Origin of the sequence: Gluconobacter sp. DsW_058 (assembly GCF_002153615.1) — a bacterium.
GTDB classification, from domain to species: domain Bacteria; phylum Pseudomonadota; class Alphaproteobacteria; order Acetobacterales; family Acetobacteraceae; genus Gluconobacter; species Gluconobacter cerinus.
Map to the genome: position 1 here is coordinate 1 of NZ_JOPH01000058.1, position 57,671 is coordinate 57,671.

The 57,671-nt window shown below is 56.9% G+C and carries 51 protein-coding genes (1 of these 51 running past the window's edge); 21 read left to right on the forward strand and 30 right to left on the reverse strand.

Annotated features, from left to right (window positions below):
* Positions 1–93 precede the first annotated feature (93 nt).
* The 3 genes from HK24_RS10940 to HK24_RS10950 all read right to left on the reverse strand — a co-directional run bounded on the left by HK24_RS10940 (position 94) and on the right by HK24_RS10950 (position 1,729).
* The gene (locus HK24_RS10940; RefSeq protein WP_233126240.1) at positions 94–519 is read right to left on the reverse strand and encodes a response regulator; all 426 of its coding nucleotides are present in this window, start codon (positions 517–519) and stop codon (positions 94–96) included.
* A gap of 128 nt (positions 520–647) precedes the next feature.
* Complete coding sequence (locus HK24_RS10945) at positions 648–1,340, reverse strand: serine protease (protein ID WP_086634502.1); 693 nt, start codon at positions 1,338–1,340, stop codon at positions 648–650.
* Positions 1,337–1,729, reverse strand: coding sequence for a cytidine deaminase (locus HK24_RS10950; protein ID WP_046899618.1), 393 nt, complete (start codon positions 1,727–1,729; stop codon positions 1,337–1,339). Before HK24_RS10950 ends, HK24_RS10945 begins: the two co-directional genes overlap by 4 nt.
* A 68-nt stretch (positions 1,730–1,797) precedes the next feature.
* Between HK24_RS10950 and lysA the strand changes: the two genes are divergently transcribed.
* The gene (lysA, locus tag HK24_RS10955) at positions 1,798–3,129 is read left to right on the forward strand and encodes a diaminopimelate decarboxylase (protein ID WP_086634503.1); all 1,332 of its coding nucleotides are present in this window, start codon (positions 1,798–1,800) and stop codon (positions 3,127–3,129) included.
* The gene (locus tag HK24_RS10960; protein WP_086634504.1) at positions 3,122–5,803 is read left to right on the forward strand and encodes a DUF4175 domain-containing protein; all 2,682 of its coding nucleotides are present in this window, start codon (positions 3,122–3,124) and stop codon (positions 5,801–5,803) included. The genes lysA and HK24_RS10960 overlap by 8 nt, the downstream gene beginning before the upstream one ends.
* Positions 5,804–5,870: 67 nt before the next feature.
* Here HK24_RS10960 and HK24_RS10965 read toward each other — a convergent pair whose 3' ends face one another.
* The 6 genes from HK24_RS10965 to HK24_RS10990 all read right to left on the reverse strand — a co-directional run bounded on the left by HK24_RS10965 (position 5,871) and on the right by HK24_RS10990 (position 13,134).
* Positions 5,871–6,557, reverse strand: a complete 687-nt coding sequence (locus HK24_RS10965; RefSeq protein WP_086634505.1) for an HAD family acid phosphatase — start codon at positions 6,555–6,557, stop codon at positions 5,871–5,873.
* Positions 6,554–7,696, reverse strand: coding sequence for an MFS transporter (locus HK24_RS10970; protein ID WP_046899622.1), 1,143 nt, complete (start codon positions 7,694–7,696; stop codon positions 6,554–6,556). The genes HK24_RS10965 and HK24_RS10970 overlap by 4 nt, the downstream gene beginning before the upstream one ends.
* Positions 7,697–7,774: 78 nt before the next feature.
* Entirely contained in the window at positions 7,775–8,539 is a 765-nt protein-coding gene (locus HK24_RS10975; RefSeq protein ID WP_086634506.1) for a CDP-diacylglycerol diphosphatase, read from the reverse strand.
* An 8-nt stretch (positions 8,540–8,547) separates the two neighbouring features.
* Positions 8,548–10,026, reverse strand: a complete 1,479-nt coding sequence (locus HK24_RS10980) for a Ppx/GppA family phosphatase (RefSeq protein ID WP_086634507.1) — start codon at positions 10,024–10,026, stop codon at positions 8,548–8,550.
* Between the two features lie 6 nt (positions 10,027–10,032).
* Positions 10,033–12,225 carry an RNA degradosome polyphosphate kinase gene (locus HK24_RS10985; protein ID WP_086634508.1) on the reverse strand — a complete coding sequence of 731 codons (2,193 nt, stop codon included), beginning with the start codon at positions 12,223–12,225 and terminating at the stop codon, positions 10,033–10,035.
* Between the two features lie 183 nt (positions 12,226–12,408).
* Entirely contained in the window at positions 12,409–13,134 is a 726-nt protein-coding gene (locus HK24_RS10990; protein WP_086634509.1) for an HdaA/DnaA family protein, read from the reverse strand.
* A 101-nt stretch (positions 13,135–13,235) separates the two neighbouring features.
* On the opposite strand from HK24_RS10990, the gene purM reads away from it, so the two are divergent.
* From purM to HK24_RS11005, 3 genes are all read left to right on the forward strand, one after another.
* Positions 13,236–14,297, forward strand: a complete 1,062-nt coding sequence (gene purM, locus HK24_RS10995; RefSeq protein ID WP_086634510.1) for a phosphoribosylformylglycinamidine cyclo-ligase — start codon at positions 13,236–13,238, stop codon at positions 14,295–14,297.
* The gene (gene purN, locus HK24_RS11000) at positions 14,294–14,875 is read left to right on the forward strand and encodes a phosphoribosylglycinamide formyltransferase (RefSeq protein ID WP_086634511.1); all 582 of its coding nucleotides are present in this window, start codon (positions 14,294–14,296) and stop codon (positions 14,873–14,875) included. Before purM ends, purN begins: the two co-directional genes overlap by 4 nt.
* Before the next feature lie 231 nt (positions 14,876–15,106).
* On the forward strand, positions 15,107–16,519 hold the full coding sequence (locus tag HK24_RS11005; protein WP_086634512.1) for a DUF2142 domain-containing protein: 1,413 nt from the start codon (positions 15,107–15,109) through the stop codon (positions 16,517–16,519).
* A 72-nt stretch (positions 16,520–16,591) separates the two neighbouring features.
* Here HK24_RS11005 and HK24_RS11010 read toward each other — a convergent pair whose 3' ends face one another.
* Together HK24_RS11010 and ndk are read right to left on the reverse strand one after the other, a co-directional pair.
* Entirely contained in the window at positions 16,592–17,995 is a 1,404-nt protein-coding gene (locus HK24_RS11010) for a DUF2142 domain-containing protein (protein ID WP_086634513.1), read from the reverse strand.
* 156 nt (positions 17,996–18,151) lie between these two features.
* A complete protein-coding gene (ndk, locus tag HK24_RS11015) occupies positions 18,152–18,574 on the reverse strand; it encodes a nucleoside-diphosphate kinase (RefSeq protein ID WP_046899630.1) in 423 nt (140 codons plus the stop codon).
* 114 nt (positions 18,575–18,688) lie between these two features.
* Here ndk and HK24_RS11020 point away from each other — a divergent pair, with 114 nt between their 5' ends.
* From HK24_RS11020 to HK24_RS13940, 4 genes are all read left to right on the forward strand, one after another.
* Positions 18,689–20,605: an ABC-F family ATP-binding cassette domain-containing protein gene (locus HK24_RS11020; RefSeq protein ID WP_086634514.1), complete on the forward strand. Its 1,917-nt coding sequence runs from the start codon at positions 18,689–18,691 to the stop codon at positions 20,603–20,605.
* A gap of 145 nt (positions 20,606–20,750) precedes the next feature.
* Entirely contained in the window at positions 20,751–21,902 is a 1,152-nt protein-coding gene (locus HK24_RS11025) for an AI-2E family transporter (protein ID WP_086634515.1), read from the forward strand.
* Between the two features lie 61 nt (positions 21,903–21,963).
* Entirely contained in the window at positions 21,964–22,248 is a 285-nt protein-coding gene (locus HK24_RS13935) for a MerR family transcriptional regulator (protein WP_233126241.1), read from the forward strand.
* 191 nt (positions 22,249–22,439) lie between these two features.
* On the forward strand, positions 22,440–22,769 hold the full coding sequence (locus HK24_RS13940) for a TipAS antibiotic-recognition domain-containing protein (RefSeq protein ID WP_233126242.1): 330 nt from the start codon (positions 22,440–22,442) through the stop codon (positions 22,767–22,769).
* Here HK24_RS13940 and HK24_RS11035 read toward each other — a convergent pair.
* From HK24_RS11035 to HK24_RS11045, 3 genes are read right to left on the reverse strand one after another with little or no spacing between them, the layout of a single operon-like run.
* Positions 22,729–23,154, reverse strand: a complete 426-nt coding sequence (locus HK24_RS11035; protein ID WP_086634516.1) for a hypothetical protein — start codon at positions 23,152–23,154, stop codon at positions 22,729–22,731. The two genes, HK24_RS13940 and HK24_RS11035, sit on opposite strands and share 41 nt — an antisense overlap.
* Complete coding sequence (locus HK24_RS11040) at positions 23,151–24,293, reverse strand: DegT/DnrJ/EryC1/StrS aminotransferase family protein (protein ID WP_086634517.1); 1,143 nt, start codon at positions 24,291–24,293, stop codon at positions 23,151–23,153. The genes HK24_RS11035 and HK24_RS11040 overlap by 4 nt, the downstream gene beginning before the upstream one ends.
* Positions 24,290–26,242: a nucleoside-diphosphate sugar epimerase/dehydratase gene (locus tag HK24_RS11045; RefSeq protein ID WP_233126248.1), complete on the reverse strand. Its 1,953-nt coding sequence runs from the start codon at positions 26,240–26,242 to the stop codon at positions 24,290–24,292. Before HK24_RS11045 ends, HK24_RS11040 begins: the two co-directional genes overlap by 4 nt.
* 213 nt (positions 26,243–26,455) lie before the next feature.
* Here HK24_RS11045 and HK24_RS11050 point away from each other — a divergent pair, with 213 nt between their 5' ends.
* Complete coding sequence (locus tag HK24_RS11050; RefSeq protein ID WP_233126243.1) at positions 26,456–27,304, forward strand: UDP-phosphate alpha N-acetylglucosaminyltransferase; 849 nt, start codon at positions 26,456–26,458, stop codon at positions 27,302–27,304.
* On the opposite strand, the gene HK24_RS11055 is transcribed toward HK24_RS11050, so the two are convergent.
* Both HK24_RS11055 and HK24_RS11060 read right to left on the reverse strand, forming a co-directional pair.
* On the reverse strand, positions 27,305–27,706 hold the full coding sequence (locus HK24_RS11055; RefSeq protein ID WP_046899636.1) for a MarR family transcriptional regulator: 402 nt from the start codon (positions 27,704–27,706) through the stop codon (positions 27,305–27,307). It abuts the gene before it with no gap.
* Positions 27,707–28,016: 310 nt separating this feature from the next.
* Positions 28,017–29,408, reverse strand: a complete 1,392-nt coding sequence (locus HK24_RS11060; protein ID WP_086634520.1) for a leucyl aminopeptidase family protein — start codon at positions 29,406–29,408, stop codon at positions 28,017–28,019.
* 77 nt (positions 29,409–29,485) lie between these two features.
* Between HK24_RS11060 and HK24_RS11065 the strand changes: the two genes are divergently transcribed.
* The 3 genes from HK24_RS11065 (at position 29,486) to fdxA (ending at position 32,748) form a co-directional block, all read left to right on the forward strand.
* Entirely contained in the window at positions 29,486–32,044 is a 2,559-nt protein-coding gene (locus tag HK24_RS11065) for a helicase-related protein (protein ID WP_086634595.1), read from the forward strand.
* The gene (locus tag HK24_RS11070) at positions 32,041–32,337 is read left to right on the forward strand and encodes an RNA-binding S4 domain-containing protein (protein WP_046899639.1); all 297 of its coding nucleotides are present in this window, start codon (positions 32,041–32,043) and stop codon (positions 32,335–32,337) included. Before HK24_RS11065 ends, HK24_RS11070 begins: the two co-directional genes overlap by 4 nt.
* A gap of 78 nt (positions 32,338–32,415) precedes the next feature.
* Complete coding sequence (fdxA, locus tag HK24_RS11075) at positions 32,416–32,748, forward strand: ferredoxin FdxA (protein WP_046899640.1); 333 nt, start codon at positions 32,416–32,418, stop codon at positions 32,746–32,748.
* A gap of 197 nt (positions 32,749–32,945) precedes the next feature.
* Here the strand turns inward: fdxA and cyoD are convergent, their stop codons facing one another.
* The 5 genes from cyoD to HK24_RS11100 all read right to left on the reverse strand — a co-directional run bounded on the left by cyoD (position 32,946) and on the right by HK24_RS11100 (position 38,063).
* On the reverse strand, positions 32,946–33,275 hold the full coding sequence (cyoD, locus tag HK24_RS11080; protein ID WP_086634521.1) for a cytochrome o ubiquinol oxidase subunit IV: 330 nt from the start codon (positions 33,273–33,275) through the stop codon (positions 32,946–32,948).
* On the reverse strand, positions 33,275–33,895 hold the full coding sequence (gene cyoC / locus HK24_RS11085; protein ID WP_046899642.1) for a cytochrome o ubiquinol oxidase subunit III: 621 nt from the start codon (positions 33,893–33,895) through the stop codon (positions 33,275–33,277). Before cyoC ends, cyoD begins: the two co-directional genes overlap by 1 nt.
* Before the next feature lie 14 nt (positions 33,896–33,909).
* Entirely contained in the window at positions 33,910–35,898 is a 1,989-nt protein-coding gene (cyoB, locus tag HK24_RS11090) for a cytochrome o ubiquinol oxidase subunit I (protein WP_086634522.1), read from the reverse strand.
* A 7-nt stretch (positions 35,899–35,905) separates the two neighbouring features.
* Entirely contained in the window at positions 35,906–36,844 is a 939-nt protein-coding gene (gene cyoA, locus HK24_RS11095; protein ID WP_046899644.1) for a ubiquinol oxidase subunit II, read from the reverse strand.
* 448 nt (positions 36,845–37,292) lie between these two features.
* Positions 37,293–38,063, reverse strand: coding sequence for a Bax inhibitor-1/YccA family protein (locus tag HK24_RS11100; protein ID WP_086634523.1), 771 nt, complete (start codon positions 38,061–38,063; stop codon positions 37,293–37,295).
* Between the two features lie 149 nt (positions 38,064–38,212).
* Here HK24_RS11100 and thpR point away from each other — a divergent pair, with 149 nt between their 5' ends.
* Together thpR and HK24_RS11110 are read left to right on the forward strand one after the other, a co-directional pair.
* Positions 38,213–38,776 carry an RNA 2',3'-cyclic phosphodiesterase gene (gene thpR, locus HK24_RS11105; RefSeq protein ID WP_086634524.1) on the forward strand — a complete coding sequence of 188 codons (564 nt, stop codon included), beginning with the start codon at positions 38,213–38,215 and terminating at the stop codon, positions 38,774–38,776.
* Entirely contained in the window at positions 38,773–39,378 is a 606-nt protein-coding gene (locus HK24_RS11110) for a uracil-DNA glycosylase family protein (protein ID WP_086634525.1), read from the forward strand. The genes thpR and HK24_RS11110 overlap by 4 nt, the downstream gene beginning before the upstream one ends.
* Before the next feature lie 4 nt (positions 39,379–39,382).
* Here HK24_RS11110 and HK24_RS11115 read toward each other — a convergent pair whose 3' ends face one another.
* Genes HK24_RS11115 through HK24_RS11125 form a run of 3 tightly spaced genes read right to left on the reverse strand, consistent with a single transcriptional unit; the run spans position 39,383 to position 43,802 of the window.
* Entirely contained in the window at positions 39,383–40,081 is a 699-nt protein-coding gene (locus HK24_RS11115) for a MarC family protein (protein ID WP_046899648.1), read from the reverse strand.
* Entirely contained in the window at positions 40,078–42,177 is a 2,100-nt protein-coding gene (locus HK24_RS11120; protein WP_086634526.1) for a lysylphosphatidylglycerol synthase domain-containing protein, read from the reverse strand. Before HK24_RS11120 ends, HK24_RS11115 begins: the two co-directional genes overlap by 4 nt.
* A gap of 5 nt (positions 42,178–42,182) precedes the next feature.
* Positions 42,183–43,802 (reverse strand): lysine--tRNA ligase, encoded by a 1,620-nt coding sequence (locus HK24_RS11125; RefSeq protein WP_086634527.1) that lies wholly within the window; start codon positions 43,800–43,802, stop codon positions 42,183–42,185.
* A 202-nt stretch (positions 43,803–44,004) separates the two neighbouring features.
* On the opposite strand from HK24_RS11125, the gene HK24_RS11130 reads away from it, so the two are divergent.
* Positions 44,005–46,899: an ATP-dependent DNA helicase gene (locus HK24_RS11130; RefSeq protein ID WP_086634528.1), complete on the forward strand. Its 2,895-nt coding sequence runs from the start codon at positions 44,005–44,007 to the stop codon at positions 46,897–46,899.
* 84 nt (positions 46,900–46,983) lie between these two features.
* Here HK24_RS11130 and HK24_RS11135 read toward each other — a convergent pair whose 3' ends face one another.
* The 4 genes from HK24_RS11135 to HK24_RS11150 all read right to left on the reverse strand — a co-directional run bounded on the left by HK24_RS11135 (position 46,984) and on the right by HK24_RS11150 (position 52,494).
* Complete coding sequence (locus tag HK24_RS11135) at positions 46,984–49,935, reverse strand: TonB-dependent receptor domain-containing protein (protein ID WP_198942124.1); 2,952 nt, start codon at positions 49,933–49,935, stop codon at positions 46,984–46,986.
* A 255-nt stretch (positions 49,936–50,190) separates the two neighbouring features.
* Positions 50,191–51,828 (reverse strand): chaperonin GroEL, encoded by a 1,638-nt coding sequence (gene groL / locus HK24_RS11140; RefSeq protein ID WP_064274005.1) that lies wholly within the window; start codon positions 51,826–51,828, stop codon positions 50,191–50,193.
* 51 nt (positions 51,829–51,879) lie between these two features.
* Positions 51,880–52,170, reverse strand: coding sequence for a co-chaperone GroES (gene groES, locus HK24_RS11145; protein ID WP_046899653.1), 291 nt, complete (start codon positions 52,168–52,170; stop codon positions 51,880–51,882).
* Between the two features lie 129 nt (positions 52,171–52,299).
* The gene (locus HK24_RS11150; RefSeq protein WP_086634530.1) at positions 52,300–52,494 is read right to left on the reverse strand and encodes a DUF4169 family protein; all 195 of its coding nucleotides are present in this window, start codon (positions 52,492–52,494) and stop codon (positions 52,300–52,302) included.
* Between the two features lie 42 nt (positions 52,495–52,536).
* On the opposite strand from HK24_RS11150, the gene HK24_RS11155 reads away from it, so the two are divergent.
* The 3 genes from HK24_RS11155 to HK24_RS11165 are packed head-to-tail and all read left to right on the forward strand — an operon-like array spanning position 52,537 to position 54,388.
* Positions 52,537–53,250 carry a dienelactone hydrolase family protein gene (locus HK24_RS11155; protein WP_083956283.1) on the forward strand — a complete coding sequence of 238 codons (714 nt, stop codon included), beginning with the start codon at positions 52,537–52,539 and terminating at the stop codon, positions 53,248–53,250.
* An 8-nt stretch (positions 53,251–53,258) separates the two neighbouring features.
* Positions 53,259–53,999 (forward strand): SDR family oxidoreductase, encoded by a 741-nt coding sequence (locus HK24_RS11160; RefSeq protein WP_086634531.1) that lies wholly within the window; start codon positions 53,259–53,261, stop codon positions 53,997–53,999.
* Positions 54,000–54,001: 2 nt separating this feature from the next.
* On the forward strand, positions 54,002–54,388 hold the full coding sequence (locus HK24_RS11165) for a DUF2934 domain-containing protein (RefSeq protein ID WP_086634532.1): 387 nt from the start codon (positions 54,002–54,004) through the stop codon (positions 54,386–54,388).
* Between the two features lie 47 nt (positions 54,389–54,435).
* Here HK24_RS11165 and HK24_RS11170 read toward each other — a convergent pair whose 3' ends face one another.
* Entirely contained in the window at positions 54,436–55,326 is an 891-nt protein-coding gene (locus tag HK24_RS11170; protein WP_086634533.1) for an S-methyl-5'-thioadenosine phosphorylase, read from the reverse strand.
* A 257-nt stretch (positions 55,327–55,583) separates the two neighbouring features.
* On the opposite strand from HK24_RS11170, the gene hemF reads away from it, so the two are divergent.
* Both hemF and HK24_RS11180 read left to right on the forward strand, forming a co-directional pair.
* A complete protein-coding gene (gene hemF, locus HK24_RS11175) occupies positions 55,584–56,501 on the forward strand; it encodes an oxygen-dependent coproporphyrinogen oxidase (RefSeq protein WP_086634534.1) in 918 nt (305 codons plus the stop codon).
* Positions 56,501–57,589, forward strand: a complete 1,089-nt coding sequence (locus HK24_RS11180) for a hypothetical protein (protein ID WP_233126249.1) — start codon at positions 56,501–56,503, stop codon at positions 57,587–57,589. Before hemF ends, HK24_RS11180 begins: the two co-directional genes overlap by 1 nt.
* 4 nt (positions 57,590–57,593) lie before the next feature.
* On the opposite strand, the gene HK24_RS11185 is transcribed toward HK24_RS11180, so the two are convergent.
* A protein-coding gene (locus HK24_RS11185) for a Smr/MutS family protein (RefSeq protein ID WP_233126244.1) crosses the window boundary here: on the reverse strand, positions 57,594–57,671 show its final stretch. It continues 456 nt past the right edge of the window; only the last 78 of its 534 coding nucleotides appear in the window; its start codon lies beyond the right edge, outside the window — the gene reads right to left on this strand; the stop codon is at positions 57,594–57,596.

Consider the following 57,671-nt stretch of genomic DNA (forward strand, 5'->3'; position numbering starts at 1 on the left):
CCCGTAGCTCAACTGGATAGAGCACCAGACTACGAATCTGGGGGTTAGAGGTTCAAGTCCTTTCGGGTGCACCACACAACATCTTCACAAAAATCAGTGCTGCAGTGCTTTCAGAGCACGATAGACGTCTTCCCATTCGTACGGCTTGGGAAGAAACATCGCCTTGTTTGGCAAAGGTCGCTTTTCCTGAAGATAAGCACCTGACGTCAGTACAACGCCGATCTGCGGCCAGCGAGCTCCGACTGTCTCAGCCAGATCCAGTCCGTTGAGCCGTCCGGGCATATTCACATCCGAAAAGACGAGATCGACTGTCTCACCTTTGGAAAGAATATCCATCGCCTCATCGGCAGTAGCAGCAAGAATCGGGTTATAGCCGGCGTCTTCAAGCATATCCGCAGCCAGAAAGCGCAACAGGGCCTGGTCTTCGACAACCAGAACATTCTTGCGGTGCGTCAGATAGGCGTTGCTCGCATGCATGCCACGAGACTGCCCGACAGACGCCGTTCCTTTCCCTGCCATGACATACATAAAGTGCCCCTTTCCGGACCGAATAAAGAGTGGGGAACACCAAAGATGATGTTTCCCGATCCTTCAAACGCGTCATGCAGGCGATGTTTGCAGAATTATGAAAATTCTTCTGCCATCAACTAAGGAACAAGTGGGGCAGCCAACCCACCCGGCCCCACATCTGCCGCGACAGCAAGCCCGCCGATACCCCACGTTCCGTCAGGCTTTTGAAGCAGAAGCGGAGCGCCGCTCACTCCCTTTGTCGCCTCGCAATCGTGATGGACAAGACCACTGACTGTCACTCCGTTGATATGACAGTCCAGATCGCCGAAAGGCACTTCGTTTCGATCTTGCGAATACCCAACCAGCATTGCCCTTGCGCCATCCTGCACAGGAATCGCCGGGAGAAGATCCCGCGTCGCGATAACTGGTTCCGACAGCAACAGTGTTGCCCGATCACTGGCCCCGGTAGCGGATTCGTTTTTCGGGTCGTATCCGGGTGGGATAATGAATCGCACAACATGAGCATGTTGGCGGTATGAGCCCCGCGAGTATCCCATCAGCACATGAACGTCGCTTGGTCGTATATAAGTGTGCGTCTTCGGCAGCCAGAGACAGTGAGCTGCCGTCATGACCACATTGGGAGCTACGGCAAAACCCGTACATTTAACGCCGAGTTCAGTCTGTACACGCCCCAGAATTCGCCAGGGCGCCGCACGGACATCAATCAGTTCACGTCTGGCCCCGTCCCCGAGACCTGGCAGAGACGGAAGAGGCTGCGCACAGACCGTTCCTACCACCAGCAGTCCCAGAAAACAGGGCCAGTATTTCATTCCAGATTGTCCGGACCGAATGCGTCAGGCAGCAACTCCGCGAGGGTACGTGTCAGGAGCAAGGTTCCTGCGGGCGAAATCATGTGCACTTTCAGATCAGGCAGGCCGAATTCACGGAGTTTCTGCCGACAGCCACCGCATGGTGTGCAGGGTTGATCTCCCCCCCCCACAATCACGATTTCCTCAATGCGCCGGCCCCCGGCAAGAATCATGGCCGAAATGGCCCCGCCCTCAGCACAGGTTCCGAGCGGATAGGCTGCATTTTCGACATTGCAGCCTGAATGAACCACGCCCTCACAGCGCAGGGCTGCGCCAACCTGAAAGCGGGAGTATGGCGCATAGGCCCGGGATCGGGCTTCAAGAGCCCGGGAGATCAGTTCTTCCATCATAATTCAGACACTAGCGCCTGTGTGAACAGCTTGGAACATCCAAGCGTCCACGATACGGTAGGAAGATCATGAATGCTCTCTCTTCCGAACCCACGCTCAACGACCTTCTGACAAGCCGCCCTCCTCTGGAGGTCAATGCGCGCGATGGTCTTCTTTTTGAAGGCGTGCCTCTGCATGTCATCGCCGCCGTAGCAGGAACCCCCTGCTGGATCACGGGAGCAGGCACTCTGCGTCGCCGTGCAAACGCGCTCAAAGCTGCGTTTGAAGCCCGCAACTTGCCGGTGCATTTCCATTTCGCGATGAAATCACAGGATCATCAAGCCACACTGACGATCCTCCGCGAATGTGGCTATGGCGTGGACATCGTGAGCGGTGGAGAGATGACCCGCGCACTACATGCCGGGATCAAGCCGGATGGAATCGTCTTTTCAGGCGTCGGGAAATCGGACCTTGAACTTCGCGCCGCAGTAGAACACGGCATCCGACAGATCAATGTCGAGAGCGTGGAAGAGCTTTATCGCCTGAACGATATTGCACGGGCCTGTGGCAAGATTGCTCCGGCAGCACTCCGCGTGAACCCGGATGTCGACGCACAGACGCATGACAAGATCAGCACGGGCCGCGCAGGAGACAAGTTCGGGATCGAGCATCGCCGGGCAGTTGAACTGTACGCCGAAGCTGCTGCTTTGGAGCATGTGGAGCTTGTCGGCCTGGCGGTTCATCTTGGCAGTCAGATGCTGACGGCCGAGCCGTTCCGCCAGGGCTATTCCCGTCTGGCCGATATGGTTCGGGAAATTCGTGCTCTGGGGCATACCGTCAAAACAGTGGACTGTGGCGGCGGCCTAGGCATTCGCTATCAGGACGAAATCGCTCCGCCACCGGAAATGCTGGCCGGTGTCATTGCCGAAACACTTGGAGACCTTGGGGTAGAGCTCAGCATTGAGCCCGGCCGCTGGCTCTCTGCTCCGACAGGAATTCTGCTGTCCCGCGTAATCGAAACAAAAGCGGGCAATCCGGATTTCGTCGTGATCGACGCGGCAATGAACGATCTCGCCCGTCCTGCGCTTTATGATTCTTGGCACGGTATCCTGCCTGTCGCTCCGGCGGCATTCAACGATGCACTCAAGCCGTGGGACGTGGTGGGGCCAGTCTGTGAAAGCAGCGATATCTTTGCCAAGGACCGGGTTCTGCCCGCTTCCCTGAAGCGCGGAGATCTTGTCGTCCTTCTGGATACGGGAGCGTACGGATCCGTCATGAGTTCGACCTATAATTCCCGGCCGTTTGCTGCTCAGGTTCTGGTCGATAATGGCCGCTGGGAGATCATCCGCCAGCGACAGAGCGTAGAAGACCTGATCGCCGCAGAAACCGTTCCGGATTGGCTCCTGCCCGCCCATGGCTGATTCGTTTGCCGCAGCAGCTCGCCTAGCTTCCGTCCGTCGTCGCGCTCGACGCGTTCTGTGGTGGGAACACGCCTGGCCAGCTCTGCGCTGGTCTTTGCTTCTTGCGGCACTCTACCTGCTGGCTTGTCTGGCCCGCATTCCCCAGTCACTGCCTGACTGGTTACACGCTCTTTTCGAGCTCACAGTCTTAGGAACTGCCTTCTGGCTGGGCGTCAAAGGGCTGCGTGCTATCCCGCAGCCTACGGATGCTCAGGTTGATCGTCGGATTGAGCGCGACTCTCATCTGGCCTATCAGCCCCTCCTGACCTTGGCAGACCGCCCGGCCTACGCAGCGGATGGCGAACAAGGCGCCATCTGGACGCAGCACGTTCAGCGTGTGGTTTCTTCTCTGGGGCCGCTTAAGGTCAGCCTGCCAAAGCCAGACGTCACGAAGCAGGAAAAACTCGGGCTTGCCTCTATAGCCGCAGCCCTTGCCATTGCGGCCGTTCTGAGCGGATCACATTCCCAATCCCGCTTGCACGCTGGCCTTATGCCCGGTGTTGATGACGACAGTATTCCGCTCCCGTCCGTTCAGGCCTGGATCGACCGACCATCCTACGCTCCCGGCGCGCCAGTGTTTCTGTCGCAAACCCAGCAGGGCAATCCCATCCACGTTCCTCAGGGTGCCATTCTGAATGCGACCATCACAGGCACATCCGGGCGTCCGGTTCTTCGGGGGGCGACCTCCATCAGTCATGACCGTCTGGACGAACAGAGCTGGAGCGAAAAAGCGACGTTGCAGCAGACCGGCACCGTTACGCTAAAAGCCCGCGGCCGCACGCTTGGTTCATGGCGCGTGAACGTCGAGCCGGATCTGCCTCCAGTCGTAGCCTGGGACGGAAAACCTGCTCCTCAAAAAGATGACTGGCGCACCAGCCTTCCCTGGCATGTTCAGCAGACTTATGGCGTAGCCTCTCTGGAAGCGGAAATACGACTGCCTGACCTGCCCAAAGGCCGCGTCGTGCGTGTCCCTGTGCCACTGAATGGACATCCAAAAGATGCAAAAGGAGAGGCACACCCGGATCTTTCTTCGGACCCATTTGCCGGAATGGAAGTCGAAGGGCGCCTTCATGCCGTTAGTGTTTCCGGCCGGGAAAACCACAGCGCTTTTCTGCGCTTCCACCTAGGTTCCCGGAAGTTTTCGGACCCACTGGCACGAGCCATTGTTGCATTGCGTCGCCGGTTGATGCTGGGACAGGAACGCCCGCAGCAGGCAGCAGACGAACTGAAGCTCCTGACGCAGACAACGGATGTCCCCGCCCTTCTCGCCCCGCTTGGACTCGATATTGCTTCCCTGCAGTCCAATGCTCCCAAAGGAGCGGGGGAACAGGTGCCGGGGCAGCTTTGGGCACTGGCTCTGTATCTTGATGATCTCCGCCGGGACGGGCCGGAAATTGCGGATGCCGCAGCGGCCGTCCGTGCAGCACAGCAGAGTGTTCAGCAACAGCTCGATCACATGCAGTCTCTGGGAGATAAAGGCCATACTCTGGCTGAACAGGAAGAACTTCAGAAGCGCACGAAAGCTCTCAAGGACGCCCTTAACCACCGCATGCAGCTTCTTTTTCAGAAAGCAGCCCAGAGCGGCATCATGATGCCGCAATCCGGCACAAGCTCTGCTGATCCATGGTCGGATCAGATGCAGCGCCTTCAGAACGATGCATCGCAGGGGCATGGGGACGAAGCATTACGTAAACTCCAGCAGATGGAAGACATGGCCGAGCATATGCGTCAGGCCACGCCGGAAGATCTGAAAGCCCTCGCGGCTCAGATGAAGGCTCAGGAAGAGGCACGCGCGCAACGTGCCGCCCTTCATGATCTGGTTCATCGGGAAACGACCCTGCTGGATCATGCACAGGCCCGTTTATCTGCCGCCCGCAAGGCCGCTCTGCCGCCTGACCAGCAGGACGGCCATGAAGACATCAGCCAGATGTCTACAGCCGATTTGCTGCGCCAGCTTGGAATGCAGCCCCCGCCGAATATGGAACAGTCAGCATCTCCAAAACCGGCAGCGCCTGTTGATCCTGCGACAGTCGCAGCGCAGTCGCCTGAACGCCGCGCAGATCATGCCTTTCAGCGTGCATTGTCTCGGGTGGATGAAATTCTTGGCCGGCGGGTCAAAGACCTGACAGGCAAGCCGGCCACTGCGTTCGACAAGGCAAAAGCGGATATGCAAGATGCTCGCAAGGCCTTGGCAGACCGGAAGGATGATCAGGCGCTTACGGCAGAACAGAAGGCTCTCGCAGATCTGTCTGAGGCCGGAAAGCAGATGCGCCAAAGCCAGAAGTCCGGCGGGTCTGGTCAGGGTAAAGGCGGAAGCCTGAGTTTCATCCCCTCCATGGGCGGTGGTGGCTCCGGGCAACAGCAGCATGGCAAGGCTGGACAGCAGGGTGAAGGAGGCGATCAGCCTGACGCCGGGGATGATGACGACGGGGACGAAGACCGCAAGGATCAGGATCCACTGGGCCGCAAGCTCGGCGAAGGCCAGAGCGGCAAGGATTCGGACGCCCACATCCCTGATCGTAACGCCCGTGACAGGGCGCGAGACATCGAACGTGAGCTACGTCGTCGCGCTTCCGACAGAACCCGCCCTCAGGGTGAACTGGACTATCTGGAACGTCTTCTAAAGTCGTTTTGAGGCCACAAAAAAAAGGTGCTCAGGATTTTCTCCTGGGCACCTTTTTTATACCGAAAACAGATATGTCTCAGGGAACGCGATAAAACGGATTGGGGAGAAGGAAGCCCTTCTCTGCATGTCCGTCCGCAAGATCAGAAGGCTGATCTCCCAGGCTTGCAATGATCGTATACCCCTTGGCCTCGATGGCAGCGCGTGCTGGGGCCTTATAGTGCGCCGCATACCCATGAGATGTCATTGGGCGTAGATCCAGCCCGTCCCAATGCTTGATTCCAGCCAGATGAAGATTGCGTGCTGTCGCTTCACGCTCATCTTCATGACGGCCTGTGATGAAGAACACAGCGACATGATTCCGTTCGGCTTCATCAATCAGAGCCAGCGTGGAAGCGAACGCCGGAGCACGGCCGCTCTTTTCCCAGGCAATCGCCCCGCAAGGACCTTTCGGCAGCGCATCACAGGGACCATTGGCAATATAACCAAAGTTGTCCGCACGGATCTCGTCCCAATTGGAGAGTGTCGTCTCATCAATATCGAGAACAATAGCCGGCTTGCGAACCTGAGGCGCCCGCTCGGACACCCAGTGACGAGCCTGTGCGATCACCGTGTCAAAATCGTGCTGGTAATCACCACTATCGTGATACGCGCTGGCAGCCATGACAGCGTCACCAACGTTGGCAGGCTGCTCGGCGTAGGCCGCAAATGGCGTGAGAGCCGCACTGAAGAAAAGCCCGGTGGCGAGCAGAAAGGAACGGGTCATGGCGGGGCCACCTTTCGCGAAAAGAGAACAAGACCGACCCCGACGAGGGCCAGAGCCGTTCCGATAACGGAAACACCGGGATAACCCAACCCCATGGACAGGGCGACACCACCCAGAGCGGCCCCGATCGCATTGCCAAGATTGAAGGCGCCGATATTGACCGAGGATGCCAGGGCTGGTGCATCGTGAGCAGCCTGCATGACCCGCATCTGAAGAGCTGGCATCAAGGCAAATGTCGCCGCGCCCCAAACGAGTGTTGCGATCAGCGCACCTGGTACGGTTTGAGCCACCCAGGGGAAGAGCAGCATGACGGCACCCAGAATGGGGAAAAACATCAGCAGACTGCCATCCAAAGAGCGATCCGCGCTGCGGCCACCAATCGCATTTCCGATGGAGAATCCAACGCCCGTCAGCATCAGGGCAACCGTGATGACCAGTGGGCTGGCATGCGTGATGTGCTGAAGAATAGGCGTGATGTACGTGTAGAGCACGAACATGGCCCCTGCCCCGATGGCCGTTGTGGTCAAAGCGAGAAGAACATTTGCCCTCAACAGCGCCTTGAGTTCACTGGCAACGTCTGGAACAGGACCGGCCTCACGGGCTGGAAGAGCCAGTTGTACGGCAATCATGGTCAGAACGCCCAGAATGGCCGTCACACCAAAGGCCATATGCCAGCCGAAATTCATGCCAAGCCACGTGGCAGCCGGGACGCCGATAATGTTGGCGACCGTCAGCCCCATGAACATTGTTGCAACGGCACTCGCCCGGCGCTCCGGTGCAACAACGGCAGATGCTTCGACAGCGCCCAGCCCGAAGAACGCACCATGCGCCAGACTGGTCAGAACGCGCGAAGCGAACAGAAGCTCGTAGCTTCCTGCCACGGCAGAGAGGAGGTTCCCTGCAACGTAAAGCCCCATCAGAAGCGTTAGGGCAAATTTCCGACGAAGTCTTGCGAGAAGAAGAGTAATGAAAGGCGCGCCGACCATCACGCCCACAGCATAGGCCGTTACAAGTCCGCCCGCTTTCGGGACAGTAACCTGAAGGCCCTGTGCAATGACAGGCAGAAGACCCATCGGAGTGAATTCGGTGGTTCCGATGGCGAACGCGCCCACGGCCAGCGCCAATAAAGGCCAGTTCACGGGCAATCTCCGGGATTAACAAGTGTTCGAGGATGATCGAACCATGCCAGTCCCGGAGGCAGAGAACAAGATGGAGGGTTACATCATCCCGTTCATGTGCATGCCCGGCTTCATGCCGTCCATATGCATGCTCTTGTGTTTTGGATCATCAATCTTGCACTTGTGATCCTGAACTTCCTCACCGGACGCACGGTCCAGAGCATGAGCGACATCGTCGAGAATGACGAAGCCACCATGATGACCCGGTGTCACCACGATCGTATGATCGCCCATGTTCTCCGCACCGATCAGCCGGAAAGGCGACTGATCAAGGGTCTGCACCAGCTTGGCACGATACGGATGACCGTAAAGGGAGACCGGGGTCCAGTCCTCACCAATCATGTTCTTGTCAATTTCCCCACGGACATAGGGCGTCAGACAGTCAATATGAATGTGGAGCTGGTCCTGCGTCCGGCCATCACGGGAATTGATAGCCAGCGAAAGGTGATCGTCTGAAACGGGAAAACCATATCCCTCAGACACCCGGTGGCGTTCGGCCCAGGCTTCGGAGAAATAGTTTGGCGTGTCAGTCTGAAGCAGCGAAGGATCTTCGATGCCAGGCACTTTCCGCGTGGGGATGAGCAGATACTGACCATGCCCGGCCAGATCTTTCAGAAGAGCATAACCATCCTGCGGATCATACACCGCACACGGATGATGCTGGGCATCCTTCGCGCAACGGCTTCCAACAAGCTCCCACAACTTGTTACGGTCATGCCCGGGAACCTTGCCACAACCGACAAGGCCGGCACCAATCGTGAGGGCCGCACACAGTCCCAATGCAGCCTTAGTCCCGATCTTCATTCTCAAACTCATTCTTCCCTTACCTGAGCCTCAAGCTGCATGGCTGCGGCCAGTCGTTCAAAGCGTCGACGGACTGCACTTCCTGCTGCACGGACACTCCGTGCACCAAGGATCAGCACAAGCTGAGGTTCTTCCACCAGCAGGCGGCATTCTTCCAGCAACACTTCCGTTCCCGCGCACAGCGTATAGGCCAGACGTAGTGCCAGACCCAGCTTCACAGCACGATCAATTTCAGAGCGGGACAGAAGGCGGCGCGAGGGCTCAATCAGTGGAGAGTCCATCGCCACTTCATAACGGACGGCCAGGGTCAGGCCGATAAATGCACGGGCCGTGTGTTCGAACCCCACGCCGTGACAATGCATCACACGCTGATAGGTCTGTTCAGCACGATATTCCGGATGATCGTATGATCCGATATCCGAGAGGGTACAGGTCAGTTGACGCAGACGCTTCTGGGACGGTGTTTCACCCCGGAAAATCGGTGTCGTCCAATCCACGAGCGCCTTTGAGAGCGTTACGCTTCGCGCCAAACGATCCGCCATTTCCTCCGCCAGCGTCGTCATGGGGTCCTCCGCTGCCACAGAGGAGGCGACGTGCCGCATGTACCAGCCTTCCCGCAGGCCATCCACGCTGAACACCACTTTGGACGGACGAACACGTTCCATCAGGCACTTGAGAACGACCGCTGCGAAGGGTGCATCACCCAACCGCTTACGTGGGGCATTCGGCAGTTTTTCAAGAGTACGTTTTGAGGCGCCGATGACCCAATCCGACATCTCCCGTGCTTCACCCTCAGAAAGCGTGAAGAGATGGACAAGATTCAGAGGATACTGTGTCCGTGCAATCTGAAGACGTGCCAGAGCCCGGAACGCTCCTCCGACCAGATACAATGGGCGGCCACTCATACCCGGAAGCCAGTTGACCTCCTGAAGCATTTCAGAGGCAATCCGCTCCGCTTCCAGCAGAACACCCTTCGCCCGATCCTGAAGACGAATGACGCCCAGCTTGGTTGTCAGGGCTTCGTAATACTGTCCGTCAGCAACATGGATGAGCTCCAGTGAGCCGCCGCCGATATCCGCGACCAGACCATTGGCTTCCGGCAGCCCGCAGAGAACACCACGGGCCGCATAATCTGCTTCCTCAGTGCCTTCGAGCACACGAATGGCCACACCAGGCATTCTTGCACGGATGGCAGAAACGAAGTCAGGCCCGTTGGAGGCGTCACGCACAGCCGCCGTAGCCAGAACCTCGAAAGGTTCCGCTCCCATGGCCCGCGCGACGGTGTGGAACCGGCCCAACACGTCCATCGCCAGTGTAACGCCCTCGTCGTTCAGGCGACCCGTTGCATCCAGACCGCGCCCCAGCTTGAGTGTCACTTTCTCATTGAAGATGGGGAGCGGATTGCGCGCTACGCCTTCGAAGACCACGAGCCGAACGGAGTTGGACCCGAGATCGACAATGGCGGAGCGCTGTGCAGATGATGACATGAGGTTTCAGTCTTCCAGAATCCGGTCAGGCCGTTCGCGCGGGCGATGGGCCTCCGGAAGAGCTTTTTCCCGTGCGGCCGACCCACGGCCAGACAGGGAGGGATTGTTCATGAAGTACTCGTGTGCGGAGAACGGATGTGCACCAGGAGACACCCGATGCCAACGCCCGTCCTTGGAGAGCGTCCAGCTCTGAAGGTTGTCCTTGATATTCATGGTCATGATCTGGCCGAGAATCTGCGCGTGGACGGTTGGGTTGGTGATAGGCACCATTGCTTCTACCCGCCAATCCATGTTTCGCACCATCCAGTCCGCGGAAGAAATGAAAACTTTTGCCTTATGCGACGGCATCCGGTGACCATTTCCAAACGCAAAGACACGCGCATGCTCAAGAAAACGGCCGACAATGGACTTGATGTCGATGTTGTCAGACAGCCCAGGCACACCCGGGCGAAGGCAGCAGATGCCACGAATGATGCCGACGATCTTTACACCCGCCTGCGATGCTTCGTAGAGCAGGTCGATCAGTTCGGCATCGACCAGACTGTTCATTTTCAGCCAGATCCGGGCGGGACGGCCTGCCTTTGCATGAGCAATCTCGTCACGGATGAGCTGTTCAAGCGTGGAACGGATCGTCATGGGAGAGAAGGCTAACGCGTCCATTTTTTCCGGCGTGGCATAGCCGGTCATGTAATTGAACAGCCGAGCAGAGTCTGACGCCAGTTTTGGATCGCAGGTGAAGAACGACAGATCCGTGTAAATCCGGGCCGTAATGGGATGATAGTTCCCGGTGCCGAAGTGGGCATAAGACCGCAGTGTCCCGTTTTCACGACGCACCACAAGGCTCAGTTTCGCATGCGTTTTTAGATGCGCGAACCCGAAAACAACCTGTACGCCTGCCGCTTCCAGCGCACGCGAAAGACGAATATTGGCTTCCTCGTCGAACCGGGCACGCAGCTCAACCATGGCCGTGACGGATTTTCCAGCTTCCGCCGCCTCTATCAGAGCATGAACGATCGGACTATCGCGTGAGGTCCGATACAACGTCTGCTTAATGGCCAGCACATTCGGATCACGCGCAGCCTGCCGCAGGAACTGCACAACCACATCGAAGCTCTCGAACGGGTGGTGGACGACAATGTCCTTTGCCCGGATCGCTGCGAAGCAGTCTCCATCATAATCCAGAATGCGTTCCGGGAAACGTGGGCTGTACGGTGGGAAAACCAGATCCGGGCGGTCATCCACAATCAACTGCTTCAGATCTACAACGCCCACGAAATTGGGCATGACCACGACATCTTCGTCACCAACACCCAGCTCTTCACCCATTTCGCGCCCGAGCGTTTCAGGGAGCTTGTGATCAAGAGCCAGATGAATACCGACGCCACGACGGCGCTGCTTGAGCGCTGTTTCATAAGAACGAACGAGATCTTCCGCCTCGTCCTCAAACTCGACGTCCGTATCACGGATAATCCGCAGGACACCGGCCGCACCAATCATGAGACCGGGGAACAGGCGATCTGCAAACAGGCTGATCAGATCTTCAAGCAGGATGAAACGGATTTCACCCGTAGCATCCTTGCCTTCACCAACCCGGGACGGAAGGCGCAGGAAACGCGGCACCTGTGCGGGAAGCAGGATCAGCCCGTCCATAACATGCTTGCCCGACGCGGGGTCTTTAAGACGCATCACCAGCGCCAGCCCCATGTTAGGAATAAACGGCAGCGGATGAGACGGATCAACGGCCAGCGGCGTCAGAACCGGGAAAACACGCTCATCAAACAGGGCTGAGAGCTGTGCGAGATCCGTAGCGTCCAGACTTTCGGTCGACAGGATGGAAATACCGGCCTCTTTCAGCTCAACTTCAAGCTGATGCCAGACGCGCTGCTGCTCTGCGAGAAGGAACCGGGCTTTCTGACGCACAGCCGAAAGCTGCTGAACAGGCGTCGCTCCATCCGGGCTGCGCACAACCATGCCTTCACGGACCTGCCCTACCAGCCCCGCAACACGGACCGAGTAGAACTCATCAAGGTTACTGGCGCTGATAGAGAGAAAGCGGACACGCTCCAGAAGCGGATTGCGCGAACTTTCGGCTTCTTCAATGACGCGTTGATTAAAGTCGAGCCAGGAAAGCTCCCGGTTGATGAACCGCGCTGGGGATGTTGGCATGTCAGCATAGTCTTCAGTTGTCGGAACAACCATTCTGCGCCGCCGGGCCCGGGTTGCGGCTGGCGTCAGATTCCCCTCTCGCGGCTGGTTGCGCGAACGTCGACGGGGAGTTGGCTTATTATTTTCAGTCGTCACGATGGTCTCTTCCGGGAAGCTCGAACCAAAACCCGTTTAAGATCAAGGCTTGGGAGAAGTGTGTCAAACGTAGGTTTTATGTCATTCCTCTGACATATCAGGCATCAGAAGATCGGGAAGCATTTCTCGCGCAAGCGCCCGTGTAATTGCGGTTCCACGGGCGAGAGCCGCATCATCCAGTCGCTCAACCGCCGAAACCAAAGCATTTCCCGTGCGCGGCAGGTGACGCCAAAGCCATTCCGTAACGGACTGCGAAACCACGAGCTGACGATCCGCCAGAAGAGAAAGCAGCAACGTTGCCCGCAGATCATCTTCCGGCTCTCCCGTGGCTGTCGTTGCGGTCGCACGGAGCCGACTTCCCAGATCTGGGAGGGAGACATGGCTGCGTGACGGTGGAAGGCGCCCAACCATCAACACCCGGTCCCCCTGCGTCAGCGCGTCATTCAACAGATGGAGCATGGTTGCCTCATCGCCCGGCGAATCGGCATTATCAATCGCAAGGTTTCCCCTTACGCGAATGCGCCCTCCGGAAGAGGCGTGAGAAAACAGGCGCGCATTCAAAATGGTCGCATCGTGCTCCTGCGCCCAGACAGATAACAGATGGGTTTTTCCCGTGCCCGCTGGCCCCCAGAGCCACAACCGGCCATCAGGCCACACTTTGCGTGAAAGCCACGCGCGCACAGGCGCATTTGAAGGGCTCGTGATGAAGCGTTCAGCTGTCATCGCGGTCGGACGACGCAGAGGAAAGGCCATCTGAGGTCCGGCATCGCTTATGGCGTGCCCTTCCTGTCCGTCCTGTTTTGTCATCCCTCATCCCTTTTCATGCCGTTACGCCTTCAATTCAAGCGTTCCGCCCGCGTGCAGGATGCTCTAGAACGGCGTCACGTCAACCAGCGGGAAGCTTCATCATGACCGATCAGCCCGACACCTCACAGGGCGCCAGCTATGCACAGGCTGGTGTAGACATTGCAGCAGGCGATGCCCTGGTCGATGCCATCAAGCCCGCAGCCAAAGCCACGAACCGTCCTGGCACTATGGGCGGACTGGGCGGCTTCGGTGCCCTGTTTGATCTGAAGGCTGCCGGTTTCACCGATCCGGTCCTTGTCAGTTGCACAGACGGCGTGGGCACGAAACTCATGGTCGCGATCGAAGCCGGAAAGCATGATGAGGTCGGAATTGACCTCGTGGCCATGTGCGTAAACGATCTGGTCGTTCAAGGCGCAACCCCGCTGTTCTTCCTGGACTATCTGGCAACCGGCAAACTCTCCATTGAAGATGCCTCAACGGTCGTGAAGGGCATCGCCCATGCCTGCGCAGAGTCCGGCTGTGCGTTGGTCGGTGGCGAAACTGCAGAAATGCCGGGCATGTATGCACCGGGACATTATGATCTCGCTGGCTTCAGTGTCGGCGCGGCAGAACGCGGCGCTCTCCTTCCCGCAGGCATCCGCGAAGGCGACGCACTGATCGGAATGCCTTCCTCAGGCGTTCACTCGAATGGCTTTTCTCTGGTTCGTGAAGTTGTCCGCCGTTCAGGCCTCGGCTGGAACGATCCGGCTCCCTTCTCTGAAGGGCATACACTCGCCGAAGCCTTGCTGACACCAACGAAGCTCTATGTTCGCAGCGTGCTGGATCTGCACGCCAAGGGCCTGCTCCATGGCTGCGCGCACATTACCGGCGGCGGCCTGCCGGGCAATCTGCCGCGCGTCCTTCCGGAAGGCCTGGGGGTTCGCATTGACGGTTCGTCGTGGGTCGTCCCATCCGTATTCCGCTGGATGGCAGAAACCGGAAATGTTTCAGCTGATGAAATGCTTCGTGTGTTCAACTGTGGCATTGGCATGGTTCTCGTCACCCCCGAGCCAGAGCGCGTTCTGGCTGAACTGGAAGTCCGCGGAGAAAGCGCTTTCCAGATCGGTGAAGTTGTCCGTTCCGACGAGGCTTATGCCCTGACCGCACCGGTCTCCTTCGCATGATGCAGAAGACGCCCATCGCTGTGCTTATCAGCGGGCGTGGCAGCAACATGCGTGCACTGATCGAGGCCTGTGAAAGGCCGGATTTTCCGGCTCGGATCGTACTCGTGCTCAGTAACAAGCCGGATGCGGCTGGTCTGGAGGTCGCCCGCGCGGCCGGTCTTCAGACGGCGGCCATTGACCACAAGGCGTTCGGGAAAGACCGTAAAGCTCACGAACGCAAGGTGGACGCTGCCATCCGCGCTTCCGGAGCCCAACTCGTCTGCCTTGCCGGATATATGCGTGTCCTGACGCCTTATCTCGTCAACGCCTGGGATGGCCGGATGCTCAACATCCACCCGAGCCTCTTGCCCGCATTTCCGGGCCTGCACACGCATGAGGCTGCCATTGCTGCCGGCGCAACCGAACACGGTTGTACTGTCCACCTTGTGACTGCGGGCGTGGATGAAGGGCCTATTCTTGGGCAAGCGCGTGTGCCGGTTCTGGAAAGTGACACACCCGATGCACTTGCTGCACGCGTACTGGAACAGGAACACGCCCTGTATCCTTTGGTTCTTCAGAACTACATCAACAGACAGTAATCTGGCGGCGGGATGACCGGGAGTTTCTCCTTTCATTCCGCTCCTCATTTTATCTGGGCACTGTGTAGTAAAGACACCTCTCAGTTAAATGCCCTGCCGATAATGACCGCAAAAACGCTCAGCACTTCCAAAACTCAGTTTTATAATTTGCGGATTGCCTTACTCTGAGTGGGTGCATATGAGCCCGGATGGCAGTCGGTCACGTGCCCCAACAAGGAAATAAGCACTGATATGAAGTCCGTTTCGTCATTTTTTGCGTTCTGCAAAACAAACCTGCGGCTTGTTGAACTCGCTTATCTTCTCGCTATTGCTGTTATCGGCGTTTTTCTTGTGTACCGCGTCACGCCTGTTAGCGGCGTAGATGAAGAATTCCATTTTTACCGCGCGCAACAGATCGCTCAGGGAAATCTTCTGGCACAGCGTTATTCGGGGCACATGTTCGGAGGTGGGCTCGACACCAGTATGCTGACCTGGGTGCGCTATTTCAATGCAAACCGCGACCAGCATAAGCCATCTGACAGCAATGTCGCTGCGCAGATCGCAAAGGATCTGGAGAACTCAAAAAGAGATCGGGAAGTCGTTCATTTCCCTTCGACCGCTTCATATTCCCCACTGATGTATATTCCCTCAGCCACCGCCATGATAATCGCCAATGCCGGACATGGCGGCGTGGATACAAGATATTACGCTGGTCGTTTAGGAAACCTGTTTGGATACATCGGGATGCTCGCACTCGTCCTTGCGGTGCTGCCCGTAGGGCGACTGGCCGTCCTTGCCCTGATGACCACGCCAACAAGCCTCCATCTGGCGACAACATATAGCGCCGATCCTGTCACCAATCTGGGATCAATGCTGTTCCTCGCCTGCTGCCTACGGGCCCGGGTGGCCCCTCCCGAAGACCGGAAAATCTGGATACGGCTGATTATCGCTTTGGCCGCTCCGTTGGGGCTTTTCAAACTAACTTGCAGCTTTCTAAGTCTCGGCTGCTTTCTGGTGCCGACGAATTCTTTCCCGACCCAGAGAAAATATGTCCAGTTCTGTATGCCGGTCGTCGGATTGAGCCTTGTCTCCGCCGTTGTCTGGAACGGAATTTACCCATTCACGCCTGCGCATTACTGGAATACGGGAGGAGATCCTAAAGTCCAGATCCTGACCATGCTGGAGCACCCATGGTCTTTTGTGCGGGAAATCGCTGAAACTTACCGTGTTGGCTCGCACTGGTGGTGGGAGGACGCATGGGGACGTTTTGGCGGCGGTCCAGTACCACTTTTCTTCAAGATTGGCGAAGGCACTGGGTATATAGCTATAGCTCTGATTGTTCTAATGGCTCTCGCTGACAAACGGCCCATTGCTAGTCCACGATCCGGAGCAATCCTGATTGCGCTTGGTGCGCTTTATTCTCTCTTAACTCTTCTGGCGTTCTACGTTGGCTTCTCTCACCTTGGAGAGGACACTGTCAGCGGCCTGCAGGGACGTTATTTTTATATAAGCTGCGCTGCTATTCTAAGTGGCGTTCTGTTGTTCCTGCCACGCCAGAACAAGACGTATCAAACGGTCTATGCGGGCCTTTTAGGCGCCTATTTCGTTTGTGTTGCACATGTCTGCATTGAAGCAACCGGCATTTATGCGCGTCTTTGGAATTAACGCATAGAAATCCAAGGGGTCGGCTACTTCTTTCACGAAAACCACCCTCTCACTATTAAATGGTCACGGCAATTACCAATACCGCGCCAGTATCGTCTGAACGATAGCGCCAAATCCTACCCATAACCCCACCGTAAGAAGCGCAATTTCTACGGCTTTTTCTTTAGCAACAGACATAAAATGGGGTGTTGATGCGAAAGGAAAGATCAGCACTGAGAAAATGGCCGAGGGGATATAATATCTCCCCTGAAGACCGCCAATATAACTGTCACCGACGGGGGTCCAGATAAGATAGAGAGAAAGGCTGACAGCGCTGACAGTCCCAATGGACACACAAAATATGAGCGCCTTTCTCACTAGCTCGTCTCTTCCAATTTTTCTTGTAAGGTACAGGCAAGAGAAAATACCTACGAGAATGAAAAACATGACTTCGAACTGGTAAAACCAGTCTGGAAGTCGTGCATCAAGCCACCCAAGAACACCGACAAACTGGCCCATCAAGGAAGAAGCAGAAACCCTGAATGTGTGCAGAAGTACTGTGATTGTTTTGAACGGGTGAGAAAGAACGAAATGTAGCTGACGCGCCGCATCAACGCCATCTGCTGAGCGAAAAGGGATCTTCGTTGAGTGAACACCCATAACCGACCATGCCAGAGCATCAAGTGCGGCAAACACACATGCACCCGCAGCCGAGCGCCAGGCCGCCCATGGAGCAATGATCAGCGGTAGAAACGCGATAAGAATATAAGGCGGCTTGGATGCAATAATGCATCCCATCAGAAGCGCAAGTGTCGGCCAGAACCATCTGTTCTTGCAGAAATCATCATTTAATCGCGTCATGAGAGCCGTACAGACTGCACACGCTGCGATCAAAGGCCCATCCTGAGAGCAGGACGCGAACAGTGACAGCGACATCGGCATTGAGAGAAATGCTGCAATAATCAGTCGTCCCTGACGGACAATCGCAAGGGCGAACATTCCGGAAAGTACGCAAAAGACGGCGTTGGACATGCGCGCCAGATAAAAAGACTTTAAAATATCTTCATGAAGTCTTTTGCCGACTTCAATCCCCACCACTGATGGAAAATAAAAGATCGGAGAATAGATCACCGTGTTTGGAAAGCCTGCTTCCCGCTTCGGACTTTTCCAGCTTAATGGTGCGCTGCCGAAGATACGGTTCCAGTCTACTTTCCGTTCGTATCGACCTTTGAGATCATCATATCTGTAAGCGAATACAACGCTGTCTTCAGGAATGACACCACCGCTATCAGAGGCGCTGAAACGATGGCCGATCAACTGTCCCTGAGAGATCTGTATGGCTCTCTGAAAATGATTTGGCTCATCGGCGACCTGTAATGGCGGCGTCGCAATCACCAGAAACATCAGGCAGGCAGAGACCAGAAGTCCCCAGACGATAGCCAGCGGATATTTGTAAAGGAAAGAAGTTGTAGCGTCGTTGCCCACAGATCGAACCATGCCTCTCTTCCATCATCATGCCGCAGAGTGGGCCTGGATGACAGCGGAACCGGGAACGTGTGAAGGCTGACCAGTCGGGGCGTTCAGATACCGTCCCAAATCATTGGAAATGGAGAGCCACAGAACCTGCGGCTCTCCATTGGCAGAACCCAGACCTTACGGCAGGATTTCTGTCTCAGCGAAGAAGAAAGCGATCTCGTTCTTCGCGTTCTCAAGGCTGTCAGAACCGTGCACGGAGTTTGCTTCGATGCTTTCAGCATAAAGCTTACGCACGGTGCCCTCAGCTGCATCAGCCGGGTTCGTTGCGCCCATGACTTCACGGTGCTTTGCAACAGCGTTCTCAGCCTGCAGAACCTGCACGACAACCGGCTCAGCGAGCATGGAGGACACGAGGCTGCCGTAGAACGGACGCTCCTTGTGAACTGCGTAGAAAGCGCCAGCCTGCTTCTCGGTCAGCTGGATGCGCTTCTGAGCAACGATGCGCAGACCGGCTTCCTCGAACACGGCATTGATCTTGCCGGTCAGGTTACGCTTCGTGGCGTCGGGCTTGATGATTGAAAGCGTGCGCTCGAGAGCCATCTTTCTTCTCCTGTTGGACAAAGGGGTAAATCCCGCCGTTCCACTAGAGCAAATTCGTAGTTCCTGATAGGTCTGTCGCGGTTTTTTCACTCTTCCCGACTGATCGAGGCGCCCGTGAGCCTGCTCACCATCACTGACCTGACTCTCCGCATCGCCGGCCGTACCCTGCTGGATGGCGCATCGCTGACAGTCGACCCCGGTCGGAAAATTGGCCTCATCGGAAAAAATGGGGCTGGAAAATCAACGCTTCTTGGCGCGATTGCAGGGGATATTGCCCCGGATGGGGGCACCATCACGCTTGCAAATCGGGCCACAATGGGCCGCGTGAAGCAGGAAACACCATCTGGTGACACCTCGCTGATCGACACGGTGCTGGAAGGCGACATCGAGCGCGCGGCCCTCCTTGCCGAAGCCGAGACTGCCACGGACCCTGCCCGTATCGCAGATGTACATGAGCGCCTGATTGCCATTGACGCCTACACGGCGCCCGCCCGTGCAGGCGCCATCCTGTCGGGGCTGGGCTTCGATCAAGACGCGCAGCTTCGCTCGGTCTCGGACTTCTCCGGCGGCTGGAGAATGCGTGTCTCGCTGGCGACGGCCCTCTTCCTCAGCCCCGATCTCCTTCTGCTGGATGAGCCCACCAACCATCTTGATATCGAAGCCACCCTCTGGCTCGAATCCTGGCTCGCAAAATTCCCTGGTGCGGCTCTGATCGTCAGTCATGACCGATCACTTCTCGACAATACAGTCGATGCCATTGCTCATCTGGATCATCAGAAACTCAGCCTGACGCCCGGCGGCTACGACAACTTCGTGCGCATCCGGACAGAGCAGGCCCTTCAGCAAAATCGTATGGCTGAGCGCATTGCGACACAGCGTGCGCATATGCAGTCCTTCGTCGATCGTTTCCGCGCAAAGGCCACGAAAGCCAAGCAGGCTCAGGCCCGCCTGAAAGCGCTTGAGCGCCTTCCGCAGATTGACAGCGTGGTGGAAGATACGCCGACGCGCTTTTCATTCCCGGAACCGCAGCCCCTTCCCCCACCGATGATCACCCTCGATAACGTCAGCCTTGGATATGACGGACGGGTGGTTCTCAAAGGTCTGAACCAGCGGCTCGATATGGAAGACCGAATCGCGCTTCTGGGCCAGAACGGGCGCGGCAAGTCCACATTCGCCAAGCTACTGGCCGGACGTCTCGATCCCATGGCGGGAACTTACAATCACTCGCCAAAGCTCAAAATCGGCTATTTCGCGCAGCATCAGGCTGACGAACTTGTCCTGTCTGAAACACCGATCGATCACATGGCCCGCGCCATGCCTGACGCGACGCCGGTTGCCGTACGCTCACAGCTCGCGCGCTTCGGACTTGATGTTAATCGTGCTGAAACCCGTGTTTCAGAATTGTCCGGTGGGGAAAAAGCACGCCTTCTTCTTGCGCTCTCCACTCGTGACGCCCCGCATCTTCTCATCCTCGATGAGCCAACCAACCATCTTGATCTTGACGCACGCGATGCCCTGATCCGTGCCCTTTCCGAATTTGAGGGCGCGGTAATCCTCATCAGCCATGACAGCCATCTGGTGGAATCCGTGGCGGATCGGTTCTGGCTGGTTGAAGACGGAACCATTGCGCCGTTTGACGGCGACATGGCGGAATACAAGGCATGGCTGGTCGAACGTGCTCGCAAGGCCAGAGCGGAAAATACGGAGCGGAACAAAAACGCCAATCGCCCGGCCTCACAGGAGGCGTCTCAGGCGACAGCTCCCCAGAAGAAAATTGACCGCAAGGAGCTCACACGAGCGCTGGCCCCGCTCCGCCGAAAAATTCGTGATGCTGAAGCGAAGCTGGCTCAGATCAATCGGGAAAAAGAGAAAATTGAGACTAAGCTTGCCGATCCGGAGCTCTATCAGTCAGGGAATCCCGGTGAAATCGCGTCGCTGAATGCTCATCTTTCTGCTCTGAACGCGACACAGGAGAAAACAGAAGAGCTCTGGCTCGAAGCACAGGCGGAACTTGAAGATGCTTCAGCCTAACCAAAGCCGAACTTAACTGTAGCATGTGTACTCTCACGGATGTCAGCACTCCGTGAGAGTATCGTTAGATCACCTCAGCCAATTGACCCGCCTTCCCGAAGTCCATAAGCCAACACCGGCCTACAGATTCAGGATGGACCGGCTGATGCCTATTTCGTTTTCCGACCCGAAGGACCGAGACGAGAAGGAACCGCGCGCGCGCGAACTTTCAAAAATTGCCAGCCTGTTACGGATCGCCCTGACTGTGACGCTGATCCTTCTGGCCGTCTGGCTGATGAAGGATGTGCTGGCTGTTGTTTTCGCCTCAGCACTGATGGCCGTCGTCCTGCATGGCCTCGCCCGGATCGTACGTCGCCACGTCTCGTTCATCCCCTATCAGGGCGCTGTTGCTCTCGTCACAGTGGTTATCCTGCTCGCACTGGCAGGCCTCGTCTGGAGCAGCGGCCCGGCGATCGGGGACCAGTTCATTCGCCTCAAACAGGCACTTGTCCAGCAGTCAGGCGATCTGAAATCGCATCTTTCAGGGTCTACTCTGGGTCAGCTTGTTCTGGATCATCTTCCAACCGCAGTTGGCGGAAATGATGCAACGTCTGGCAGCCTTGGCTCCCTGGGCTCCCTGGGCTCCGGCCTTGCAGGGTCCGTGACTGGTATTCTCAGCAGCGCCTTTGGTGTGCTGGGCACCCTGGCTGTCATTCTGATTGCAGGGCTGTACTTTGCCTTGTCGCCTGCAATTTACATTGACGGTTTTCTGCGCCTCGTTCCTTCCCAGCACCGCGCATCCGCACGTGAATTACTCATGGCTGCGGGCACGACACTCTGGGCGTGGACAGCAGGTCAGGCCCTCGACATGCTCGTCGTGGGCATTCTGTCCGGGATTGGCCTCTCTTTGATTGGCGTTCCTCTTGCGCTTGCACTCGGTGTGGTCGCTGGTATCTGCAACTTCATTCCCTATATCGGCGCCATCCTTGGTGCGGTCCCGGCCGTACTCCTGGGCCTTTCCATGGGAAGCAAAGAAGCCCTGTTCGTGGCTATTCTTTACAGCGTGATCCAGTTCTTTGAAGGCAACGTTCTTGCGCCCCTCATCCAGCGACGTGCAGTCCATATGCCACCTGCCGTTGCTATTCTGTCCCAGACGGTTTTCAGCACCATTCTTGGTATTCCAGGCCTGATCCTGGCATCTCCGATCACGGCAGCCCTGCTGGCTATGGGAGACAAGGCAACTGCCCCTCTCGATGACGAAGAACAGACCCGCCGCGACGTCGGTGAAATTTCCGAAGACGAAGCCAGGAAAGACTGAATATTTCGCTTGCTCCTGACGTAACGTCATCATTGCAGATGATGCGTCAGGAGGAAGATCAATGACTGCAAAGACCCTGACCATTGGCGAACTTGCCAAAGCCAGCGCAACAACACCCCGGACACTTCGGCATTTCGAAGCTTTGGGACTCATCAAGCCAGCCCAAGCTGAAAATGGCAGACGCGTTTACACGCTCCAGACAATCAGCACGCTGGCACACATTTTTCTTTTAAAGCGCATGGGATTTAGTCTCGCTGAGATCCGCTCCCTGGAACTGAAGCCGGCATCCCCAAAAGATATCATAGAGACCCAACTCTCCCTGCTGTCAGCACGCATGGCAGTATGAGAAAGAACAATTTCCCAACTCCGCACCACCCATAATCTAATCTCTGACCAACTCTCTGGTTCGGAGAGCCAGATTTACGATGGTCCGATGGATCTGGTGGCATTTTTCCTTCTGCTGAAGAAGGAGAAGCCATTCTACAACGAGAAAACCTTCAGCCCGTTTTTGAAAAATACTTTACTGCGGAAGAACAGATGGCGTGGCAGACGCAAATGGATCGTCACCTCCCAACTGAAGACAGAACATCCTATCAGGTGCTCTGGGAACGACTTATCGTGCGCTGTGAAGATGCTCTTGCCCGCTTGGTATCCCCATCTGCCCCAGAGGCTCAAAGCCTCGCAAGGGATTGGCTGGAACTTCAGAAGCCTTTGCAAAAGGCCGTGGGCCCGGAACTCTGGCGCAAGACGGGGACAATGTACGAAGACATGCAGGACTGGCAGACACCTGAACGACAGGCGCCTTTCAGTCCTGAAGTGTTCAGCTTTATCCGTGAGGCTGCAATTCTGCTGGCTGGAGCGCCGTGAGAGACGCGTCTTCAAAGGCGTTCATGCGGTAGGGGCCATTGTCCTCAAGCTGCACGCCGACGATGTCCGCTTGATGCCTGTGCTTCCAGATGGAAATGATGACCGGATGATTGTCCGCGTTGTTCATGCGCAGGATGACCTGCCCCTTCGCAGGCGGCTGCTCCCCGCTAGGGCCCCAGGCCGTTGTGTGCGACTGAAGCCACAGATTAATGTCCTGAACTTCAGTTGCACTCAGATCCCGGCTGACAGGAGCGATTATCTTGCCTTCCGTCACCGGCGGGAATTTCCATGCGTGGATCAGTGGCCACGCCACGAACCAGACGATACCCACTGGAATGAAAACCAGTGCACAAAAAGCCAGTAACAGCTTCTGCTCGCGCCTCATAAGGTGTCTCCTGCCCAGCTTTTCAGGGCTTCCGTGATACGATCCACTTCTTCATTCGTCAGCTCTGGCTGAATAGGAAGTGCGAGAATACGTGTTCCGAGATCTTCCGAAACAGGAAGAGCCGCACCGTCATGATGCTCGCTATACGCGGGCTGATGATGGAGAGGTTTCGGGTAGTACACTGCCGTCGGCACCCCCGCGGCCTTCAGGTGTGCCTGAAGGGAATCCCGTTTCGCCGCGTCTGGCAGCAACACGCTGTAAATCGCCCAGGCACTTTCGCTGTCAGGCACGCGCACCGGCTCTTGAATACCTTGCGGCATGGCACGGTCATATGCGCAGGCAATGGCTTCACGCTTGGTCAGCTCATCTTCGAAAGCATCCAGTTTCGCCAGAAGAACAGCTGCCTGAATCGTGTCCAGCCGACCGTTGATGCCAATCCGCTCCACTTCGTATCGCGTCTTGCCCTCCCCGTGCGTTCGCAGGGAACGATAGAGGATGGCCAGGTCCTCATCATCCGTCAGAATAGCGCCTCCGTCTCCGTAGCCGCCGAGAGGTTTGGACGGGAAAAACGATAGCGTTGTAGCACGCGCCTCGTGCCCCAGACGGCGTCCGTGATAAGAGGCCCCGAAAGACTGCGCGCAGTCCGCAATAAGCGTCAGACCTTCCTGGGCCGCAAAAATTTTCAGTTCATCCCAAGGCGCAGGCTGACCGAAAAGATCCACCCCAATCAGAGCTCGCGGCTCCAGTTCCCCACCCTTCCGCACAGCGGTCAGCCGCTCCGCGAGAGACGTCAGACTGATCTGGAACGTATCTGGTTCCACATCAACGAAAACGGGCGTTGCGCCCAAAAGGAGAACAACTTCAGCCGTCGCCGTATAGGTGAAGGCTGGCAGAAAGACCGCGTCCCCCGGTCCGATCTCTTCTGCCATCAGAACCATCAGGAGTGCATCGGTGCCCGATGAGACGCCGACAGCATATTTCGCGCCCCCGAACTCGGCCAGCCGCTGCTCAAGTTCCTCTACCTCGGGGCCCATGACAAAGCGACAATGCTCAAACACTGCGTCAACACGGCTCTTGATCGCGTCTTTCAAACGAGCCTGCTGTTTGGGCAGATCCAGGAAGGCTATCGGGGTAATCATGCAGTGACCTCCGCATCAGGCTGTGAAAGCGCGACCGCAGACGGCGCCTTTCCATCCCGGTTATGGTTGAATTCCGGCACTAACCGGTGAAATATTTCCATGACAGCTGAAAGATCTTCGCGGTGGCACGCCGCTTCCAGCGCATTCATGGCATCAGTCGCGATATTGAAATCCACTGTCCGGGGAGACGCCATTCTCAGACCTGGCGCATCTGTCGGCACTGGGGCTTCCCGTCCATGAAACAGCTCTTCAAAAAGCTTCTCGCCAGGGCGTAGGCCCGTAATCTGGATTTCCACGTCTGTTTCTGGTTTGAGGCCAGCCAGACGGATCATCTGACAGGCAAGATCCATGATCCTGACCGGATCGCCCATATCCAGAACGAAAATGCCGCCCTGCCGGAGACGCTGATCCGTTGTATCTTCCCCGGAAGTATCCTGAGTGCCACGGACGGCAGCCTGAAGCACCAGCCCCACCGCTTCAGGGATCGTCATGAAGTAACGGGTCATGTCCGGGTGGGTTACAGTTAGCGGGCCGCCATGTTCAAGCTGGCGGCGAAACAGGGGGACGACAGACCCTGTAGACCCCAGGACATTCCCAAAACGCACGGTCACACACCGCAAACCGCCTTTACCAGCACGCGCACGCATATCGAGCGCCTGTCCATAGACCTCAGCGCAGCGCTTGCTGGCCCCCATGAGGCTGGAAGGGTTAACGGCCTTGTCCGTCGAAATCATCACCATCGCCTGCGCACCTGAACGCTCGGCCTCGTCCAGAACAATGCGGGTGCCCACGACGTTGGTCAGCACACCCTCGATCGGATTTGATTCCACGATCGGTACATGCTTGAGCGCGGCGGCATGGAAAATAAGTGCTGGACGATATTCCATGAAAATTTCGGATATCCTGCCGCGATCGCGCACATCAGCAATAATCTGATGCCGCTGAACCGCAGGATATCGCTCTGAAAGATCCAGGTTGATCTGCCACAGCGCATACTCGCTGTTTTCAATCAGAAGAATGGCAGCAGGTCTGAACGAAGCGATCTGTCGCGCCAGTTCAGATCCAATGCTGCCGCCAGCCCCCGTTACAGCGATGACCTGCCCAGCGATCAGGCGGCTCATCCCTTCGCTATTCAACGCTACCGGAGGCCTGTTCAACAGATCTTCAATGGCGACGGGACGAAGCTCAACACTGTCTGCGGGCTTCAGATCAGTCAAAGAGGGCGTTCTCTGAACATCAACACCATACTCACGCGCCACTTCAAGGATACGGGACAACGGAGCGCCCCGCAGTTCGGACGTGGTGATAACCAACGTATCCGGCAGACGTCCCGAGGCTGACATCTGCTTCAGAATTTCAGGCGTCTCATCAATCGTTCCAAGAATGGGACAACTGTGAATGCGTCGCCCTGCCTGCTGCGTTCCCCCCGTCAGAAGCCCGACAACGCGACGTCCGGCCTGATGATCCCGCTCCATTGCGCGAATGAAAAGATCCGCCTCGTGATCAGCGCCAAGTAACAGCACGCGCTCACGCTCAGCGACCATAAGGCGACGACGTGCTGTCAGCCGCCAGAACATGCGTAAAGCGCCCAGACATGTCAGGAGAACCAGCGCATGAATGACCGGGAATGTCGTGCTTGGAAGCGGGTAGCCAGCCAGGTGCAGCAAAGTTGAGAACAACGTGGCACTGACAACTGACGCGCAGGCAATATTAAAAAGATCGGAAAGACCGGAAAAACGCCAGTACTGCTGTGCCATACGAAAAGGCAGCCCGCTGACGAGGAGCGTAATCCCCCCGCCCGCCACAAACCATAGCGGATGCAGCAGTCCTCCATGAGGGTCAGCCAGCCAACGTGCCACAGGGGCTGCCGCTGCGGACACGACTCCATCCAGAAGAACATTGAGAGCGATGCGTCTCGCCTGTGCGGTCGTGCGACCTGTACGGCTGATAGCGCTAGACGGGGCCGGAAACTGAGGGCCAGAAGATGGTGTGACTTTCACGTCTCCCTTATAACGCCAAAACCACTGTTCCCATAAAGTCCGTCCATGCCCTTTTCTTTGTCGTCCTTTCTCTCCGGTCTTACCCTGCTGGACTTGTGTGCCGCAGTCATATGCACAGTCCTGGTCGTCCTGATGATTCAGGCCGGAATTATGGACACTCCCGTGCACCGCAGCTCCCATACGCGGCCAACACCCAAAGGCGGAGGCATCGGCATTATCGGAGCTTTTCTGCTCTGCGCGTTACCAAGCCTGTTTCTCAAAGGGCAGCCTATTATAAATCCGTCCGTCATCGGGATGCTGGCCGGCGTTATTCTACTCGCTGCCGTTTCCTGGCTGGACGATTTGTATTCTTTCAGGGCGCGTTACAAGCTTGGTGCACAGTTCATGGCCGCCTTTTTGGCCGCGGCTGGAACGGGCGCATCTCTGCCAATGATGGGGATTTTCATTCTGGGGGCCGTGTTTATCACGAATGCCCTCAACTTTATCGACGGGATTAACGGGTTAGCCTCAGGCACGATGATGATTGCCGCGGCCTTTCTGGCGTCAGCAGGAATACAGCCCGTTATTTTCGTGCTGTTCGCGGTGTGCCTTGCAGCATTTCTGCCATGGAATTTTCCCAAAGCCCGCATTTTTATGGGAGATGTTGGCAGTCAGGCAGGAGCGCTTGTCATCGCCTGGGGGGCCATGCAGCCTCTCCATACTTCGGCGCTCATCGTACTCGCAGTGCTCTCAGGCGTGCTGTGGGATGTCCTCTTTACGCTGGCTCGTCGCGCCCGCGCAGGCGACCGACTGACCGAGGCCCACCGTGGGCATCTTTATCAGCTCGCGATCCGCTCAGGACTGCCAATGCCGCTTGTAACGACTGTCTATTGGGGATTTGCACTGTGGGGTGCAGCGGCCTGTCTGGCCAATGAGTGGCTTGTAATTGCCCTGCTCATTCTTCTGCCTCAGCTTTGCTGGACAGGATATATCTGCACGCGAGCCAGAGCCCGCGTGCAGGATCGTTGGTAATCAGCCAGCGCGACGTGTGCTGATACGCTCGACAGAAGCGGCTGCGCGCTCTGCACGAACCGGACGGGTACCAGAAGCTTCAGCCATGACAGCGCGCATTTCACGAAGGAAGGAAGAACCCTTCAGCGTGCGCTGCACGAGGACGGAACGACGATCCAGCGGATCAACCTTACGACGTGCCAGATCCAGCTCACCGAGACGGTCCAGAGCGCGTGTAATAGCAGGCTTGGACACCTTGAGCTCTGAAGCCAGACCACGAACAGTGTGTGCACCGTCACGCAGGTAGCAGGTCAGGAACACAGCAAGCTGGCGGGCAGACAGATCAGGACCATCACGGCGCACCATGGAGACGACGGTGTCGCACAGAAGGTGAAGCATCTGGTCGTTGTTAGCCTGAGGCATTTCTCTCTCCTTAACGGTCTGCCCTGCCTGTTACCCGATCGAGTAACAGGAAAAAGAACATTCGAGCCTTGCCGGCCCGAGGGGTTGCATCTGTGGCTCACCCCATCATGGGATTGAGCGTTGGTCTTCTACATCTGGTGTTTTGAAACGCATCCGCAAGTATGCGGGTTTCAAAACGATTTATGCTGCGGCTAGCAGCTTTCGAACATGAAAGGCCGTATGCCCTATCAGAAGCAGATTTACACCCCATAGTTTTAAGACAATCATATTACGGTTCGTTAAGGATCATCTTCCCGTCAGGTTCTTCACTTCACGAAGACCTGCGAATGTTTGTTATCATTTTAAGAAGCGCACGAAGTGCCAGCGTCTCGCCGCCCTCTGGTCGCCCCGGAGAATTGGCGTCATTCCAAGCGTAAGTGTCTATATGCAGCCAGTTTTGTCCGGCCGGAACGAAGCGCTGAAGGTACAAAGCGGCTGTAATAGCGCCCGCCATGGGCTTGGATGTAATATTTCCGACGTCGGCTATTTTACTATCAAGCCATGCGTCATAGCCATGCCAGAGTGGCAATCTCCACAAAGCATCTGCAGTATCTGAGCCCGATTCGAGCAGTAATTGAGCCAGTTCATCACTGTTACTGAACACCGCTGGAAGGTCTGGACCGAGAGCTACGCGCGCAGCGCCGGTCAGGGTTGCAGCATCCACAATGTAATCTGGCGCAGATTCAGCGGCTTCCGTTATCAAATCGCACAACACCAAACGCCCCTCTGCATCTGTGTTGCCAATCTCAACCGTTTTTCCGCTTCGCGTCCGCAGAACATCGCCAGGACGCATGGCATGGCCAGACACACTGTTCTCAACACATCCAAGACGCAGTTCCAGATCAACATCCAGTTGCAGATCAATCGCCGCGCACATCACAGCCAGAAGCAGGGCTGCGCCGCCCATGTCTTTTTTCATACGCAGCATGCCTGCTGCGGGCTTCAGGTCGTATCCCCCCGTATCGAAGCACACGCCCTTCCCAACAAGAGACAGACGCGGCGCGCCTTCACGGGCTTTCCAGCGGGCCACAACAACAGCAGGCTTGCGTTCAGACCCCTCACCCACCTCTGCCAAACAGGGATACGCGGCCTTCAGGTCATCGCCCTCAACAATGCGAACGTCTGCACCACGATTTTCCAAAGCCCGATAAGCCGACAGCGCCAGATCTTTTGGGCCAAGCAGATTGGCGGGCGTATTGATCAGATCCCTGCCAAACCAGTTTGCTTTCGCATAGGCAATAACGGTAGCCGCCTCGTCCGGCACAACCAATCGCGTGGTGAATGACCGCACGACCCCGACACGATATTGATATGTTCCCATGGCGAACCCGAGAAGAGCAGTCTCCTGAACGGCGCTTTCCATCCCGTGCGGCAGAAGGCTCCAGTCACCCTCCGGAAGGATCGTTCCCAGCACGCCAAAGGCTGTCGGGTCATTCAGGCGCCCCTCATCGACACAAAGCAGAGCCGCTCCCGCCCCACCGTCGCCAGGCAGAAGCGTAAAAGCGCCATCTTTTGCTTTGAACCCCTGCGCCGTCAGAAAAGATGCGTGCTCGCCCAGGAGACCGGCAATCGTCTCGTCATCCTGCACCTTCACCAGATGCACAACGCGCGGTGTTGGAGCCTCGCTGGCGGAAACAAAAGGGAGCTGGATGTGAGAACTCATGAACCTCTTTCCTTAAAAGATCGAACCTTTTGGCTCGAACGCTTGCTTTTGTTCCGCAGGCACCCGACCATTCACACATGAAGGGTGCACACCGCGGTAACCATTCCGCTCATCATATCATGCCAGCAAGCGTCCGTGCGGCACTTGGCCCAACCAATACGGGCAAGACGCACTATGCTCTGACTCGCATGATGGCTCATTCCTCCGGCATCATCGGTTTTCCGTTGCGCCTTCTCGCGCGCGAAAACTACGAGCGCCTGGTCGCGGCCAAAGGGGAGCGTTCCGTCGCCCTTATAACAGGTGAGGAAAAAATTGTTCCTCCAGGCGCGCGATGGTTCTCCTGCACGGTCGAAGCCATGCCACTGGACCGGAAAGCCGAGTTCGTCGCTGTCGACGAAATCCAGCTCGCGTCTGACCCGGACCGTGGACATATCTTTACGGATCGTCTCCTCCACGCCCGGGGAACCGTAGAGACACTCTTCCTGGGTGCGGAAACAATTCGTCCGCTTCTGCAAAAGCTGGTGCCCGGAATCGAAATCGACACACGCACACGCCTGTCGAGTCTCGTGAGCACTGGACCAACCAAGCTTTCTCGCCTCCCCCCCCGATCGGCCATCGTGGCTTTCTCGATGTCAGAAGTTTACGCTCTGGCCGAAGTCATACGACGCCGGAGAGGTGGTTGTGCCGTCATCATGGGGCAACTCAGCCCACGCACGCGAAACGCCCAGATCGAGCTCTACCAGAACCGGGAAGTCGATTACTTGGTGGCCACCGATGCCATCGGGATGGGGTTGAACATGGATGTGGACCATGTTGCGCTTGCCCAGCTTTCCAAATTTGACGGCACAACACCCCGCCCGCTCTTCCCGCAGGAAATAGCGCAGATTGCCGGCCGTGCGGGGCGTGGCATGAAGGACGGTACATTCGGGACTACGGCCGATTGTCCGCCCATGTCGGCCGCAACTATAGATGCCGTAGAACAGCACCGCTTCGATCCGATTCAACGGCTATACTGGCGCAATCACGCACTGGATTTCAGCAATCCCCGGGCTCTTCTCGCCAGCCTTACGGTCGCGCCGCCTTCCCGCGGCCTAATGGCAGGCCGCGTTGCGTCTGACGTTGTGACCCTTGAGTCCCTGATTCTGGACCCGGAAATTCGGGAGGTCGCCAAAGGAAAACGTGCGACGTCTCTTCTCTGGGAAGTCTGCCAAATCCCTGATTTCCGCAAACTTGGCGATGACAGCCATACACGGCTCTGCGCACGCCTGTTCCTGCATATCCTCAAAGATGGCGCTGTTCCAGCAAACTGGATGGAAGGACACATCAAGGGTTTTGCCCGCACCGAAGGTGACATTGATACCCTGATGCATCGTCTGACGGGCGTACGGGTCTGCTCTTATGTGGCCGCCAGAACAGAATGGAGCCGTCACTCATCTGTCTGGCAACAGCGCGCCCGGGAAGTGGAAGACCTGCTTTCAGACGCACTGCATGAGCGCCTGACGTCCCGCTTTGTGGACAGACGCGCCACGTCCCTGCTTCGTCGACTGGATGCTGAGACAGACCGTAACCTCCTGTCTGCCGTCACCGCAGACGGAGAGGTCATTGTTGAAGGCCATAGCATCGGCAAGATCCGTGGCTTTTCGCTCCAAACCGACACCACAAACGGGCCTGATCATCAGATCGTTCTCAAAGCCGGACGCAAAGCGCTGCTGCAGGAGATCCCACGCCGGGTCCGCCTATTTCAGGAGGCGCCGGATAGTGCTTTGTCCCTTGAGACAGACACCGGCATTCTATCGTGGGACAACATCCCCCTCGGCCGATTGACGGTTGGAAAAACGTTTCTACAGCCAGCCGTCAGATTGTTTTCCGCTGAGTTCACTGACACCAATCAGCGAATTCAGGTTGAGCAGCGCCTTCTCCGTTATGTGGACAGCACACTTCAACGGGATCTCTCCGTTCTCTACAAAGCGCAAAGCGCCGTAACGGATCAGCCTCAACTCAGAGGCATTCTTCATCGATTGCATGAAGATGGCGGTATCTCCTCTGTCCTGCCCTCAGATCAGTCCCTCCCGCCTCCAGCTCAACGCGCCTTGCGGAAGCTCGGCGTGGAAGTGGGTCGTTTTGCCGTTTTCTGTCCCGCACTTCTGCGTCCACGAGCATCGGCCCTTCTGACACTTCTCACACAACTCCGCCTTGACCTTCCCCTGATGCCCCCGCCAGCCGGTCGTGTCTCGTTGCCATGGCATATGGTGGAAGGCGTTCCAGGCTGGCTGCAGGCAGCCAAAACAGGGGTTAGACTCGATATCGCCGAACGTATTGTGAAAGAGCTGGAGCAATTAACGCGCAAGCGGGATCATCCTGCTCCCGTCGGTCTCGCCTCACGCCTTGGAATTAAAGCCGACCTTCTTCCAGAGGTTCTTGGTGCCCTTGGCGTTGCCCACAAACCACCGTGCTCTCCCAGCCAAACGCATGCTGGGCCACCTGCACCATTGATGCTCCTGGCTGACCGCCGCAATCGAGCAACACGCAGAAAGGCCAGACCGTCAGGAGCGGCCAGCAACGCAAGACGCCCCATTGTCCGACCAGACAGCCCTTTCGCCGCCCTGGCCATTCTGAGAGATCGTGCTGCCCCATGAGTGATGCCTATCAACGCCTGGATCAGTGGCTTTATTATGCCCGCGTCGCCAAGACACGCCCGCTCTGTGCAACCATTGTCAGCAAAGGGCGCATCCGGGTAAACAGACAGCCCACCAGCAAGCCGCATGCCAAACTCAGGGTGGGTGATGTGGTGACCCTGCCGCCTCTCAGCCCCGGTGAAGACGTGCGTGTCTGGCGCGTTCTGGACCTTGGGGAGCGTCGGGGCCCCGCGAAAGAAGCATCCCAGCTATACGAGATCGTGAGAGAAGAGCCTAAGAAGCTTGCTTCCTAGGCCAATCCTTCGCATATCATCCCGCACAATATAAAATTGGGCCGCACAGCCGGGCCCGAATGAGGATCGGAGACACCAATGAGCTATGTGGTCACGGAAAACTGCATCAAGTGCAAGTTCATGGACTGCGTGGAAGTTTGCCCCGTAGACTGCTTCTATGCCGGAGAAAATTTCCTCGTCATTAATCCGGACGAATGCATTGACTGCGGCGTTTGCGAACCTGAGTGCCCGGCAGAAGCCATCTTCCCGGATAGCGACAACCGTGCAGCTCCATGGATCGAGATCAACTCCCGTCTCGCCGCCCAGTGGCCAAACATTACCCGTAAGGGCGAACAGCCAGCTGACGCAGAAGAGTGGAAAGATCAGCCGGGCAAGGCAGCCATGCTGTCCGAGGCTCCCCACAAGGACTGAGACGCCTCTCCCACCAAGATACTATTAAGCCCGGCCATTGTGCCGGGCTTTTTTATTGCGCCTGCCACACCCTGCTCAGTTGGAAACTGCGAGGGCATTAAGGTAAGCGCCTGAGTACCGATCAGGACAGCAGACATAAAAAAAGGCTGACAGGATTTCTCCTGCCAGCCTTTCCTGCCGTGATCCCAAAAGAAATCTTAGCGGGACATCATGTTGATGGCCGTGTCATGCATGATGAACAGCGTGCCGCCAATAATGACGATGACTGATACTGCTGCAAAGATGAAGCACATCAGGTTCCAGCTCTGCTCGTTGCTGGTGTTCATATGAAGGAAGAACACCAGGTGGACCACGATCTGAACGACCGCGAGAACACCGAGAGCTGCAAGTGCCATCCCCGGGGCCAGTGCGTGTGTCATGACTGCTGCGAAAGACGCAACAGTCAGGACGACCGCAAGAACGAACCCGATGATGTAAGACTGATAGGAGCCGTGGCTACCATCGTGGGTTGTATGTGCCTGGGCCATTACATCACACCTGCGAGATAGACGAAGGAGAAAACACAGATCCAGACGATGTCCAGAAAGTGCCAGAACAGGCTGAGGCAAGTCAGCTTGTCCATCATCCGCGGAGACAGATCCTGCGGGCCCATCATCTGGACCATCAGAACTGCCATCCAGATCAGACCGCAGGTGACGTGAAGACCGTGCGTACCAACCAGCGTGAAGAACGCGGAGAGGAATGCAGAACGGTCAGGACCATTTCCTTCGGCGATCATGTGGGTGAACTCAGTCACCTCAAGACCAACGAAGGAGAGACCCAGAACGAACGTCACGGCGAGCCACAGAAGAACCATCCCCTTGTTCTTTGCCAGCGCACTGAGCGAGGCAAAGCCGTAGGTGATGGACGAGAACAGCAGGATAGCCGTCTCGATCCCGACATTCGTCAGATCGAACAGTTCTTTCCCCGAAGGGCCTCCGGCGTACTGGTTCCGGAGGACTGCGAAAGCAGCAAAGATCGACCCGAAGAGAATGCAGTCGGTCATCAGGTAGAGCCAGAAACCGAAGACGTTCGGGCTCTCGTGGTGATGCTCGTGATCGTGACCGTCAGCGTGTGCCAGAGGCGACATGGTTGCTTCGTGAGCCATTAGCTATGCCCCCCTTACTCTGCTGCCTGAGCAGCGGCGATACGACGGGAATAGACTTCCTCGTTGTGCTCGATTTCGCTGACAGGGACGTAGTAGTCGATATCACGGTTTGCACTGCGCATGATCATGGTGGCGGCGATACCGATCAGACCAAGACCAGCCATCCACCAGATGTACCAGATTGCACCGAAGCCCAGGATGAAGGCGAACGCACCGATGAAGGCACCAGCAGCGGTGTTCTTCGGCATGTGGATCGGAGCAAGCGGCTTGTTGTGTGCACGACGGCCAAGCTGCTTCTCGGTGTGGAACGTGTCCAGACCGTGAATGTCCGGGATCACTGCGAAGTTATAAGCCGGCGGCGGAGAAGAAATGGACCACTCCAGCGTACGGCCACCCCACGGATCGCCCGTCAGGTCGAGGTTTTCCGGTAGGTTACGGTCACGGATGGAAACGTAAAGCTGCGTGAGCTGGCAGACGATACCCAGAGCGATAACAACCGCACCAGCTTCTGCAATCAGCAGCCACGGACGCCAGTCCGGATTGTCGTAGTGGTTCATACGACGCGTCATGCCTTCGAGACCGAGGACATACAGTGGAACGAAGGCAAGATAGAAGCCAACGAACCAGCACCAGAACGCGCGCTTGCCCCAGGCTTCGTTCAGCTTAAAGCCGAAAGCCTTCGGGAACCAGAAGCCCATACCTGCAATGTAACCGAAGTACACGCCGCCGATGATGACGTTGTGGAAGTGGGCAATGAGGAACAGGGAGTTGTGAAGGATCCAGTCAGCGGCCGGCATGGCCATCATGACGCCCGTCATGCCACCGATGGAGAAGGTGATCATGAAGCCGATCGTCCAGTACATCGGAGCCGTGAATTCAACACGTCCCTTATACATGGTGAACAGCCAGTTGAAGATCTTCACACCAGTCGGGACTGCGATAACCATCGTCATGATACCGAAGAAGGTATTGACGTTGGCGCCTGCGCCCATGGTGAAGAAGTGATGCACCCACACGACGAACGACAGCACCATGATGGAGCACGTAGCGTAAACCATCGTGTTGTAGCCGAAGAGCGGCTTGCGGGAGAACGTTGAGGTAACTTCAGAGAAAACACCGAAGGCCGGGATGACCAGGATGTAAACTTCCGGATGGCCCCAGGTCCAGATCATGCTCAGATACAGCATGACGTTGCCGCCGGCATCGTTCGTGAAGAAGTGCATGCCGAGGTAACGGTCGAGGCTGAGCAGTGCCAGCGTAACCGTCAGAACCGGGAAGGACACCATGATCAGCACGGTCGTGCAGAACGCTGTCCAGGTGAAGACCGGCATCTGCATCCAGCCCATGCCAGGAGCACGCATCTTAACGATGGTCGTGAAGAAGTTCACGCCCGTCAGAAGCGTTCCGACACCGGAGATCTGAACAGCCCAGATGTAGTAGTCAACGCCGACGCCCGGGCTGAACTGCATCTCGGACAGAGGCGGGTAAACCAGCCAACCGCACTGAGCAAACTCACCGATAAACAGTGAAAGGTTGATCAGAAGGGCGCCGACCAGCGTCATATAGAAGCTGAGCGAGTTCAGGAACGGGAACGCAACGTCGCGCGCACCGATCTGGAGAGGCACCACCAGGTTGAGCAGCCCCGTCATGAACGCCATGGCCATGAAGAAAATCATGATCGTGCCGTGAGCGGAGAAGATCTGGTCGTAGTGGTGTGGCGGAAGGTAACCAGGGTTACCGGCATAGGCCAGCGCGAGCTGGGTACGCATCATGATGGCGTCCGCGAAGCCGCGGAACAGCATGACAATTGCCAGGATGATATACATCACGGCAAGGCGCTTATGGTCGACTGTCGTCAGCCATTCACGCCACAGGTAACCCCACTTACCGAAGTAAGTAACGGCACCCAGCACGGCAAGGCCGATGACAGCCACACCCAGGAATGTGCCGACAAGGATCGGCACATCGAAAGGTATGGCTGAAAGGGAGAGTTTTCCGAGCATCTGTCGGTTATTCCTTCATGCCAGTGTCGGACGGTGCAGCGCTGGAAGCGGACTGCATATGCATGACCTTGCCCGTCGTCTTCTCAACCATCATGCCATTGTTGTACTTGGCGACGATGCCGTCGAAGAGATCCGGCTGGACATGCGCGAAGTACTGAACCGGCGCAGCTTCCTGCGGGGCGGAATACTTCGGATATGTCGTGTCATCGAGGTTTTCGCTGCCGCTCTTCACCTTCTCGACCCAGGCGCTGAATTCTTCAGGTGCCATGGCGAGGGTGCGGAACTTCATGTCAGAGAAACCGCGACCACTGAACTGGGAAGCTTCACCCAGATAATCACCGGACTCAGTTGCAAGAAGATGCAGCTGCGTCTGCTGACCTGGCATGGAGTAGATCATCGATCCCAGACGCGGGATGAAGAAAGACGTCATGACGGTGTCAGAGGTGATCTGGAAGTTCAGCGGCGTGTTCGTCGGGACATCCAGCTGGTTGATCGTTGCGATCCCCAGATCCGGATAGATGAACAGCCATTTCCAGTCGAGGGAGACCACCTGCACGTTCAGCGGCTTGACGTTGTCAGCCGTCTGAATCGGGCGGTACGGGTCGTAAGCGTGAGTGCTGTACCAGCTGATCGCACCGAGAGCGATAATGATCAGGGAAGGTACGCCCCAGATAACATACTCAATCTTCGTTGAGTGATCCCAGGTCGGCAGATACTCGGCCTGGGTGTTGGAAGCACGATACTTCCAAGCAAAGTAAAGCGTTGCGATACAGGTCGGAACCACAACAAACATCATGATGACAAATTCTGCCACCATGACATCGCGGTTCATTTCTGCGATCGGACCGCGCGGCTGAAGCAGATCAACCGTGCAACCCGATAGCATCAGCGCCGGCAACGCTGGGAGATATCGCCAGAGTTTTTTCATCGGTCCTGCTTTCATCATCCGTTCCGGCATGGAGTATTCGCCGGGAAACGGTTTGACACGATAAGGGCCGCATCAGAGCTGCCGAACGCTGCCATAGTCTGCTGCCTTTCTCGTTCGTATCCTGACGTCAGGAACCGGATCAAAGATCCGACCCTGAAATTCATTCAGCATGGGACACGACTGTCCCGGTTCCTCAGGTTTTTTCTGCCTGAATCGCCCGGAAGACAAGGCTTATCACGGATTTCGTGAGGGATGGGGCAGCCTCCTGTCAAACCTACAAATGGCTGTTTTTCGCCACATTTGATTTCATTATAAATTTCATTAAACGATAAAGTTACAACTTTTTAATGTAAACCTTTCCGAATGAGACGGAAATAATTCAAGACCTTTTTAGTCCGCAAACAAGAAAGGGAGCGACATTGACTGTCGCCCCCTCTGGAAACTTTCGAGTAACGTGAATGTACTGTCAGTCGCTATTACTGGAGCGAACACCTGTGAACTGAATAAGAAACTGAAAGAGGTTCACGAAATTGAGATACATCGACAGCGCATCGTAAATGCTTAGTCTGGCAATATCATCTGAAGACGCGAACGACATATATTGCTGGTAGTTAATCTTGATACGCTGGGTATCGTAAGCCGCGAGACCTGTAAAAAGAGCAACCCCGATTAGAGAAACAAGCATTGCCAGTGGTGCACTGTGCAGGAAGATGTTCACAACCATCGCAATCATGAGGCCAATCAGGCCCATGAAGAGAAAGGAACCGAGTCGAAGAAGGTTAGCTCCGGTGGTGTATCCCCACAGAGCCATACCGCCGAACATCGCCGCACTGATGAAGAAAGTCCGCGCTACGGAAACACCCGTATAGCTCAGCAGCAGGCTGGCCATGCTGGCCCCCATCGTCGCGCTAAAGAGCAGGAAGATCGCCTGCACCGCAGGGCGCGACAGCCGGTTGATCCCGAAGGACAGGACCATCACAAACGCCAGTGGCGCGAAGATCATGATGCCGCCCAGGAAAGTAGGCCGCAGCACAAAGGCGCCTGTTGAGGTTTCTGCGATGTGGAAGAACAGCGCGCGCAGAGAGGTTTCCGCCACGCCATAAGCAACGAGCCCCGTAACAACGAGGCCAATCGCCATCCAGTTGAAGACGCGGCACATATAGGCGCGAAGACCGGCATCAAGACTGCCTGCGCCCGCCTGAGTGCCGGCCCTGCCGAAGTTGGAATTAAAAGCCATGACACCTTTTCCAGTAAAAGGCCCTTTTAAAAAGGGCGCTTGACGAACCTTGGAAGCTCGCCCGTACTTTCCCTGAATGTGGGGCTTTTCACTGTACGGTCAAGAAGACCCTTCATATCTGTGTTTCATTTCCTCGGGAAACGAGCCTCTTGAGACTTTTTGTCGCACTCGACCTCTCCCCCGCCCAGCGCGAAGCGCTTGCTCTCCTCCGTGGAACGCTGCCTGGCGTGCAATGGGTGCCTTCGGAAAACTACCATCTTGCCTTGCGCTTCATCGGCGAAATTACAGATCGGTACGTGATGGGAGAGATTGATCTCGCCCTTTCCCGCCTCTCCTGGACACCATTCGAGATATCGTTTTTAGGGGCCGGCCTGAGAGAAGGCACGACGGCTGACAGCCTGACGATTGGCATTGAACGATCTACTGCACTGGAGACGCTTCAGGCGCAGGTGGAAAAGACCCTCCGCAAGGCGGGATGCCTCCCTGCCAAGCGTCGCTTCCAGCCCAGTGTCACGCTAGGCCACCTCGCGACAAGCCAGAGGGCCGATGCGGCTCGCTGGGTTCAGAGACATAATCTCTTCAGGAGTGAGCCAATGCCTGTCGAGCACGTTACGCTCTTTGAGAGCCTGCGTGGCTACGACCAGCACGTTTATGTCGCGCAGGCCGAATATGCCTGGCACCCTGAAATGCCACTTCTTCCTGAGGATGAATGATTTCCAGCCCAACGACACAAGATCGCCTCACAGCTCTGGTCCGCAAGGTTCGTGCGTGCAGGGTCTGTGAGGAGCACCTTCCACTTGGCGCACGCCCGCTGATCCATGTTTCAGCAACCTCCAGGCTTCTGATCGCGAGTCAGGCGCCTGGAACCAAAGCCCATTTCAGCAACACATCCTTCAAGGATCCGTCCGGAGTTCGCCTCAGAGAATGGCTCGGCCTCTCGGAGGAGGTATTTTACGATACCCGGCAAGTCGCAATTCTGCCTATGGGACTTTGTTATCCAGGGAGACTCCCAAAAGGAGGAGACTGCCCGCCCCGCCCGGAATGCGCGCCAATCTGGAGGAAGCGGGTTTTGTCCCTCATGCCCGCTCTCCGCCTTACATTATTGGTTGGCAGTTATTCCCAGCATCACGTCCTGGGTCGCGGGTCAGTCACGGAGCGCGTCAGGAATTTTCGCCATTATCTGCCTGAGAACTATTTTCCACTGCCTCACCCATCATGGAGAACGGGTGTTTGGGAAAAAAGGACGCCCTGGTTTCAGGAAGAAGTCATCCCTGCCCTTCGGGAACAGGTCCAGAAGATACTCAGTTCCGATTGAAATATCAGTGTCGAGCTAGACGTAAAGTATCAACAAGAACGCCCTGTACGCCTGAAATGAAAATCTGGATTCCGATAGCCAGAAGAATGAGCGCGGCCAAACGACTGACAATCCGCGCGCCAGTGATGCCAAGCATGGAAACGATCCGCTCCGCATAGGCGTAAGCGATGGCAACGACGATGCCCATGGCAGTCGCCGCCGCTGATACGCCCATATAATAATCCGGCGCGGGCATATGGGGCGGACATGAAGAACTCAGAGCGATTGCTACAGAGATGCTCCCCGGCCCCACGGTGAAAGGCATGGCCAGCGGAAAGAAAGCGCGCTCTTTGAGATCAGGTGCGGCAACGGTTCGCCCGCCCTGAAGCGCCTGCTTTTCTTTCCGGGCCTCGCTTGTCTCCGGCTGCTGCAACATGACCCACGCGCGCGAGGCCACAACAAGACCGCCAGTAATGCGTAGCGCATTCATACTGATGCCAAAGAAACTCAGAATCCAGCTACCAAACCAGATGGACACCAGAAGGATCGCCAGAGAATTCAGCGCGACAAGCCGCGCCAGTTCGATAACTTCTTTGCGTGTCCGCCCCTCTGTCGCCTGAGCGAAAATCAAAGACGCACCAAGGGGATTGATGATCGAAAACAGCGCTGGAAATGCAATCAGCCAACTGTTGACCGCATTACCCAGACTGGGTGGCAGGCTCATGACCCTGTTGTGCCTGAGGCGACGTCCGAACGACACGACGCCCGCTTTTTGCGAGCGCGCCGCTCTTCTCCCGTGAGGAATGCCCGGATCATACGATAGTCCTCGGAAAAACAGCAGATCGTCCCTGCCCGGCCTTCCAGACACACCGTCAGACCAAGATCGTTATAGACCGCCATCAGAGACTGGCCAACACGCACAAAAGCAAGTTTTCGGCCTTCCTGACGCGCAAGATCTCTCAACCGCCAGATGGCAGCAATGCAGTTCCGCTCGGCACCCGCCGGATCTCCGAGGCCAATAATGAACTGACCCGTCCGGAAAAAGGGAATAGCTGCTCGGCCTGCTTCATCATGCAGCAAGCCACTGGGACGACGCGGGCCCAGTTCCTGCAAAGCATGAGACAGGCTTCGATAATGGCTTTCGTTCTCCACATTCCACGCTTCGAAGCGGATGCGCGTTCTGCGCATACCAACCCAAAGGGCGAACAGACCGCAAAGCGCAGACAGCCCCAGAAACCACCGGCCTACAGCCGTGTGCGCATCATAAATCATGGAGCGCCACCAGATGGGGCCTAAATGCCGTTGCACAGCAACCCAGCCGACCCCAACAAGCCCCAGCGCCCATAAGGACATTGGTGCCAGCATCGCAGGTGTCAGGGGAGCCACAAGAAGATGGGCCCTGCGATAGTAACAGTTTCGGAAAGGCGCGATCAGCAACATCACGAGCCCCAGAGCAACCGGGGCTTCCCAAGGTGCATGTCGCAGCACAAGCAGGACGACTGACGCGCCAAGAACGCCGAGAGAAACCTTCCATGCAAGCGCGACGCGCTGGGACAGCCCCATGGCCAGCCCAACAAGCGCAACACCCGACACGGTAAGGAACAAATCCGCAATCTGCGAGACCGCAGCACCGAGAGAAGTGCGCAGAGGCGGCAGCTCAGCAACCAGCGCATAAAAGACGAGAAGAATTCCCGCTACAGCCTGAACGCTGGTTGCAATTGTGACCGAAAAATCCGCTTCGGACTCTCGTACAACCTGACTGGGGCGAATACGCCGCGGCGCCTGTCCTGCGGACACAAGTGCCTGCTCTCCCCGCAGAAACAGTTCATGCCCGGCAAACATCAGACCCGCCATGACCAGCGGAATAATGTAATAGAAGAGGCGGAAAACAAGGATCGCGCCCATGATTTCCGGAACCGGAAGATACGGCCGCAATGCCAGAAGCATGGCACTGTCAAAAACGCCCAGCCCCCCCGGAACGCTCGCTACCAGTCCTGCTGTGTAAGACGCGATATAAATGGCAAGGAATGTCCCGAAGCCAAAATGGGCTTCAGGAGGCAACGGCGGCAGCACGCTATACGCAATCAGAGCCGTCGCAGCCATATCAGCCGCACTGACCGCAATCTGTGCAATCGCTATACCCGTGCTGGGAATTTCGATCTCGTAACGCCAGATTTTTACGTGCCGGCGGATGCGAGAAAAGACGACATAAGCCGCGAGAATACCCCAGCAGCCAAGACCAGCCAGCCGCAGCAGAAAAGCGGGCAGATGAGACAAAACCGGAATGGCGTGCGGCTCAATGGTTAGAATACTTCCGACCAGAGCCAGCGTTCCCAGAAGATAGGTTGCTGAGCAAAAGGCAATGATCTGTGCAATATCCGCAGGCGCGACACCCCAGCTCCGATAAAGTCTGAACCGCACTGCGGCACCCGAAATCGCGGCACATCCAAGATTATGCGACAGGACGTAAGAGCAGAAGGCCGCAAAAGAAGAGCGCTTGAAAGAAACATCAGCCCGGACATGCAAGCAGGCCAGGCGGTCGTAAAATGACAGGATAAAATACGACAGGAATGTCGCTCCGGCTCCTGCCAGAAGCGCACCATCCGGAATGTCGCTGAGACTTCTGGCAATGTCCCGCAGGGAGAGATTGCGCAGCTCGCGCCAGATCACCACAACAGCAGCAATCAAGAGCACGAGCCCGACAATTGCCGGGGCACGTGTCAGCAATAATTTCCAGCGGCTTTTAACAGGCCCGCTCTCGTCTTCCACGTCGAGAGCAAGCCCATCATTTTGCCAGTCGTCTTCCCGAGGCGGGCACATCGACGTTAGGCCTGAGGCATCCCGGCAGCCGGGCGAGCCAGTGCACCCCTGATCAGGGCTACGGTCTCGGGCAAACCGAAGAGTGAAGCGAAAATGCCGAAGCGCGGGCCTTCGCTCTGGCCCAAAAGCACTTCATACAGACAACCGAACCAGGAGCGCAGCTCAGACTTCTCAAAGTAGCGCTTGCCGACCTCGAACACAACATCCTGCACATCGCCAGGAGACGTATGAACAGGGAGCTTCTCCAGAGCGACAGCCAGGTCCTCAAGGCCCTTTCGTTCAGTCTCGGAGGGATCACGATAAACCTTGTTCGGGTACACCTGCTCCTGGAAGTACGTCAGAGCGCAACGAACAAGCTTGTCGACATACGGATGCGTTTCTGGCGACAGCGTCTCGTCATAGCGACGCAGGAATTTCCAGAGTGTCTCTGGATTGTCCGCATTTGCCACGTTCGCGAGATTTAGCAGCGCTGTGTAGGAAACCGGGCTGGTATCTTCCGGGCGTACAGTTCCCCCGTGAATGAACCAGACCGGATTTGCCATCAGGTCTACCGGTTCCTGCGTCTCAGCCTTCTGAACCAGTGTCAGGTAGTCATCCGTTGCACGGGGGATAACGTCAAAGAACAGACGCTTTGCACGCGTAGGCTGCTGGTACATGTACTGGCCGAGGCTTTCCGGCGTGCCGTAACGCAGCCACTCCTCGACAGACAGACCATTACCTTTTGACTTGCTGATCTTCTGACCCTGAGCATCAAGGAACAGCTCATAGGTTAGTCCGGCAGGCGGCTGCTTACCCAGAATACGGCAGATCTTCGAAGACAGCTTCACGCTATCAATCAGATCCTTGCCGGACATTTCATAATCGACACCCAGAGCATACCAGCGCATGGCCCAGTCGGCCTTCCACTGCATCTTGGCGTGTCCACCGAAGACGGATGTTTCAAACGTCTTGCCCGCTTCATCTTTCCAGACGACCGTACCGGCATCCGGGTCCACCTTGATGATCGGGACCTGCATCACCTGTCCCGTTTCAGGGTGGATCGGCAGAACAGGGGAGTAAGTCGCGCGACGCTCCGGACCAAGTGTCGGAATAATGGTCGCAACAACTTCGTCATGCACTTCGAGCATCCGCCGAAGTGCAGCATCAAATGTCCCGCTCGTATAATAGTCCGTCGCGGACGCAAATTCGTAGTCGAAGCCGAAACCGTCAAGAAACTGGCGCAGGCGGGCATTATTGTGAGCGGCGAAACTCTCGTATTCACCAAAGGGGTCGGGAACGCGCGTCAAAGGCAGGCCGAGGTGCTTTGCAAGGAGGTCCTGCTGCGGCACATTCGTCGGAACCTTGCGCAAGGCATCCATATCATCCGAGAACGCCAGCAGACGCGTCGGGCGGCCTGTCAGAGCCTCAAAAGCCTGCCGTACCCACGTTGTACGGGCCACTTCGCCAAACGTACCGATGTGTGGCAACCCGGAGGGGCCATACCCGGTCTCAAGCAGTGCGGGCACTTCTGGAGCGCGCGCGCCAACATGCTCGGCAATTTTTTTTGCCTCTTCAAACGGCCATGCTTTTGGAAGCGGCGCGTCAGATGCGAGGGACGGGATGATATGTGTTCTGGAATTGTGCATGATTATCGGAAAACGTAGGCAGACACGTATCGCGGGTCAAGCAGTACGAGAGCAAACGAAGTTTCTCCAAGGCCCCCAAACCATGACGAAATGTGTCAAATTTACTTCCAAACCGATATGACAGCCCAAGCCTCTTCATTCTTTCACGGTCTGTTCTTTAAAGCACTCGCTCGCTTCTGCCCTTCCAGTTAGACTGACCGCAATGCCGCGCTCGCCATCTTTCCCATCTCCGTTTGACGCACCCGCTCTTGTCGCGAGACGAGGCCTGTCCTCTCTCCTGACGCCCGATGGTGAGCTTCTGGACCTCCCGGCCGATGAGGTACGGGAAAGATTGGCGCAGCTTCCACCTCCCCTTCTCGTTCATGGCCCGGCCGCCCTGCGCGCGCTTGATCTCACACCGCTATCCCAGCCTGTCCCCTGGTTTGATCTTCTGGATCTCTTTCTGTTCGTGTGTCCCGCAACAACCGTTGCGCCTACCCCGCGCGGACTGGCGATCGCTCTTGGACTGACGCCGCCAGAAACCACCACGGCGGACCTCCTGCCGCTGCTCTGCGAGACCCTTCTCGGCAAGTTACGGGAAAAAGCTGATACTCCTGAAGGAAAACGCTTACGGGCCCTCCTGCTCCCGCTGACGCGGGCCGGCTGGATCTGGAGTGGCGAAGTCGCGGATGCCATCGGCACAGCCTCCGACCCGGGCAGTGCGCATCCTTATGATGCCGTACGCGTCTGGCGGCGCCTGCCACGCTGGGAGGAAACAGCCCCCAGACCAGCTCCCGGCAGCCAGCCCGTTTCACCGCAGGCCGCGCGTGAAAGACTACGCCAGATCCTTGGCAAGAATGCAGAAGCGCGCCCCGGACAGGCTGACTTTGCGTCTGTTGCCACTGCGGCTTTCGAGCCCCGGGAAACGCTCGGATCGCCCAATGTCGTACTTGCTGAAGCTGGAACGGGCACGGGGAAGACCCTTGGCTATATTGCGCCAGCAAGCCTGTGGGCCGAGCAGAATGATGGAGCCGTCTGGGTCAGCACTTACACGCGACATCTTCAAAGGCAGATCGAGCAGGAACTTCATCGTCTCTATCCCGATGAGGCAACACTGAGACAAAAGGTCGTCGTCCGCAAAGGACGTGAGAACTACCTGTGCCTCCTGAATATGGAGGATCTGCTCAATGCCGCCACCTCTCGGGGGAATGACGGAGCGGCAGCCCTGCTTCCCCTCAGCCTTCTCGCACGATGGGCTGAAGCGAGCCGCGACGGTGATCTGATGGGTGGCGACCTCCCAGGATGGTTCGGCGATCTCTTCGGCCAGGGCACGTTGCACGGTGTGGCAGACAGGCGTGGCGAATGCATTCATGCGGCGTGCCCGCATTACCAAACCTGCTTCGTGGAACATGGCATTCGTCGTGCCAGACAGGCAGATCTTGTTGTGGCCAACCACGCGCTTGTCATGTCGCAGGCGGCCTGGACTGCTCTCGCACCTCCCGGGCTCCCCGATGAAGATGCGACGCCAACACGATATGTTTTCGATGAAGGACATCACGTCCCTGAAGCAGCAGACAGCGCCTTTGCCATGGTTCTGTCAGGGCTTGAAACAGCCGAACTCAGACGCTGGCTTTTGGGTGCAGAGGGAAGCCGATCCAGAGCACGCGGACTCCTCCGGCGCCTTGATGATCTGGTTGAACGTATTCCGACAATAGACGCTCCACTTCATGCCGTGCTGCAAGCTGCGCGAGCACTGCCGGCTCCGGGCTGGAGCGTAAGACTGAAAAACGGAATGGACGCGCCGATTCCGCAGGAAGACGAAGCACCCGCGTTTCTTCCGCTCATGGCCCCCGAGCCGGAACTGGATAACCCTGCCGAGCTGTTTTTTCAGGCCCTCGATCATCAACTCAAAGCCCGACGCACTCAAGGCCCACAACAGGACACCACATACATCTCCACCGAGTGCGATCTGCACCCCACGAATGATACAGTGCGGACGAGCGCAAAGGACTTGGCCAGAGCGTTGCGGCGCCTGCAAACCCCACTAATCCAGCTGACAAAACGACTTGAAGCAACGGTAGAAGACGATCCGGAAATGGAAGCCCCCACGCGTCAGCGGATCGAGGCTTTCATCCGGACTTTGCATCGCCGCGCCATCAGCCGCGTTACAGGCTGGGTCGGAATGCTGGACGCCCTTCAGACGCCCCCCGAGCCCGACCTGACACCCGTCCATATTGATTTCATCCGGACTGAACGTCTCCCCAGAACACGTGGGGCGCAGGGGGACCATGACGTGGGCCTTTATCGTCACTGGCTGGACCCGACAATTCCATTTGCATCGACCATTCAGACACCGGCTCATGGCCTGCTTTTGACATCTGCCACATTGCGCGACCAGACCGGCTCAGAAGACGGAGAAGAAAGCTGGCACGCAGCAGAACTGCGGCTTGGGGCCACGCATTTCATGAAGCCACCAATCCGCGCTTCACTCATGAGCCCGTTCGATTACGCCAAGCAGACGCGCGCTTATGTTGTGACCGACGTTTCCGTCGAAATCGCGTCTCTTGCCCATGCATTTCGGGCACTCTTCGAAGCAGCGGGCGGAGGAGCTCTTGGGCTTTTCACGGCAATCCGTCGTCTGCGCGAGGTCCATCGTCGCATTAACGAGCAGCTGGAAGCTCAGGGCTTCCCTGTATATGCCCAGCACGTTGATGCCATGGATAACGCAACACTCGTCGATGTCTTCCGCACGGAAACCCACAGCTGCTTGTTGGGCACCGACGCTATGCGGGATGGGGTGGACGTGCCGGGGGAAGCCTTACGCATGGTGGTGTTTGAAAAGACCCCATGGCCCCGCCCCGATATTCTGCATCGCGAGCGACGCCGCCTTCTCTCGGAAGGACGACCCGGTGATTATGACGATCGCATTACCAGAATGCGCTTAAGACAGGCTTTCGGCCGCCTGATCCGGAAGGGTGATGACAGGGGTGTTTTTGTGATGCTCGATCGCAGGATGCCCTCGCGTCTTCTCTCTGCCTTCCCAGCAGGTGTAGAAGTTCGGCGCCTCAGTCTGGCAGAGACCATCAGTGATATTGCGGCGTTTCTCACTCCGTCCTGATCCGACCATTTCGAAGACAGTGACGCATAAAAAAAGGCGGTGGAAATTCCACCGCCTTTTTCATGTTCCCGGAAAACCCGAGGATCAGAAGTTCACGCCTGCCTGCAGGAAGACGTAACGTCCCATGTAGAGGTTGCCGTACAGCGCGGCTGCACTGTTGTCCGTTGCGCTGGCAACAAACGGCGGCTTCTTGTCGAGAAGGTTGTTCACACCACCTTCGAAGTTCCAGCTCTTCCAGCGATAAGACACTGTCACATCATGAGAGAAGATGCCCGGGGTGCTGGTACGGCCATAACCGTTGGCACGCTTCAGATCTGTCGTGCCGTCGTTCCAGACCATGCCGCCCATGTACTGCATCATGTACGTCACGCCGAACGCACCATGCTGCCAGCCAACCGTTGCGTAATCACGAACACGCGGATTGCCAGTGCCGCTTTGATACATCATGCGACCAGCATAATTGTACCACTGACCACCAGCTTCGTTCTGCTGCAGGTAGCTGACGAGCTGCTGGAAGTTGTTGGACAGCGTCAGGACATCGTGCTGCGTGACACGGATACGGTAGTCGAGGTCGAAGTCGATACCGCTCGTCTTCAGGCCGCCAATGTTGTCATACATGGACGTCACAGCATTCAGCTGCCCGGTGCTTGCAACACGGGTAATACGATCACAGTAAGACGTGTTCGTGCCCGTATAGCACTGGTCCATGATGTACTGGCTGCTCAGATACGTGATCATGTTCTTGAGCGTGTAGTGCCAGTATTCAACGGACGCAGACAGACCCGGGATCCAGCGCGGCGTGATCACCGTACCGATCGTATAGGTCCGGCCCGTTTCAGGACGCAGCTTCGCGTTACCGCCATACAGCGTCGGTGCCTGTCCAGAGAAGTTGGACGAGAACGTGCTGCTGTTAATGCCCTGACGTGCACAGTTAGCTGCTACGACAGGAGACTGCGCACCGTAGGATGCGGCCTGCACGGAATCACACGGATCGGTCGCTGAAGCATAACCCAGGGACTGACCACCATACAGCTCATACACGTTCGGCTGACGATAGGAGGTGCCGAGTGTTGCGCGGAAGCGGATGTCCTGAATTGGTGCCCAGTTGATGGAGACCTTCCAGTTCTTCGTGCCACCAAACGTATTGTAGGCAGAGTAACGACCCTGACCGTCAATCGTCAGATCCTTGGCAAGGAAAGCGTTATGCAGCAGCGTTGCCTTGCCTTCGATGTAGCCTTCGGAAACATTGAAGCCACCGCCGGTGTAGGACGCAGAGTTCGTCAGCGTCTGGCCAGATTCAACCAGTGCATCCGGGTGATAGGCAAGCTGCTCGCCACGGTGTTCCATACCGAGCGCAAGACCCAGGTCGCCACCGTTGTTCCATGGCATGTGAACAACATGGTTGTTGTTGATGCGCAGGTTCAGGTCACGAAGCTGGTAGTAATAGTGATCATGCGACGTGTAGTTGGAATAAGCTGCGGCTTCCGGTGAAAGCTTGCCGAACGGGTTCGACAGAACGCAACCTGCAGCAGCATTACAAACAGACGGATTGTAGCTCAGCGTGCTGTTGGAATCACCCGGGGTGTCCTGCTGCAAGCCGTATGTCTGCAGAAGCTTGGCATAGTTACCGACGCCAGACGTCTGGGACATGACCTGGTTCCAGCCGTAGGTGTAGGACAGATCGTAGTTCCAGCCGTGGGTGATTTCACCCTTTACACCAGCAATACCCGTGTAAGTATCGGTAGCCGTTTCGCTGCGGCGGTTGCCCCACTCACCCATGCGCTTGGACATGTAGGCGTCTTCACCCAGCGTATTTCCAGGATAGTTCTCCGGAACATACAGGGCGGTCGGCAGCGTGGACGGATAGATGCTGCCAGCAACGGGGATCGGTGCCATCGTCGTGGACGAATTACGATGGGCGTAGTTGAAGTTCAGGTACGGCGTGAAGTGACGGTTGATGTCATAGTGAGCATCAAACGACAGCGTCCCGTTCGTCAGGGAGTTCGTCAGGTTCTGGTCAGCACCATAGTTGTAACGATCAGCCTTCGTGTAGGAGTGCAGAGCGCCACTCTCACTACCGACATAGTTCCCGGTGCTGGTCTGGAAGAGACCACCCGTCGGATAGCCCGAACCAAAGGAAAGATTAGCCGGGTTGATAGGGTCGTTACCCTGAACCGGGCTTGCCCAGGAGCGGTTAGCCTGCTTGATGCCGCTCGAGGTCATGTAAGACCCGAAGAGCGTTACGTTGCCCTTGCCATGATCGAAGTTCCAGCCCTTGTAGCCGGAGATCATGCCTGTCTGGCCGTCGCCATGATCCGTTCCGATGCCGCCACGAACTGTAAGGTTGGCGTCATTAAGGTCATGACGGAGCTTGATGTTGATAACGCCAGAAACAGCGTCAGCACCGTACAGCTCGGAACCGCCATCCTTCAGGATTTCAATGCTGGCAACCTGATGAACGTTGATCGTGTTCATGTCGAAGCAGCTGTTGTTGCCATTGATGGCAGCACGCTTGCCGTCGACCAGAACGAGAACACGGTTCTGTCCAAGGTTACGCAGATCCATGCAGGACGAACCGCCCGTACCATTGGTCTGGCTGTTCGTCGTACCCGAAGATCCCATGGACGGCAGACGCTGCAGGTAGTCACCAATCGTAGTGGCACCCGTCTGCTCAATCTGCTTGCTGGTCACGATCTGGACCGGATTGGCATTGGAGTTGTTCGACGTGCTGAGCGCCGAACCCGTTACCACAACGTTCTCGGATCGATTGGAATCGATGGAACGCAGGGCACGTGTATTGCTGACCGCAACAGGCGCAGCATACTGCGGAGCGGCAACCTGACGGGTTGCAGCAACCGGAGCTGTCGTTGCAGGCGTCGCAGCAGAACGCACCGGACTATGTGTCACAGTCTTGTGGCGCACATGTGAGGACGTGGTTTTAGCGTGATCGGTTGTTGCGGCCTGTGCCGCGCCTGACAGCGCACCCACACCCATAACCGACGCGCAAAGTAGCATATTGCGACGCGATACGATCATAATAAGACGAAATCCTTCTAAAGGCAGTGACCTCCTTTAGACATTTCATTGCGAAAGTGTCACCCCAACTTCCAGCGAGTACGATCGCTCCGTGATGGTTTTGTGACAAGCGTTGCATAAGGGTCACATATGTGTCGGACGCATATCAAAATAAGTCAAAAAAAAAGCCGTCCCACCCTGAGGTGAGACGGCTCTTTTTGTAATTATTCGACATATTCCCCAGCTTTTTAAAACCGGGGAATCTGAAGCGTTGGATCAGAAATCCATGTCGCCCATGCCGCCCATGCCACCTGGAGCAGCCGGAGCCTTCTTCTCAGGGCGCTCGGCAACCATGGCTTCCGTCGTGATCAGCAGACCACCAACCGAAGCGGCATCCTGCAGAGCCGTACGGACAACCTTCGTCGGGTCGATGATGCCTGCGCCAACCAGGTCCTTGTACTCAGCGTTCTGAGCATCAAAACCAAAATTGTAGGTGTCGTTCTCGAGCACCTTGCCAGCGATCACGGCACCGTCTTCACCAGCGTTCTCAGCGATCTGACGCAGCGGCGTCTGAAGCGCCTTGCGAACGATCTCGCCACCGATACGCTGATCGTCGTTATCGAAGGTCAGACCCTTCAGAGCAACGGAAGCGCGAGCAAGAGCCGTACCACCACCCGGGACGATACCTTCTTCGACAGCTGCGCGGGTTGCGTGCAGAGCGTCGTCAACACGATCCTTGCGCTCCTTCACCTCAACTTCACTGCTGCCACCGACGCGGATGACGGCAACGCCACCGGCCAGCTTGGCAAGACGCTCCTGGAGCTTCTCACGATCATAGTCAGAAGTTGTTTCTTCAACCTGAGCGCGGATCTGGTTGCAACGACCTTTGATGTCGTCGCTGTTACCAGCGCCTTCAACGATCGTGGTGTTTTCCTTCTCGATGTGAACCTTCTTGGCGCGGCCCAGCATGTCGAGAGTAACGGATTCCAGCTTGATCCCGATGTCTTCGGAAATAACCTGGCCACCCGTCAGGATCGCGATGTCTTCCAGCATGGCCTTGCGACGGTCACCGAAGCCCGGAGCCTTGACGGCAGCGATCTTCAGGCCACCACGCAGCTTGTTCACGACCAGCGTAGCAAGTGCTTCGCCATCGACGTCTTCAGCGATGATCATCAGCGGACGGCCGGACTGCACAACGCTCTCGAGCAGCGGCAGCATTGGCTGAAGCGAAGACAGCTTCTTTTCATGGATCAGGATGTACGGCGCATCGAGATCAGCCGTCATCTTCTCCGGGTTCGTCACGAAGTACGGGGAGATGTAGCCGCGGTCGAACTGCATGCCCTCGACAACGTCGAGTTCCGTGTGCAGGCCCTTGGCTTCTTCAACCGTGATGACGCCCTCAGAGCCGACCTTCTGCATGGCAGAGGAGATCATCTCACCGATTTCACGCTCACCGTTGGAAGAGATCGTACCGACCTGAGCGATTTCCTCCGGGGAGGTCATCTTCTTGCTGTTCTTCTTCAGCTCTTCAACAACGACGAGGACAGCCTTGTCGATGCCGCGCTTCAGGTCCATCGGGTTCATGCCAGCTGCAACAGCCTTGGCACCTTCGCGGATGATTGCCTGAGCAAGAACCGTGGACGTCGTCGTGCCGTCACCAGCCAGATCGTTCGTACGGGACGCAACTTCGCGTACCATCTGAGCGCCCATGTTCTCGAACTTGTCAGCCAGTTCGATTTCCTTGGCGACAGACACGCCGTCCTTGGTGATGCGCGGTGCGCCGAAGCTCTTGTCGAGAACAACGTTACGACCCTTCGGGCCCAGCGTTACCTTGACGGCATTTGCAAGAATATCAACGCCACGCAGCATACGGTCGCGGGCGTCGGCACCAAACTTAACTTCCTTGGCAGCCATGTTCTTAATCTCCTGTTGAGGTTTTTAACGAGAGGAAACGGGGACGGCTTTTCAGCCGATCACACCCATGATGTCGCTCTCTTTCATGATCAGCAGTTCTTCACCGTTGATCTTCACCTCGGTGCCGGACCACTTGCCGAACAGCACCTTGTCGCCTGCCTTGACGTCGAGAGCCACGATCTGGCCCTGCTCGTTCCGGGCGCCCGGGCCTACGGAAACGATCTCGCCTTCGGTCGGCTTGTCCTTGGCGGTGTCAGGTATGATGATGCCGCCAGCGGTCTTTTCTTCACCGGTCAGGCGACGGACTACAACGCGGTCATGCAGGGGACGAAATGTCGTCATGGATCGCTCCATTTTAGGCCGTGCCCTTCTACAAAGCGACGCGGCCGGGTTACGCGCTCAATTACTGCAGCGCAGTTGGCACTCCCATATCGAGAGTGCCAAGAGAGGTAGTGCCGCCACCCGTTTTCGTCAAGAACCATCGCCCTCGGCAGAAAAAATTTTCTTTCCGTCCAACAGGGCCTCGGAACGCCTTTTCTCCAGCATATCCGCCATTTTCTGACCTTTCGTCCTGCCATGAAGACGACGATTGGTCTCAGCTTCCTTCGCATCCTCTACGGACTTGCGGCGTTTGCGTTCCCGACGGAGATTGATGACGTCGCTCATGGCATCTGCCTTTCCGGCGTTACAGAGACTGGACAGAAATCAATGGACCACAAGCATTCCCAAGAAAAGACCGAGGGCCACATGATCCGCCTCACAGCGGCAGACGGCCACGAATTCGAGGCATGGGAGACGGGCTCCCCCGAGTCCACACGCTCCATTGTCGTCGTGCAGGAAATTTTTGGCCTGACCGGGCACATCAGGGACGTCTGCTCTGATCTGGCTCAGCAGGGCTTCCATGTTCTCGCCCCTGCCCTCTTTGACCGCGTCAAACCCCATACGGTCCTGGCTTACAACGAGGCTGGCCTGAAAGAAGGGCTGGAATTTCGAAGTGGTATTTCGCCAGATCTGATCCAGCAGGATCTGGAAGCCTGCGCCCAAAAACTGAGACAGGATGATGGTCACCGCCCAGTCGGGATTATCGGCTTCTGCTGGGGCGGCCTCATCGCCTGGCTTGCGGCAACACGCACGCACCACTTTAATGCCGCCGTGGGATGGTATGGTGGCGGTATTGCCAACCATTGTGACACAGCGCCGCACTGCCCGACGCAGCTCCATTTCGGCGGAGAAGATGCGTCTATTCCGCCAGGTGACGTTCAGAAAATTCGCGCAAGCCGGCCGGAAGTCGAGGTCTTCCTTTACGATCAGGCTGGACATGGCTTCGGATGCCCAGAACGTTCCAGCTTCAATCAGGACGCCCGTGATCTGGCCTGGAGCCGGAGCGTCGCGTTTCTGAAGCACCACATCAAGCGTGCGTGAGGCCTGACATGGAAGGCCTTGCAGGAAAAATTGTCCTCATCACAGGTGGCAGCAGCGGCCTCGGTGAAGCAACCGCGCGTTATCTCGCAGCACGAGGGGCTTACGTTGCTATCGCCGCCAGACGTCGGGACCGACTGGACGAAATTGTCTCCGAACTCGAAGCACTGGGCCAGACTGCACGGGCCTACACACTGGATGTCACGAACCGCCAGAACGTTGCGGACGTTGTAAAAGCCGTTGAGCAGGACTTCGGACGTCTTGATGTCCTCGTGAACAATGCCGGGCTGATGGCGATTGCCCCCATGAAACGACTGATGGTCGACGAGTGGGACCGGATGATCGACATCAACATCAAAGGCGTTCTGTACGGCATCGCCGCAGCACTACCGATCTTTGAGCGTCAGAAATCGGGACATGTCATCAACCTGTCCTCGGTTGCCGGGATCAAGGTCTTCGCCCCTGGAGGCAGCGTCTATTCAGGAACGAAGTTTGCCGTGCGGGCCATTAGCGATGGCCTCCGGCAGGAGGCTGGCAACGCGTTTCGCGTTACATCCATCGAGCCGGGCGCAGTGGAAAGCGAACTCAAAACGGGCAGCGGCGACAGTGAAAGTCGTCAGCATGTTGAAGCGTTCTACAAGATTGCAATTCCGGCGGAATCCGTGGCGAGGGCCATCGCTTTCGCCATCTCACAACCTGACGACGTGGACATCAACGAGATTGTCCTGCGCCCAACCCTTCAGGAGTTCTGATCATGAGCAACAACCCACTCGAAGCAGATCCAAAACGTGACGCAGCAATCCGCCGCGAGGCCAAGTTACTTTGGGAAGCCGATGGAAAGCCGGACGGCGGCCCTGAAGCCTATCTGGACAAAGCGACGGACCTGATTTCCATCAAGGGCGTTCCCGAGGGCACGCCTGTTGAGGATCTCCCACCGCCAGAGTTGGCAGATGTTCAGATCGAAGATCCCCGCTTACAGGAGAATCTTGGGGAATTCCCAGAGCGCAGCACGGACCAGGGCGATCACCGCCATTTTCCCGTCGCGGATCGAAAAGAAGAACGCGAGCTGCTGGATGATCCCAGCACCGACGCCGGTCAGCCGGGCTACGCTCAAATCGACGAGAAGCAGGAAAGGCACTGATTGCCCTTCCCTTCTGCCGCCCGTTTTTACGCGGGCGGCAAGCCATTTCAGGCTTTGTTCAGAACGCGACCTGCGACGGCATCCAGCTTGGCGACAAGAGCCGGATCGCGCTTCTCGGGTGCGGTGATAATCGCAAAGTCGAGCGCACGCTCGGCGGAAAGGTCCAGAGGGCGCTTCTGACCCAGAACCGGGATCACAGCCTTCACGAGACGGCGGGCATTATCCGCATTCCCCTTCATGACCTTCACCACGCCTTCAACCGTCACGCTGTCATGCTCGGTGTGCCAGCAGTCATAATCCGTGACCATGGCCACCGTGGCGTAGGTCATCTCGGCTTCACGGGCGAGCTTGGCTTCCGGCATGTTGGTCATGCCAACAACCGAACAACCCCATGACCGGTAGAGCTCGCTCTCGGCACGCGTCGAAAACTGCGGCCCTTCCATAACGATATAGGTTCCACCGCGCGTCACCGGAATATCGAGCTTACGGGATTCCGCTTCCAGCGCATCCAGCAGACGAGCAGACACCGGGTCCGCCATGCCAACATGCGCCACACATCCCGTCTCAAAGAAGCTCTTTTCGCGCGCGAAGCTGCGATCAATGAACTGATCGACAAGCACGAAACGGCCGGGCGGCAGTTCTTCCTTTAAAGAGCCCACAGCTGAAAGAGACAGAATATCCGTCACGCCTGAGCGCTTGAGAGCATCGATATTCGCGCGGAAATTCAGGCGTGAGGGCGGAATGGGATGGCCACGACCATGACGGGGCAGGAAGACGCACTTGATGCCTTCAAACGTTCCGAAAAGGAGCTCGTCAGAGGTTTCGCCCCACGGCGTTTCAACCCGACGCCATTCCTTGTTTTCCAGACCGTCAATATCATAGAGGCCGGAGCCACCGATAACGCCGATAACCGGCTGAATTTCTGTTTCCGAAGACATGGTTGTTCAGTCCGCCCCTGATGAACATGTTTGAGGACCGTTCAGGAACACGAGACGGAAGATTGGCGCAAGCCTCCGCTGATCCATGTCCAAAAAAAATCACGCAGGCATTTACGAAGCGGCAAGATGCTCTCTGCCATCATCGCGCCACAGAGCGACAGCAGACATGCAGCCAGCCAACTGTTCGTCTTGAGCGCAATTTGCTAGGACACTCCGCGTAACAAGAATTCGTCCTTAGGATGGTAGGGGAGAGAAAAATGGACCAGATCAGCCCCGTTTTTGCTGAACTCGTTCGCCCGGATGTGCCTCATGACACGTTGAAGCGTGAGGCGAAGGCCTGGTTTGAATCTCTCCGGGACCGGATTTGCGCGTCTTACGAGAAACTTGAAGACGAAGCCGCCGAAGGCAATTCTCAGGTCCTGCGAGATCGCACACAACCGGGACGCTTCGTTCGCACGGCCTGGGATCGCCCGGATGGCGGCGGTGGCGTGATGTCCGTGATGCGCGGTCGCGTCTTTGAGAAGGTTGGCGTGAACGTTTCTACTGTCTGGGGCGAATTTTCTCCCGAATTTCGCAAAAACATTCCCGGCGCATCGGAAGATCCACGCTTCTTTGCAACAGGCGTGTCCCTTGTCGCTCATCCCTGCAATCCGCATGTCAGCGCCGCGCATTTCAATACGCGCATGATTATTACGACCAAGGGCTGGTTCGGTGGCGGTGGCGATATTACGCCAATGTTCCCGGACAGTGCCGAGGCCCGCAGTGACGCCGACTACTTCCACAAGATGTTTGAAGCCGCCTGTAACAAGCATGATCCGGAGCACTATCCACGCTTCAAGGAATGGTGTGACCGTTACTTCCATCTGCATCACCGCGACGAGCCGCGTGGTCTTGGCGGCATCTTTTACGATCAGTTCTCCACTGGGAGCCTTGAAGGTGACTTCGCCTTCACGAAAGATGTCGGCATGGCCTTCCATGACGCCTACCCCGCAGTTGTCAGACGTCGCATGTTTAATCCGTGGACGGACGCCGACCGCGACGCTCAGCTGATCCGCCGCGGACGATACGTTGAATTCAATCTGCTTCACGATCGTGGAACGCTGTTTGGCCTGAAGACAGGCGGCAACACCGAATCGATCCTGATGAGCATGCCTCCAGAAGTTCGCTGGCCGTGATGCTCCGTTCCCCGACCCGCCGTGACTGCCTGAAAGGGCTGGCCGTGCTCGGTGCCGGAAGCGCCATGCCCTCTCTGCAGGCCCGTGCTGCGGACATGCCTGACGCACATCTGCTCCTTGGTGGAACACTGGCGTCCATCCAGGGGCAGTTCGGGGAACTTGCGGCAGGCGTTATCTCCCGCACGCTGGGACTGGACGCGCCCCTGGAGATCACTCCGGATATCGGTCAGGACGGCGTACGTGCTGCCAATCTTTTTGACGCTAACAGCGCCCCGGACGGAAGCACGGCCCTTATTGCGCCGGGAAGCGTCCTGCTGGCTTCACTAACCGGTGACTCTCGCGTCCACTATGATTTTGCACGGTGGATTCCCCTTCTGACGGCTCACACGACAACTGTCGTCATTGCGCGTGCAGAACTGCACAAGACGCTCCGAAGCCGCCTCAAGGGTTTCTTTCACGATCATCCAGTTCGACTGGCTGTTTCTCGCCCAACGGGAACGGAACTTGACGCCCTTCTTGGCCTGACGCTCCTTGGCCTGCGTCCTATTCCGGTGTCTGGGTTCAGTCGAACGGAAGACGCACTGGAAGCACTTGCGAACAATCAGGTCGATGCCGTTCAGCTGCTCCCTTACACGCTGGATGTGCCGGTAGAGACTATTCTCGCCAAGTTGCCGCCCGGTACAGCGCCGCTCTATCATACAGGCGACCTGTCAGACACAGGCTCAGATACAATCCCGAATTTTCTGGAGGCCTATCAGGAGGCTCGCCGCCGTCCGCCTGAAGGAGCACTATACAGAGCCTGGCAAGCAGTCTCCGCAAGTACCTATACAGCTCTGACGGTGGCACTCCCGATGCTCACTCCACCAGATATGGTCAAGAGCTGGAAGCAGGCCTGCTGGGACGCAGCGGTAGATCCAACCGTGCGCCACTGGGCAGAAAAACATCATTTCATGCTGGCTGCAGGCGACAATGCAGCGCCATTCCTGTCCCGGGCAACGCCTGATATTGGCGCAATTCTTGCCCTTAGACGCTGGATTGCCATGAATACACCGCGCTGGCGTATCGGCCAGGAAACGCGACCGCTCTGACCTTTTACCGGCGCTTCGTCCGCAGCAAAATTCGGACGGAGCCATGGTTGGCAGCATGAGGGTGGACAACGGCCAGCACCAT

Excerpts from the sequence above, each read along its gene's own strand:
- HK24_RS10940 (WP_233126240.1), bottom strand. The coding sequence starts at position 519 with ATGGCAGGGAAAGGAACGGCGTCTGTCGGGCAGTCTCGTGGCATGCAT.
- HK24_RS10945 (WP_086634502.1), bottom strand. The coding sequence starts at position 1,340 with ATGAAATACTGGCCCTGTTTTCTGGGACTGCTGGTGGTAGGAACGGTC.
- HK24_RS10950 (WP_046899618.1), bottom strand. The coding sequence starts at position 1,729 with ATGATGGAAGAACTGATCTCCCGGGCTCTTGAAGCCCGATCCCGGGCC.
- lysA (WP_086634503.1), top strand. The coding sequence starts at position 1,798 with ATGAATGCTCTCTCTTCCGAACCCACGCTCAACGACCTTCTGACAAGC.
- HK24_RS10960 (WP_086634504.1), top strand. The coding sequence starts at position 3,122 with ATGGCTGATTCGTTTGCCGCAGCAGCTCGCCTAGCTTCCGTCCGTCGT.
- HK24_RS10965 (WP_086634505.1), bottom strand. The coding sequence starts at position 6,557 with ATGACCCGTTCCTTTCTGCTCGCCACCGGGCTTTTCTTCAGTGCGGCT.
- HK24_RS10975 (WP_086634506.1), bottom strand. The coding sequence starts at position 8,539 with ATGAAGATCGGGACTAAGGCTGCATTGGGACTGTGTGCGGCCCTCACG.
- HK24_RS10980 (WP_086634507.1), bottom strand. The coding sequence starts at position 10,026 with ATGTCATCATCTGCACAGCGCTCCGCCATTGTCGATCTCGGGTCCAAC.
- HK24_RS10985 (WP_086634508.1), bottom strand. The coding sequence starts at position 12,225 with ATGGTTGTTCCGACAACTGAAGACTATGCTGACATGCCAACATCCCCA.
- HK24_RS10990 (WP_086634509.1), bottom strand. The coding sequence starts at position 13,134 with ATGACAAAACAGGACGGACAGGAAGGGCACGCCATAAGCGATGCCGGA.
- purM (WP_086634510.1), top strand. The coding sequence starts at position 13,236 with ATGACCGATCAGCCCGACACCTCACAGGGCGCCAGCTATGCACAGGCT.
- purN (WP_086634511.1), top strand. The coding sequence starts at position 14,294 with ATGATGCAGAAGACGCCCATCGCTGTGCTTATCAGCGGGCGTGGCAGC.
- HK24_RS11005 (WP_086634512.1), top strand. The coding sequence starts at position 15,107 with ATGAAGTCCGTTTCGTCATTTTTTGCGTTCTGCAAAACAAACCTGCGG.
- HK24_RS11010 (WP_086634513.1), bottom strand. The coding sequence starts at position 17,995 with ATGGTTCGATCTGTGGGCAACGACGCTACAACTTCTTTCCTTTACAAA.
- ndk (WP_046899630.1), bottom strand. The coding sequence starts at position 18,574 with ATGGCTCTCGAGCGCACGCTTTCAATCATCAAGCCCGACGCCACGAAG.
- HK24_RS11025 (WP_086634515.1), top strand. The coding sequence starts at position 20,751 with ATGCCTATTTCGTTTTCCGACCCGAAGGACCGAGACGAGAAGGAACCG.
- HK24_RS13935 (WP_233126241.1), top strand. The coding sequence starts at position 21,964 with ATGACTGCAAAGACCCTGACCATTGGCGAACTTGCCAAAGCCAGCGCA.
- HK24_RS13940 (WP_233126242.1), top strand. The coding sequence starts at position 22,440 with ATGGCGTGGCAGACGCAAATGGATCGTCACCTCCCAACTGAAGACAGA.
- HK24_RS11035 (WP_086634516.1), bottom strand. The coding sequence starts at position 23,154 with ATGAGGCGCGAGCAGAAGCTGTTACTGGCTTTTTGTGCACTGGTTTTC.
- HK24_RS11040 (WP_086634517.1), bottom strand. The coding sequence starts at position 24,293 with ATGATTACCCCGATAGCCTTCCTGGATCTGCCCAAACAGCAGGCTCGT.
- HK24_RS11055 (WP_046899636.1), bottom strand. The coding sequence starts at position 27,706 with ATGCCTCAGGCTAACAACGACCAGATGCTTCACCTTCTGTGCGACACC.
- HK24_RS11060 (WP_086634520.1), bottom strand. The coding sequence starts at position 29,408 with ATGAGTTCTCACATCCAGCTCCCTTTTGTTTCCGCCAGCGAGGCTCCA.
- HK24_RS11065 (WP_086634595.1), top strand. The coding sequence starts at position 29,486 with ATGAAGGGTGCACACCGCGGTAACCATTCCGCTCATCATATCATGCCA.
- HK24_RS11070 (WP_046899639.1), top strand. The coding sequence starts at position 32,041 with ATGAGTGATGCCTATCAACGCCTGGATCAGTGGCTTTATTATGCCCGC.
- fdxA (WP_046899640.1), top strand. The coding sequence starts at position 32,416 with ATGAGCTATGTGGTCACGGAAAACTGCATCAAGTGCAAGTTCATGGAC.
- cyoD (WP_086634521.1), bottom strand. The coding sequence starts at position 33,275 with ATGGCCCAGGCACATACAACCCACGATGGTAGCCACGGCTCCTATCAG.
- cyoC (WP_046899642.1), bottom strand. The coding sequence starts at position 33,895 with ATGGCTCACGAAGCAACCATGTCGCCTCTGGCACACGCTGACGGTCAC.
- cyoB (WP_086634522.1), bottom strand. The coding sequence starts at position 35,898 with ATGCTCGGAAAACTCTCCCTTTCAGCCATACCTTTCGATGTGCCGATC.
- cyoA (WP_046899644.1), bottom strand. The coding sequence starts at position 36,844 with ATGATGAAAGCAGGACCGATGAAAAAACTCTGGCGATATCTCCCAGCG.
- HK24_RS11100 (WP_086634523.1), bottom strand. The coding sequence starts at position 38,063 with ATGGCTTTTAATTCCAACTTCGGCAGGGCCGGCACTCAGGCGGGCGCA.
- HK24_RS11110 (WP_086634525.1), top strand. The coding sequence starts at position 38,773 with ATGATTTCCAGCCCAACGACACAAGATCGCCTCACAGCTCTGGTCCGC.
- HK24_RS11115 (WP_046899648.1), bottom strand. The coding sequence starts at position 40,081 with ATGAGCCTGCCACCCAGTCTGGGTAATGCGGTCAACAGTTGGCTGATT.
- HK24_RS11120 (WP_086634526.1), bottom strand. The coding sequence starts at position 42,177 with ATGTGCCCGCCTCGGGAAGACGACTGGCAAAATGATGGGCTTGCTCTC.
- HK24_RS11125 (WP_086634527.1), bottom strand. The coding sequence starts at position 43,802 with ATGCACAATTCCAGAACACATATCATCCCGTCCCTCGCATCTGACGCG.
- HK24_RS11130 (WP_086634528.1), top strand. The coding sequence starts at position 44,005 with ATGCCGCGCTCGCCATCTTTCCCATCTCCGTTTGACGCACCCGCTCTT.
- HK24_RS11135 (WP_198942124.1), bottom strand. The coding sequence starts at position 49,935 with ATGATCGTATCGCGTCGCAATATGCTACTTTGCGCGTCGGTTATGGGT.
- groL (WP_064274005.1), bottom strand. The coding sequence starts at position 51,828 with ATGGCTGCCAAGGAAGTTAAGTTTGGTGCCGACGCCCGCGACCGTATG.
- groES (WP_046899653.1), bottom strand. The coding sequence starts at position 52,170 with ATGACGACATTTCGTCCCCTGCATGACCGCGTTGTAGTCCGTCGCCTG.
- HK24_RS11150 (WP_086634530.1), bottom strand. The coding sequence starts at position 52,494 with ATGAGCGACGTCATCAATCTCCGTCGGGAACGCAAACGCCGCAAGTCC.
- HK24_RS11155 (WP_083956283.1), top strand. The coding sequence starts at position 52,537 with ATGGACCACAAGCATTCCCAAGAAAAGACCGAGGGCCACATGATCCGC.
- HK24_RS11160 (WP_086634531.1), top strand. The coding sequence starts at position 53,259 with ATGGAAGGCCTTGCAGGAAAAATTGTCCTCATCACAGGTGGCAGCAGC.
- HK24_RS11165 (WP_086634532.1), top strand. The coding sequence starts at position 54,002 with ATGAGCAACAACCCACTCGAAGCAGATCCAAAACGTGACGCAGCAATC.
- HK24_RS11170 (WP_086634533.1), bottom strand. The coding sequence starts at position 55,326 with ATGTCTTCGGAAACAGAAATTCAGCCGGTTATCGGCGTTATCGGTGGC.
- hemF (WP_086634534.1), top strand. The coding sequence starts at position 55,584 with ATGGACCAGATCAGCCCCGTTTTTGCTGAACTCGTTCGCCCGGATGTG.
- HK24_RS11180 (WP_233126249.1), top strand. The coding sequence starts at position 56,501 with ATGCTCCGTTCCCCGACCCGCCGTGACTGCCTGAAAGGGCTGGCCGTG.